The sequence below is a fragment of the Duganella aceris genome (assembly GCF_011090165.1).
In the GTDB taxonomy this organism is placed as follows: Bacteria; Pseudomonadota; Gammaproteobacteria; order Burkholderiales; family Burkholderiaceae_D; genus Rugamonas; species Rugamonas aceris.
The window spans coordinates 284,102-340,365 of sequence record NZ_JAADJT010000006.1; the positions used below are offsets into that span (position 1 = coordinate 284,102).

At 65.7% G+C, this 56,264-nt stretch carries 50 protein-coding genes and 2 riboswitches (2 of these 52 running past the window's edge); of the genes, 24 read left to right on the top strand and 26 right to left on the bottom strand.

Translation table 11 applies throughout. The annotated features are described in order from the left end of the window. The 9 genes from GW587_RS15135 to GW587_RS15175 form a co-directional block, all read left to right on the top strand. Positions 1–1,335, top strand: partial view of an efflux RND transporter permease subunit gene (locus tag GW587_RS15135; RefSeq protein ID WP_229259461.1) — the end only. 1,836 nt of this gene lie to the left of the window's left edge; 1,335 of the gene's 3,171 nt are visible here — the last part of the coding sequence; the start codon falls outside the window, past its left edge; its stop codon occupies positions 1,333–1,335. Next, positions 1,332–4,607 carry an efflux RND transporter permease subunit gene (locus tag GW587_RS15140; RefSeq protein WP_166104473.1) on the top strand — a complete coding sequence of 1,092 codons (3,276 nt, stop codon included), beginning with the start codon at positions 1,332–1,334 and terminating at the stop codon, positions 4,605–4,607. The genes GW587_RS15135 and GW587_RS15140 overlap by 4 nt, the downstream gene beginning before the upstream one ends. Beyond that, on the top strand, positions 4,604–6,037 hold the full coding sequence (locus tag GW587_RS15145; RefSeq protein ID WP_166104476.1) for an efflux transporter outer membrane subunit: 1,434 nt from the start codon (positions 4,604–4,606) through the stop codon (positions 6,035–6,037). Before GW587_RS15140 ends, GW587_RS15145 begins: the two co-directional genes overlap by 4 nt. A gap of 114 nt (positions 6,038–6,151) precedes the next feature. Further along, on the top strand, positions 6,152–8,707 hold the full coding sequence (locus tag GW587_RS15150; RefSeq protein WP_166104478.1) for a chemotaxis protein CheB: 2,556 nt from the start codon (positions 6,152–6,154) through the stop codon (positions 8,705–8,707). 2 nt (positions 8,708–8,709) lie between these two features. Further along, positions 8,710–10,464: a sensor histidine kinase gene (locus GW587_RS15155; RefSeq protein ID WP_166104481.1), complete on the top strand. Its 1,755-nt coding sequence runs from the start codon at positions 8,710–8,712 to the stop codon at positions 10,462–10,464. A 69-nt stretch (positions 10,465–10,533) separates the two neighbouring features. Beyond that, positions 10,534–12,675: a S46 family peptidase gene (locus tag GW587_RS15160; RefSeq protein WP_166104485.1), complete on the top strand. Its 2,142-nt coding sequence runs from the start codon at positions 10,534–10,536 to the stop codon at positions 12,673–12,675. After that, the gene (gene pnuC, locus GW587_RS15165; RefSeq protein WP_229259462.1) at positions 12,675–13,349 is read left to right on the top strand and encodes a nicotinamide riboside transporter PnuC; all 675 of its coding nucleotides are present in this window, start codon (positions 12,675–12,677) and stop codon (positions 13,347–13,349) included. The genes GW587_RS15160 and pnuC overlap by 1 nt, the downstream gene beginning before the upstream one ends. Continuing rightward, positions 13,346–13,867 (top strand): AAA family ATPase, encoded by a 522-nt coding sequence (locus GW587_RS15170; RefSeq protein ID WP_166104486.1) that lies wholly within the window; start codon positions 13,346–13,348, stop codon positions 13,865–13,867. The genes pnuC and GW587_RS15170 overlap by 4 nt, the downstream gene beginning before the upstream one ends. Before the next feature lie 10 nt (positions 13,868–13,877). Next, positions 13,878–14,609 (top strand): hypothetical protein, encoded by a 732-nt coding sequence (locus GW587_RS15175; RefSeq protein ID WP_166104489.1) that lies wholly within the window; start codon positions 13,878–13,880, stop codon positions 14,607–14,609. On the opposite strand, the gene GW587_RS15180 is transcribed toward GW587_RS15175, so the two are convergent. Beyond that, positions 14,606–16,744, bottom strand: a complete 2,139-nt coding sequence (locus tag GW587_RS15180) for a TonB-dependent siderophore receptor (protein WP_166104491.1) — start codon at positions 16,742–16,744, stop codon at positions 14,606–14,608. The two genes, GW587_RS15175 and GW587_RS15180, sit on opposite strands and share 4 nt — an antisense overlap. A 56-nt stretch (positions 16,745–16,800) precedes the next feature. Continuing rightward, positions 16,801–16,898, bottom strand: a riboswitch (TPP riboswitch). A 113-nt stretch (positions 16,899–17,011) separates the two neighbouring features. Between GW587_RS15180 and GW587_RS15185 the strand changes: the two genes are divergently transcribed. After that, positions 17,012–17,500 (top strand): Imm26 family immunity protein, encoded by a 489-nt coding sequence (locus tag GW587_RS15185; RefSeq protein WP_166104493.1) that lies wholly within the window; start codon positions 17,012–17,014, stop codon positions 17,498–17,500. A gap of 7 nt (positions 17,501–17,507) precedes the next feature. Here GW587_RS15185 and GW587_RS15190 read toward each other — a convergent pair whose 3' ends face one another. Genes GW587_RS15190 through ompR form a run of 3 tightly spaced genes read right to left on the bottom strand, consistent with a single transcriptional unit; the run spans position 17,508 to position 20,410 of the window. Further along, positions 17,508–18,260, bottom strand: coding sequence for a hypothetical protein (locus GW587_RS15190; RefSeq protein WP_166104495.1), 753 nt, complete (start codon positions 18,258–18,260; stop codon positions 17,508–17,510). Continuing rightward, positions 18,260–19,627 (bottom strand): sensor histidine kinase family protein, encoded by a 1,368-nt coding sequence (locus tag GW587_RS15195; RefSeq protein WP_166104497.1) that lies wholly within the window; start codon positions 19,625–19,627, stop codon positions 18,260–18,262. The genes GW587_RS15190 and GW587_RS15195 overlap by 1 nt, the downstream gene beginning before the upstream one ends. Before the next feature lie 15 nt (positions 19,628–19,642). Continuing rightward, the gene (gene ompR, locus GW587_RS15200; RefSeq protein ID WP_166104501.1) at positions 19,643–20,410 is read right to left on the bottom strand and encodes an osmolarity response regulator transcription factor OmpR; all 768 of its coding nucleotides are present in this window, start codon (positions 20,408–20,410) and stop codon (positions 19,643–19,645) included. A 272-nt stretch (positions 20,411–20,682) separates the two neighbouring features. On the opposite strand from ompR, the gene GW587_RS15205 reads away from it, so the two are divergent. The 3 genes from GW587_RS15205 to GW587_RS15215 all read left to right on the top strand — a co-directional run bounded on the left by GW587_RS15205 (position 20,683) and on the right by GW587_RS15215 (position 24,981). After that, positions 20,683–20,973, top strand: a complete 291-nt coding sequence (locus GW587_RS15205) for a hypothetical protein (protein ID WP_229259463.1) — start codon at positions 20,683–20,685, stop codon at positions 20,971–20,973. A 175-nt stretch (positions 20,974–21,148) separates the two neighbouring features. Beyond that, the gene (locus GW587_RS15210) at positions 21,149–23,020 is read left to right on the top strand and encodes a flagellar assembly protein A (RefSeq protein ID WP_371875596.1); all 1,872 of its coding nucleotides are present in this window, start codon (positions 21,149–21,151) and stop codon (positions 23,018–23,020) included. A gap of 95 nt (positions 23,021–23,115) precedes the next feature. After that, positions 23,116–24,981: a flagellar assembly protein A gene (locus tag GW587_RS15215; RefSeq protein WP_371875597.1), complete on the top strand. Its 1,866-nt coding sequence runs from the start codon at positions 23,116–23,118 to the stop codon at positions 24,979–24,981. Here the strand turns inward: GW587_RS15215 and GW587_RS15220 are convergent. Then, positions 24,978–25,874 carry a LysR family transcriptional regulator gene (locus GW587_RS15220; RefSeq protein WP_166104506.1) on the bottom strand — a complete coding sequence of 299 codons (897 nt, stop codon included), beginning with the start codon at positions 25,872–25,874 and terminating at the stop codon, positions 24,978–24,980. The genes GW587_RS15215 and GW587_RS15220 overlap by 4 nt on opposite strands. A gap of 359 nt (positions 25,875–26,233) precedes the next feature. Here GW587_RS15220 and GW587_RS15225 point away from each other — a divergent pair, with 359 nt between their 5' ends. Continuing rightward, entirely contained in the window at positions 26,234–26,848 is a 615-nt protein-coding gene (locus tag GW587_RS15225) for a sulfite exporter TauE/SafE family protein (protein WP_229259480.1), read from the top strand. On the opposite strand, the gene arfB is transcribed toward GW587_RS15225, so the two are convergent. Both arfB and GW587_RS15235 read right to left on the bottom strand, forming a co-directional pair. After that, positions 26,838–27,227, bottom strand: coding sequence for an alternative ribosome rescue aminoacyl-tRNA hydrolase ArfB (arfB, locus tag GW587_RS15230; protein ID WP_166104512.1), 390 nt, complete (start codon positions 27,225–27,227; stop codon positions 26,838–26,840). The genes GW587_RS15225 and arfB overlap by 11 nt on opposite strands. Then, positions 27,224–28,297, bottom strand: coding sequence for a CaiB/BaiF CoA transferase family protein (locus tag GW587_RS15235; protein ID WP_166104515.1), 1,074 nt, complete (start codon positions 28,295–28,297; stop codon positions 27,224–27,226). The genes arfB and GW587_RS15235 overlap by 4 nt, the downstream gene beginning before the upstream one ends. Positions 28,298–28,422: 125 nt before the next feature. Here GW587_RS15235 and GW587_RS15240 point away from each other — a divergent pair, with 125 nt between their 5' ends. Further along, on the top strand, positions 28,423–28,896 hold the full coding sequence (locus GW587_RS15240) for a chemotaxis protein CheW (RefSeq protein WP_166104518.1): 474 nt from the start codon (positions 28,423–28,425) through the stop codon (positions 28,894–28,896). Here GW587_RS15240 and GW587_RS15245 read toward each other — a convergent pair. The 5 genes from GW587_RS15245 to GW587_RS15265 form a co-directional block, all read right to left on the bottom strand. Next, positions 28,893–30,866 (bottom strand): ATP-binding cassette domain-containing protein, encoded by a 1,974-nt coding sequence (locus GW587_RS15245; protein ID WP_229259464.1) that lies wholly within the window; start codon positions 30,864–30,866, stop codon positions 28,893–28,895. The genes GW587_RS15240 and GW587_RS15245 overlap by 4 nt on opposite strands. A 109-nt stretch (positions 30,867–30,975) precedes the next feature. After that, a complete protein-coding gene (gene prmB / locus GW587_RS15250) occupies positions 30,976–31,863 on the bottom strand; it encodes a 50S ribosomal protein L3 N(5)-glutamine methyltransferase (RefSeq protein ID WP_166104524.1) in 888 nt (295 codons plus the stop codon). A gap of 59 nt (positions 31,864–31,922) precedes the next feature. Next, a complete protein-coding gene (gene dapE, locus GW587_RS15255; RefSeq protein WP_166104526.1) occupies positions 31,923–33,056 on the bottom strand; it encodes a succinyl-diaminopimelate desuccinylase in 1,134 nt (377 codons plus the stop codon). A gap of 1 nt (position 33,057) precedes the next feature. After that, the gene (locus GW587_RS15260; RefSeq protein WP_166104529.1) at positions 33,058–33,411 is read right to left on the bottom strand and encodes an ArsC family reductase; all 354 of its coding nucleotides are present in this window, start codon (positions 33,409–33,411) and stop codon (positions 33,058–33,060) included. A gap of 40 nt (positions 33,412–33,451) precedes the next feature. Next, a complete protein-coding gene (locus GW587_RS15265) occupies positions 33,452–34,360 on the bottom strand; it encodes a LysR family transcriptional regulator (RefSeq protein WP_166104531.1) in 909 nt (302 codons plus the stop codon). 112 nt (positions 34,361–34,472) lie between these two features. Here GW587_RS15265 and GW587_RS15270 point away from each other — a divergent pair, with 112 nt between their 5' ends. Next, on the top strand, positions 34,473–35,462 hold the full coding sequence (locus GW587_RS15270; protein ID WP_166104534.1) for a polysaccharide deacetylase family protein: 990 nt from the start codon (positions 34,473–34,475) through the stop codon (positions 35,460–35,462). Positions 35,463–35,473: 11 nt separating this feature from the next. After that, positions 35,474–36,190, top strand: coding sequence for an SDR family oxidoreductase (locus tag GW587_RS15275; protein WP_371875599.1), 717 nt, complete (start codon positions 35,474–35,476; stop codon positions 36,188–36,190). Between the two features lie 25 nt (positions 36,191–36,215). Here the strand turns inward: GW587_RS15275 and GW587_RS15280 are convergent, their stop codons facing one another. The 3 genes from GW587_RS15280 to dapC form a co-directional block, all read right to left on the bottom strand. Continuing rightward, positions 36,216–37,361 carry a PilT/PilU family type 4a pilus ATPase gene (locus GW587_RS15280; protein WP_166104539.1) on the bottom strand — a complete coding sequence of 382 codons (1,146 nt, stop codon included), beginning with the start codon at positions 37,359–37,361 and terminating at the stop codon, positions 36,216–36,218. Between the two features lie 146 nt (positions 37,362–37,507). Further along, positions 37,508–38,335 (bottom strand): 2,3,4,5-tetrahydropyridine-2,6-dicarboxylate N-succinyltransferase, encoded by an 828-nt coding sequence (gene dapD, locus GW587_RS15285; protein WP_166104542.1) that lies wholly within the window; start codon positions 38,333–38,335, stop codon positions 37,508–37,510. A gap of 9 nt (positions 38,336–38,344) precedes the next feature. Continuing rightward, positions 38,345–39,559 (bottom strand): succinyldiaminopimelate transaminase, encoded by a 1,215-nt coding sequence (gene dapC, locus GW587_RS15290; RefSeq protein WP_166104545.1) that lies wholly within the window; start codon positions 39,557–39,559, stop codon positions 38,345–38,347. Between the two features lie 128 nt (positions 39,560–39,687). Here dapC and GW587_RS15295 point away from each other — a divergent pair, with 128 nt between their 5' ends. After that, positions 39,688–41,487: a DUF4153 domain-containing protein gene (locus GW587_RS15295; protein WP_166104547.1), complete on the top strand. Its 1,800-nt coding sequence runs from the start codon at positions 39,688–39,690 to the stop codon at positions 41,485–41,487. Here the strand turns inward: GW587_RS15295 and GW587_RS15300 are convergent. Further along, positions 41,471–41,851, bottom strand: a complete 381-nt coding sequence (locus GW587_RS15300) for a MerR family transcriptional regulator (protein WP_166104550.1) — start codon at positions 41,849–41,851, stop codon at positions 41,471–41,473. The two genes, GW587_RS15295 and GW587_RS15300, sit on opposite strands and share 17 nt — an antisense overlap. A 78-nt stretch (positions 41,852–41,929) precedes the next feature. Between GW587_RS15300 and GW587_RS15305 the strand changes: the two genes are divergently transcribed. After that, the gene (locus GW587_RS15305) at positions 41,930–42,325 is read left to right on the top strand and encodes a hypothetical protein (RefSeq protein ID WP_166104553.1); all 396 of its coding nucleotides are present in this window, start codon (positions 41,930–41,932) and stop codon (positions 42,323–42,325) included. Here the strand turns inward: GW587_RS15305 and GW587_RS15310 are convergent. Then, positions 42,312–43,301, bottom strand: a complete 990-nt coding sequence (locus tag GW587_RS15310) for a dipeptidase (RefSeq protein ID WP_166104556.1) — start codon at positions 43,299–43,301, stop codon at positions 42,312–42,314. The two genes, GW587_RS15305 and GW587_RS15310, sit on opposite strands and share 14 nt — an antisense overlap. A 69-nt stretch (positions 43,302–43,370) precedes the next feature. Here GW587_RS15310 and GW587_RS15315 point away from each other — a divergent pair, with 69 nt between their 5' ends. Together GW587_RS15315 and GW587_RS15320 are read left to right on the top strand one after the other, a co-directional pair. Beyond that, entirely contained in the window at positions 43,371–43,733 is a 363-nt protein-coding gene (locus tag GW587_RS15315; RefSeq protein ID WP_166104558.1) for a hypothetical protein, read from the top strand. A 42-nt stretch (positions 43,734–43,775) separates the two neighbouring features. Beyond that, positions 43,776–45,035 (top strand): DEAD/DEAH box helicase, encoded by a 1,260-nt coding sequence (locus GW587_RS15320; protein ID WP_166104560.1) that lies wholly within the window; start codon positions 43,776–43,778, stop codon positions 45,033–45,035. A gap of 33 nt (positions 45,036–45,068) precedes the next feature. On the opposite strand, the gene GW587_RS15325 is transcribed toward GW587_RS15320, so the two are convergent. Next, positions 45,069–46,052, bottom strand: a complete 984-nt coding sequence (locus GW587_RS15325) for a GlxA family transcriptional regulator (RefSeq protein WP_166104563.1) — start codon at positions 46,050–46,052, stop codon at positions 45,069–45,071. A gap of 97 nt (positions 46,053–46,149) precedes the next feature. Here GW587_RS15325 and GW587_RS15330 point away from each other — a divergent pair, with 97 nt between their 5' ends. Beyond that, positions 46,150–46,770, top strand: coding sequence for a cysteine hydrolase family protein (locus GW587_RS15330; protein WP_166104566.1), 621 nt, complete (start codon positions 46,150–46,152; stop codon positions 46,768–46,770). Here the strand turns inward: GW587_RS15330 and GW587_RS15335 are convergent. The 7 genes from GW587_RS15335 to GW587_RS15365 are packed head-to-tail and all read right to left on the bottom strand — an operon-like array spanning position 46,767 to position 52,054. Next, positions 46,767–47,111, bottom strand: coding sequence for a translation initiation factor Sui1 (locus GW587_RS15335; protein ID WP_166104568.1), 345 nt, complete (start codon positions 47,109–47,111; stop codon positions 46,767–46,769). The genes GW587_RS15330 and GW587_RS15335 overlap by 4 nt on opposite strands. Next, positions 47,108–48,076: a nucleoside hydrolase gene (locus GW587_RS15340; protein WP_166104571.1), complete on the bottom strand. Its 969-nt coding sequence runs from the start codon at positions 48,074–48,076 to the stop codon at positions 47,108–47,110. Before GW587_RS15340 ends, GW587_RS15335 begins: the two co-directional genes overlap by 4 nt. Positions 48,077–48,118: 42 nt before the next feature. Then, a complete protein-coding gene (locus tag GW587_RS15345; RefSeq protein WP_166104573.1) occupies positions 48,119–48,625 on the bottom strand; it encodes a DUF2867 domain-containing protein in 507 nt (168 codons plus the stop codon). Between the two features lie 6 nt (positions 48,626–48,631). Next, positions 48,632–49,372, bottom strand: a complete 741-nt coding sequence (locus GW587_RS15350; RefSeq protein ID WP_166104576.1) for a hypothetical protein — start codon at positions 49,370–49,372, stop codon at positions 48,632–48,634. Further along, positions 49,369–50,337 (bottom strand): MlaD family protein, encoded by a 969-nt coding sequence (locus GW587_RS15355; RefSeq protein WP_166104579.1) that lies wholly within the window; start codon positions 50,335–50,337, stop codon positions 49,369–49,371. The genes GW587_RS15350 and GW587_RS15355 overlap by 4 nt, the downstream gene beginning before the upstream one ends. 1 nt (position 50,338) lies before the next feature. Continuing rightward, positions 50,339–51,127, bottom strand: a complete 789-nt coding sequence (locus GW587_RS15360) for an MlaE family ABC transporter permease (protein WP_166104582.1) — start codon at positions 51,125–51,127, stop codon at positions 50,339–50,341. A 60-nt stretch (positions 51,128–51,187) separates the two neighbouring features. Beyond that, the gene (locus GW587_RS15365) at positions 51,188–52,054 is read right to left on the bottom strand and encodes a LysR family transcriptional regulator (protein WP_166104584.1); all 867 of its coding nucleotides are present in this window, start codon (positions 52,052–52,054) and stop codon (positions 51,188–51,190) included. 98 nt (positions 52,055–52,152) lie between these two features. On the opposite strand from GW587_RS15365, the gene GW587_RS15370 reads away from it, so the two are divergent. After that, positions 52,153–53,541: an MFS transporter gene (locus GW587_RS15370; RefSeq protein ID WP_166104587.1), complete on the top strand. Its 1,389-nt coding sequence runs from the start codon at positions 52,153–52,155 to the stop codon at positions 53,539–53,541. On the opposite strand, the gene ribB is transcribed toward GW587_RS15370, so the two are convergent. Then, positions 53,538–54,206: a 3,4-dihydroxy-2-butanone-4-phosphate synthase gene (gene ribB / locus GW587_RS15375; protein ID WP_166104590.1), complete on the bottom strand. Its 669-nt coding sequence runs from the start codon at positions 54,204–54,206 to the stop codon at positions 53,538–53,540. The genes GW587_RS15370 and ribB overlap by 4 nt on opposite strands. Before the next feature lie 99 nt (positions 54,207–54,305). Beyond that, positions 54,306–54,439: riboswitch (FMN riboswitch) on the bottom strand. A gap of 98 nt (positions 54,440–54,537) precedes the next feature. Here ribB and GW587_RS15380 point away from each other — a divergent pair. Then, on the top strand, positions 54,538–56,264 hold the 5' portion of the coding sequence (locus GW587_RS15380) for a M16 family metallopeptidase (RefSeq protein WP_166104593.1). The gene runs 1,090 nt beyond the window's last position; the window shows 1,727 of its 2,817 coding nt (coding positions 1–1,727); the start codon lies at positions 54,538–54,540; the stop codon falls past the right edge of the window.

The window sequence follows — 56,264 nt, forward strand, 5'->3', positions numbered from 1 at the left end:
GGCAGCATGCTGATCAACCTGAAGCACAAGCGCAGCGGCAGCCAGCAGGAGACCATGGATCGGCTGCGCAACCGCGTCGCCGAAGTGGCGGGCCTGACCTTGTATCTGCAACCGACCCAGGACTTGACCATCGACGCCGAATCCGGCCCGACCCAGTTCCGCGTCTCGATCGAGGGCGCGGACAACGCCAGCGTCAACGAATGGGCCACCAAACTGGCGGCGCAGATGCGCACCAAGGCCGAACTGCGCAACGTGGTGTCGGACGTCGGCGCCAGCGCCGGCGCGGCTTACGTCAGCGTCGACCGCGACACCGCGTCGCGGCTGTCGGTCACCGCCGCCTCGATCGACGACGCGCTGTACAGCGCCTTCGGCCAGCGCATCGTTTCCACCATCTTCACCGAGACCAACCAGTACCGCGTGATCCTGGAAGCGCGCCGCGACGACATCACCACTCCGGCCGACCTGGGCAACCTGCAACTGCGCACCGGTTCCGGCAAGGCAACGCCGCTGTCGGCGGTGGCCACCATCACCGAGCGCCAGGCGCCGTTGCAGGTCACGCACGTGGCGCAGTACCCGGCCACGACGCTGGGCTTCGACACCGCATCCGGCGTGTCGCTGGGCACGGCGGTGGAGAGCATCAAGGAGGCCGCGAGCGAGATCAAGTTCCCGGCCGCCGTGACGCTGACCTTCCTCGGCGCTTCGGGCGCCTACCAGAATTCGCTGTCCAACCAGCTGTGGCTGATCCTGGCCGCCGTGGTCTGCGTCTACATCGTGCTGGGCGTGCTGTATGAGAGCTATATCCATCCGCTGACCATCCTGTCGACGCTGCCGTCGGCCGGCGTCGGCGCCTTGCTGGCGCTGTGGATCAGCGGCCAGGACCTGGGCGTGATCGGCATCATCGGCATCATCCTGCTGATCGGTATCGTCAAGAAGAACGCCATCATGATGATCGACTTCGCCATCGAGGCGGAGCGCGAGCAGGGCAAGCCGCCGCGCGAGGCGATTCACCAGGCGGCGCTGCTGCGCTTCCGCCCGATCCTGATGACGACGCTGGCGGCGCTGTTCGCCGCCGTGCCGCTGATGCTGGGCTGGGGGGAGGGCGCGGAACTGCGCCGTCCACTGGGCCTGGCGATTTTCGGCGGCTTGATCGTCAGCCAGATGCTGACGTTGTTCACCACGCCGGTGATCTACCTCGGTTTCGACAGCCTGGCGCGCCGCTTCCGTGGCGACAAAGCTGCTGCGGTGCCGCAGCCGCACGGCCCGCAAACGGCGGCGCTGCTGTCGCCGGCGCCGGGTACGGGCGCCGGCAACAAGCCTGAAGGCGGTGCGCCGTGAACCTGTCGTCGCCCTTCGTCAAGCGCCCGATCGCCACCGTGCTGTTGACGGTCGGCCTGGCGCTGGCCGGCATCGGCGCGTTCTTCGTGCTGCCGGTGGCGCCGCTGCCGCAGGTGGATTTTCCGGTCATTTCCGTCAACGCCACGCTGCCCGGCGCCAGCCCGGCGACGATGGCGACCAGCGTCTCGACGCCGCTGGAGCGCCACCTCGGCACCATCGCCGGCGTCAACGAGATGACCTCGCAGTCGAATACCAGCTCCTCCAACGTGACCCTGCAGTTCGACTTGAACCGCAACGTCGACACGGTGGCGCGCGAAGTGCAGGCCGCGATCAACGCCAGCCGCGTCGACCTGCCGGCCACGCTGCGCAGCAATCCGACCTACCGCAAGGCCAACACCTCCGGCGCGCCGATCATCATCCTGGCGCTGACGTCGAAGACGCGCACGCCGGGCCAGATCTTCGACGCCGTCTCCAACATCGTGCTGCAACGGCTGTCGCAGGTGAAGGGCGTCGGCGACGTGGAGCTGGGCGGCAGCTCGCTGCCGGCGGTGCGGGTCGAACTGAATCCCTACGCGTTGAACCAGTACGGCCTGGCGATGGAGGACGTACGCGCCGCCATCCAGGCCACCAACGCCAACCGGCCGCGCGGCGCCTTGCAGGGCAACGGCCGCCGGCTGCAGATCTATTCCGAATCGGCCAACGCCAGCGGCGGCCGCAGCGCCGTCGACTACCGCAACCTGGTGGTCGGCTGGCGCAACGACACCGCGATCCGCCTGCAGGACGTGGCGGAGGTGGTGGACGGCGTCGAGGACCAGAACAACCTCGGCCTGTTCAACGGCCAGCCGGCGATCATCGTGCTGCTGCGGCCGCAGGCCGGCGCCAACGTCATCGAGACCGTCGACAGCGTTCGCGCGCAGCTGCCGCAGTTGCAGGCGCAATTGCCGTCGGACGTGAAAATCGACGTCGCCAGCGACAGCACCAACTCGATCCGCTCGTCGCTGCGCGAGATCGAGGTCACGCTGATCATCTCGATCCTGCTGGTGGTGCTGGTGGTCAGCGTGTTCCTGCGCAACGTGCGCGCCACCATCGTGCCGGCCGTGGCGACCATCGTGTCGCTGCTCGGCACCTTCGGCGTCATGTACCTGTTGGGTTTCAGCCTGAACAACCTGTCGCTGATGGCGCTGACCGTGGCCACCGGCTTCGTGGTCGACGACGCCATCGTGGTGCTGGAAAACACCACCCGCCACATCGAGGCCGGCATGGACCGCCTGGAGGCTGCGCTGCTGGGCGCGCGCGAGGTGGGCTTCACGGTGCTGTCGATCAGCCTGTCGCTGATCGCGGTGTTCATTCCGCTGCTGTTCATGGGCGGCCAGTTCGGTGCGCTGTTCAAGGAATTCGCCATCACGCTGTCGGCCGCCGTGATGATTTCGCTGGTGGTCTCGCTGACCACCACGCCGATGATGTGCGCCTGGCTGCTCAAGCCCGGCGACGCCCACGCCAAGCCGCCGGGCCGCATCGCGCGCTTCTTCGAGTCCGGCTTCGACAAGATCCTCAAGGGCTACGAGCATTCGCTGGACTGGGCGCTGCACAGCGTCTGGCTGGTGATGCTTAGCCTGGTGTTCGTCATCGCGCTGAACGTCTACCTGTTCGCCGCCATTCCCAAGGGCGGCTTCCCGCAGCAGGACACGGGCCAGATCAACGGCGGCATCCGCGCCGACCAGAGCATCTCGTTCCAGGCCATGCAGGGCAAGCTGAAACAGCTGGTCGACATCATCAAGCAGGATCCCGACGTCGCCACCGTGGTCGGCTTCACCGGCGGCCGCCGCGCCGGCGGCGGCTTCATGTTCGTCAACCTGAAGCCGGCCAATGAGCGCACGGTGGCGGGGCAGGCGGTGATCGCGCGGCTGCGGCCCAAGCTGGCCAGGGTCACCGGCGTCAGCCTGTTCCTCAGTCCGGTGCAGGACTTGCGTTCCGGCGGCCGCTCGGCCAACGCCAACTTCCAGTACACGCTGAAGAGCGACAACCAGGCCGACCTGAAAAAATGGGCCAGCCGCCTGGCCGACGCGATGAAGACCCAGCCGTCGCTGACCGACGTCGACACCGACCAGGCCGACAACGGGGTCGAAACCTTCGTCACCATCGACAAGACCAGCGCCTCGCGCCTGGGCGTATCGGCCAAGGACATCGACAACGCCCTGTACAACAGCTTCGGCCAGCGCCAGGTCGCGACCATCTACGATGAGCTGAACCAGTACCACGTCATCATGGAGGTGTCGCGCAAGTTCAGCTCCAGTCCCGAGGACTTGAAGGATGTGTACGTGCCGTCGAAGGGCCTGCCGGCGCCGAGCGCCAGCAATCCGAGCGGCGCGCCGGTGGCGACCACGCCGTCCGCGACCAGCGCCAGCGGCACCGGCACCGCCGTCGCCGCCAACGTCGCCGCGCCGGCGGTCAGGGACGCGTCGTCCGGCTCCGCGCTGAGCACCACCGCCACCACCATGGTGCCGCTGGCGTCGCTGGCGTCGTTCGCCGAAAGTTCGGCCGCCACCTCGATCAACCACCAGGACGGTGAACTGGCCACCACCATCGCCTTCAACCTGGCGACCGGCACCAGCCTGTCCGACGCCGAGCAGGACATCAAGGCGGCCGAAGCGGAAATCGGCATGCCGGGCAATGTGCGCGGCAGCTTCGCCGGATCGGCCAAGAGCGCGCAGGACAGCAACAAGTCGCTGCCGCTGCTGATCCTGGCCGCGATCGTGGTGATCTACATCGTGCTCGGCATCCTGTACGAAAGCCTGGTGCATCCGGTGACGGTGCTGACCACGCTGCCGTCGGCCGGCGTCGGCGCGGTGCTGGCGCTGCTGATCTTCAAGATGGAGTTCTCGACCATCGCCCTGATCGGCATCTTCCTGCTGATCGGCATCGTCAAGAAGAACGCCATCCTGATCATCGACTTCGCGCTGGAGGCCGAGCGCGCGCGCGGCCTGTCGGCGCTGGAGGCGGTGCGCGAAGCCTGCCTGCTGCGCTTCCGCCCGATCCTGATGACGACGCTGGCCGCCGCCCTCGGCGCGCTGCCGCTGGCGATCGGCTTCGGCGAGGGCTCGGAGCTGCGCCGCCCGCTGGGCGTGGCCATCATCGGCGGCCTGATCGCCAGCCAGCTGCTGACCCTCCTCACCACCCCGGTGGTCTACATCCTGATGGACAAGCTGCGCCGGCGCGGCCCGTCCGAACAACAATTCAGCCGCATCCATAGCGAGTCGCCAAGCACACCATGAGCACATACGTTTCCACTCCCCGTTATTCATTGACCGCGCTGGCCGTGGCGTCCGCGCTGCTGGCCGGGTGCGCGGTCGGTCCGGCCTACCAGCTGCCGGAGACACCGCGGCCGGCCGCCTACAAGGAAACCGCCAGCGACGCCGAGAAGGCCGCCGCCGGCTGGACCGCCGCCGCGCCGGCCGACACGCTGGAGCGCGGCCCGTGGTGGCAGCTGTTCGGCGATCCGCTGCTGAACCAGATGGCCGACAGCATCGACGTCTCCAACCAGAACGTGGCGGCCGCCGTCGCCGCCTACGCCCAGGCGCGCGCGCTGGTCACGGTGCAGCGCTCGTCGCTGTTCCCGGCGGTGTCGCTGAACGGCAGCGGCACCCGCTCCGGCGGCGGCGACAACAACCCGACCAGCAACCAGTACCGCGCCAACATCGGCGCCAGCTGGGAACCGGACGTGTGGGGCAAGCTGCGCGCCGGCGCCAACAGCGCCACCGCCAGCCTGCAGGCCAGCGCCGCCGACCTGGCCGCCGCGCGCCTGTCGGCGCAGGGCGAGCTGGCCACCAACTACTTCTCGCTGCGCCAGACCGACGCCGAAAAAGCGCTGCTCGACGCCACCACCGTGGGCTACGAGCGGGTGCTGCTGATCACCCAGAACCGCTTCGACGCCGGCATCGCCGCCAAGTCCGACCTGCTGCAGGCGCAGACCCAGCTGGCCAACGCGCGCATCGACCAGATCGCGCTGCAACGCCAGCGCGCCACGCTGGAACACGCGATCGCGGTATTGCTGGGCAAGGCCGCCAGCGATTTCACGCTGGCGCCGGCGCCGTGGAACGTGGTGGTGCCGGACGTGCCGACCGGCCTGCCGTCGACGCTGCTGCAGCGCCGGCCCGACATCGCCTCGGCCGAACGCCGCGTCGCCGCCGCCAACGAACAGATCGGCATCGCCCGCAGCGCCTATTTCCCGACGCTGAACCTGACCGGTTCCTTCGGCTACGGCTCGAATTCCACCGGCGGCTTGTTCAACGCCTCCAACAACCTGTGGTCGCTGGGGCTGTCGGCGGCGCAGACGCTGTTCGACGCCGGCGCCACCCGGGCCCGCGTCAGCGGCGCCGAAGCGGCGCGCGACCAGACCATCGCCCAATACCGGCAGACGGTGTTGTCGGCGTTCGCCGACGTCGAGAACCAGCTGGCGGCGACCCGCACCCTGGCGCAGCAGCAGGACTTGCGCAAGGTGGCGTCGGAGGCTGCCGACCAGGTCGAGGTGCAGATGCTGAACCGCTACCGCGCCGGCCAGGTCAGCTACAGCGACGTGGTCACCGCGCAGAACACCGCGCTGTCGGCGCGCCGCGCGCTGGTGCAATCGCAGGCCGATCGCCAGACCACGGCGATCGCGCTGATCCAGTCGCTCGGCGGCGGCTGGCACGCCGCCAACGAATAGCGGTGGGCGCGGCGCGGCCGCTTGGTTTTTGGACCTGATGTTTGTATAATCGTGTGGCAAGAAGTCAACAAATACCACTTTCCCGGAGTAGTTACGGTTGGTAGCCGTGCCACGATGACCATACGAAGCGCCAACGCCGTTGTTACCGCCGATGCGGCCATTCCCGTCGTCGGCATCGGCGCGTCCGCCGGCGGTCTCGATCCCATCTGCGAACTGCTGGCCGGCGTGCCGCCCGCCAGCGGCGCCGCCTACGTGGTGGTGCAGCACCTCGACCCGACCCACAAGGCGCTGCTGCCGGAACTGCTGCAACGCGTGACCAGCATGAAGGTCAGCGAGGTCACGGACGGCATGACGCTCGAAGCCGACCATGTCTATGTGATCCCGCCCAATCACGATCTGAGTCTGGAGGACCGCCGCTTCGTGCTGCAACCGCCGGCCGGCCTGCGCGGCCACCGGCTGCCGATCGACCATTTCTTTCTGTCGCTGGCCGAGCATTGCCGCGAGTATGCGGTCGGCATCGTCCTGTCCGGCATGGGCGGGGACGGCACGCTGGGCTTGAAGGGGATCCGCGAGAACGGCGGGCTGGCGATGGCGCAGTTGCCGGCGTCGGCCAAATTCGATCCGATGCCGCTCAGCGCCATCGCCGCCGACGTGGTCGACGTGGTCGCGCTGCCGGCCGAGATGCCGGCGCGGGTCTATAGCTGGCGCATGCTGCGCAAATCCAGCCTGCCGGAGCAGGCGGTGGTGCAGCGCGACGCCTTGCAGCAGCTGTACGCGCTGCTACTCAAGCAGACCGGCGCCAATTTCTCGGACTACAAGCTCAGCACCGTGCTGCGCCGCATCGACCGCCGCATGTCGGTGCGCCAATGCGCCACGCTGACCGGGTATGTCGATGTCATGCGCGAGAATCCGGCCGAGGTCGAGCTGCTGTTCAAGGAACTGCTGATCGGCGTGACCAATTTCTTCCGCGACCCCAAGGTGTGGGAGTACCTGATGGAGAGCGCGCTGCCGCAGTTGCTGGCGGCGCATCCGAATGGCGCCGCGTTCAAGGCCTGGGTGCCGGCCTGCTCGACCGGCGAGGAGGCGTATTCGCTGGCGATCGCCTTCAACGAGGTGCTGGAGCAGCTGCGCCCCGATGCGCAGTACACCTTGCAGATCTTCGCCACCGACCTGGACGACGACGCCATCGCCCGTGCGCGCCAGGGCCTGTTCGGCGCCGGCATCGCGGCCGACGTCGGCACCGAGCGTCTGCAGCGCTATTTCATGCCGGCCGAGAACGGCGGCTACCGGATCCGCAAGGATGTCCGCAACACCATCATCTTCGCGCGCCAAAACATCATCTCGGACCCGCCGTTCACCAAGCTGGATATACTGTGCTGTCGCAATCTGCTGATATACTTTACTTCAAAGCTGCAGGAACAACTGATCCCGTTGTTCCATTATGCGTTGAAGAGCGAGGGCATGTTGATGCTGGGCAGCGCCGATACGCCAGGGCAATTCAACGAACTGTTTGCGCCGATGCATGGCGCGGGCCGCATCTACCGCCGGCTGGACGCTTCCATCCACCGGGTAGCCAATTATTTTCCGACGCGCGCCGCCAGCGTGTCGGCTACTTTCAGCAGCGAGCCTAGCCAACCATCCATGAACGGTAATCTTCAAACCCAGGTCGAGCAGCTGCTGCTTGAGAAGCATACGCCGGCGGCGGTGCTGCTCAACGTGCACGGCGACATCCTGTACATCCACGGCCGCACCGGCGCCTTCCTGGAACCCGCCGCCGGCAAGGCCAACTGGAATATCCATGCGATGGCGCGCGACAACCTGCGCCACGAGCTGGCCGACCTGCTCAAGCGCGCGGTGCAGGAGGGCGGCGGCATCGGCCTGCGCGGCCTGATCGTGCGCGACGCGGCCGGCAAACCGTCGCAGGCGCTGGACCTGACGGCCGAGGCGATGCCGGAGGGCGGCCCGCTGTCGGGCACGGTGTTGCTGACGTTTGCCGTGGCGCCGCTGCCGTCCGAGAAAAAACGCACGCGCTCCAGCAATCCCTATCAGCTGGAGCTGGAGCAGCAGCTGGCGCAGGCGCGGCTGGAGATCCAGGCGGTGCGCGACGAGATGCAGGCGTCGCGCGAGGAGCTCAAGTCGGCCAACGAGGAACTGCAATCGACCAACGAGGAGCTGCAGTCGACCAACGAGGAGCTGACCACCTCCAAGGAGGAGATGCAGTCGCTCAACGAGGAACTGTATACCGTCAACGCCGAGCTGCAATCCAAGGTCGACGACCTGTCGCTGGTCAACGGCGACATGAAGAATCTGCTCAACAGCACCGACGTCGCCACCATCTTCCTCGACAGCGAACTGCGGATCCGCCGCTTCACCGACAAGGCCAAGCAGATCTACAAGCTGATCCCCGGCGACGTCAACCGGCCGCTGAGCGACATCACCAACGACCTGGTTTATCCGGAACTGGAGCAGGACGCGCAGGAGGTGCTGCGCACGCTGGTGTTCTCCGAGCGGCAGATCGAAACCCGCAACGAGCGCTGGTTCACGGTGCGCATCATGCCTTACCGGACGGTGGAAAACGTCATCGACGGTGTGGTGGTCACCTTCATCAACATCACCGAATCGAAGCAGCTGGAAGCGCGGTTGCGCTCGATCCAGGGAGAGGCAAACTAGTCATGGCCACCCGACCGCGTCCCGAGCTCGATCCCGACAAGCTGCGCGACGCGGCCGAGCAAACCGTGAGCGCGTTGTCGGTGACCGGCATCACGCCGCCGCGCGGCGCCAGCAGCGACACGCTGAAGCAATGGCACGAGCTGCAGGTGAGCCAGATCGAGCTGGGGATGCAGAACCTGGCGCTGTCGGAACTGCAGGAGGAGCGCGACCTGGCCGAGGCGGGGCGCGACCGCTACGCCATCCTGTACGAGCATGCGCCGGCCGGCTATGTGTCGCTGGACGTGGAGGGCCGCATCACGCGCGCCAACCACGCCGCCGCCGAGCTGCTGGGCGGGCGGCGCAACGAATTGCAGGGCAAGCGCTTCGAGCAGTTCGTGGCGCCGAACGCGCAGTCGACGCTGCGCCGCTTCCTGGCCGAGCTGCTGGCCAGCGGCCGCCGCGCGGTGCTGGAGGTGCCGCTGTTCGACCGCAGCATCGGCGACGGCGCCGCCGCGCTGCGCCAGGTCCACATCGAAGCCAATCTCGACGCGGCGGCGCTGAAGTGCCGGATGATCCTGACCGACATGGGCACGCCGCACATGCGCGAGGCGGCGCGCCGGCGCGCCTTCCAGGTGCTCGACAACATCAACGAGGGGGTGCTGGTGTGCGACATCGACCAGCACATCGTCGCCGTCAATCCCGCCTTCACCCGGCTGACCGGCTATCCGGTGGAGGAGGCGCTGGGCCGCAATCCGCGCTTCCTCGGCCGGCGCGAGGCGCATCCGGTCGGCTATCACGCCGAGGCGATGCGCTGCCTGCGCAGCTACGGCAAGTGGCAGGGCGAAATCTACAACCGCCGCCGCGACGGCACGCCGTATGTGGCCTCGATGTCGCTGACGGTGGTGCGCGACGATGATGGCCGGATCAGCTACTACATCGGGGTGTTTTCCGACATCACGGCGCGGCTGCAGGCGGATTCCGACCTGCTGCAGCTGTCGCGCGAGCTCGATGCGCGGGTGGTCAAGCGCACCGCCGAACTGACCGAGGCCAACCGCCTGCTGACGCTGGAGGTGGCCGAGCGCAAGCGCGCCGAGGCCGCGCTGAATGAATCGCGCGAGCAGCTGTCCAAGCTGGCCGAGCACCTGGAGACGGTCAAGGAGGCCGAGCGCACCCGCATCGCGCGCGACATCCACGACGAGCTGGGACAGAACCTGATGGCGCTGCGGATCGACGTCAGCATGCTGCGCGACCGCACCGCCGCGCGTCACCCGCTGCTGCACCAGCGCATCGGCACCGCGCTGGAGAACGTCGACACCACCATCCGCAGCGTGCGCGGCATCATGAACGAGCTGCGGCCGGCGGTGCTGGACCTGGGCCTGCCGGCGGCGATGGAATGGCAGGTCGGCGAGTTCCAGAAGCGCAGCGGCCTGGCCTGCACGCTGGCGCTGCCCGACGAGGCGGACGTGGCGGCGCTGCCGGAGGGGATGGAGATCGTGCTGTTCCGCGGCCTGCAGGAGGCGCTGGCCAATGTGCGGCGCCACGCCAGCGCCACGCGGGCCGACGTCAGCCTGGCGCTGCACGACGGCCATCTGACCTTCACCGTCGCCGACAACGGCATCGGCATCGCGCCGCGCCATCGCGGCAAGGCCGATTCCTTCGGCTTGATCGGCATGCAGCAGCGCGCCGCCTCGCTGGGCGGCACGCTGGCGATCGAACCGTTCGAACCAGGGCAGGGCTGTACCTTGACGATGATGTTCGAGCTCCACGATTGCACATAGCCAAAAATCATTTTCAGCCCCGCACATAAGGAATATACTGCCGCTGGAACTTATTCAGGGGCATTCAACGTGTTAAAAAGACTAGCAATTCCGGCGCTGCTGCTCGCCGCCGCGACCGCGCAGGCCGACGAAGGCCAATGGCAACCGTACCAGCTGCCGCAGCTGAAATCCGAACTGAAACGCATCGGCATCACCATCCCGGCCGAAAAGCTGGCGGATCTGTCGAGGCATCCGATGAGCGCCATCGTCTCGCTGGGCGGCTGCTCGGCGTCCTTCGTCTCGGACGCCGGCCTGGTGGTCACCAACCACCACTGCGCCTACGGCGCGATCCAGCGCAACTCGACCCCTGAACACAACTACATCGCCAACGGCTTCCTGGCCAAGACCCGCGCCGAGGAACTGGCCGGCGGCCCGAACACGCTGGTCTACGTCACCGACAAGGTGGAAAACGTCACCAGCCGGGTGCTGAAGCAGACCACGCCGGCGATGAGCGGCAAGCAGCGCAACGAAGCGGTGGAGAAGGCCGTCAAGGCGCTGATCGCCGAATGCGAGAGCGACAAGATCTACCGCTGCTCGGTGCCGGCGTTCCATCGCGGCCTTGAGTACTACCGCATCCGCCAGATGATGATCCGCGACGTGCGCCTGGTGTACGCGCCGGCCAACGCGATCGGCGACTTCGGCGGCGACATCGACAACTACGAATGGCCGCGCCACGTCGGCGACTATTCCTTCCTGCGGGCCTATGTCGGCAAGGACGGCCGTCCGGCCGATCCGTCGCCGGACAACGTGCCTTACCATTCGAAGGACTTCCTGGTGGTGTCGGCGACGGGCCTGAAGAACGGCGATCCGGTGCTGCTGGCCGGCTACCCTGGCCGCACCAGCCGCTACAAGCTGCCATCGGAGATCCGCTATGCGCGCGACGCCGCCTACCCGGCCAAGGCGAGCGAGATCCAGTCCGACCTGGACGTGATCGCCGCGTCGACCAAGGACAGCGCCGCCTCGGCGGTGCGCTACGCCAGCGTGGTCAAGAGCCTCAACAACGTGATGAAGAAGACGCGCGGCCTGATGGACGGCTTCGCGCGCAAGGACGTCGCCGCCATCAAGGACGTGCAGGACGCCGAATTCCGCGCCTGGTACGGCAAGCAGTCCGGCGTCTCGCCGACCATGCTGGCGGAACTGGATGCGGTGATCGCCGCCGACATCGCGCTGAGCGACGAGGAATTCGGCCTGAGCGTGGCCGGCACCGGCGACCTGCTGAAAAGCGGCGCCACCCTGTACCGTCTGGCGCAGGAAGGCGCCAAGCCGGACGCCGAACGTGAAACCGGCTACCAGCAGCGCGACCTGGCCTTCATCAAGGCGCGCCTGAACCGGCTGGAGCAGTCGTATGTGGGCGCGGTCGACCAGGCGCGCTTCACCGCCGCGCTGCAACGCTACGCCAGGCTGCCGAAATCGATGCACGTGACCGGCCTGGACGCGCTGCTGCCGGCGGTCGACGCCGTGCCGGCGCTGTACGCCCAGTCGCAGTTGGGCGACACCGCCAAGCGCATCGCCTGGGTGGGCAAGGACGCCGCCGCCATCGGCGCCTCGGACGACGCCTTCCTCAAGCTGGCGGTCAAGCTGGATGGCGTGACGCAGGCGCTGAAGGAACGCCGCAAGGAACTGGACGGCAACCTGGAACGGGTGATCCCGCAATACATGGCCGCCGTGATCGCGTGGAAGAAATCGCAGGGCAAGCCGGTCTACCCGGACGCGAATTCGACGCTGCGCGTCACCTACGGCACGGTGTCGCCGTACTCGCCGAAGGACGGCATCGTCAAGGGGCCGTTCACCACCATCGAAGGCATCGTCGAGAAGAACACCGGCAAGGAGCCGTTCAACGCGCCGGACAAGCTGCTGTCGGCGATCAAGGCCAAGCGCTACGGCCAGTTCAAGGATCCGGTGCTGGGCACGGTGCCGGTCGACTTCCTGACCAGCGCCGACACCACCGGCGGCAATTCCGGTTCCGCCGTGATGAACGGCAAGGGCGAGTTGATCGGCCTGAATTTCGATTCGACCTACGAGTCGATCACCAAGGACTGGTACTTCGACACCGACATCACCCGCGCCATCCATCTGGATATCCGTTATATGCTGTGGGTCATGGCGGAAGTCGACCACGCCGATAACCTGCTCAAAGAAATGACCATCAAGTATCCAGCGGCGAAGAAATAATGGACGGCCTGTCGGTTCTGATGGGCTACCTGAACCTGCCATTGCACCTGGCGGGCTTCGTCACGACCCCGTTGGAGCTGATGTCCTTCCTGCTGTCGGTGGCCACGGTGTGGCTGAACATCCGCCAGAGCCACTGGGCCTGGCTGTTCGCCATCATCTCGTCGGCCATGTACGGGCTGGTGTTCTACGGCTCGCGCCTGTACGGCGACATGGGTCTGCAGCTGGTGTTCATCACCGTCTCGTTCTGGGGCTGGTACCAGTGGCTGCATGGCGACGCCACCCACGACCGGCTGCCGGTCACCGCGCTGGACGCGCGCCGGCGCTGGATCGCCGTCGCCGGCTGGGCGGTCGGTTTCGTGCTGCTGGCCTGGTTCCTCAAGAACTGGACCGACACCGACGTTCCGCTGTCGGACGGCTTCCTGACCGCCGGCAGCCTGGTGGGCCAGCTGCTGTTGTCGCGTAAGAAGGTCGAGAACTGGCATGTATGGATCATCGTCGATGTGCTGTACGTGGCGCTGTACCTGCACAAGCATCTGATGCTGACGGCGATCCTGTACGCGGTGTTCGTCGGCATGGCGGTGATCGGGTTGCGCGCCTGGCAGCAGTCCGCGGGCACCGCCGGCGGCGAATCCGGCGATTCGGGCGGCACCGGCGGCCGCCTGGCGCTGGAATGAACGCGGCGCCGCTGCGAATCGCCATCGTCGGCGCCGCATCGTCCGGCAAGTCGACGCTGGCCGAAGGGCTGGCGCGGCGCCACCACACGCTGTGGGTGCCGGAATACCTGCGCGAGTTCGTCGACGTCGAAGGCCGGGTGCCGGTGGCCGGCGACCAGTTCCATATCGCCTCGACACAGCGCGCACGCGAAGACGCGGCCGCGCCGAACGCCGAACAGTATCTTTTCTGCGACACCACGCCGTTGATGACGGCGATCTACAGCCGGCTGTACTTCGGCGGCATCGACACGCAACTGGCGCCGCTGGCCGACGCCCATGCGCGCGACTACGCCCATACGCTGGTGACCGCGCCGGATATCCCCTGGGTGGCGGACGCGCAGCGCGAAAGCGCCGAAGTCTGCGCCATCGTCCACCGCATGCTGCTGGACGAACTGGCCGTGCGTGGGATACCCTATCTGTTGGTGTCGGGCGATCCCGGGCAGCGCCTGGCACTAGTGGAGCACCATTTATCTCGTTAAAAGGGCAGTTATGACAAAGCGCTTGGCCTGTACGATCCTTGCACTGATTCTTTCTTCCCCGGCCCTGGCCGATACCGGCTACTACCTGGTCACCACCTACGATGTGGAGGGCCAGGCATCCATCGATTACAAATACTGGCACGCGCAATACAAGGACCGCACCACCGCCTCGCCCGAGATCGGCGTCGGCTATGGCGTGACCTCGCGCTGGTACACCGAGGTCTATGAGCAGTGGTTCACACGAAACGGCGGCGGCACGCGCCGGGTGTCGACGGCTTGGCAGAACGACTACATGCTGACGCAGGGGCAGTACGCCTTCGACCTGGCGCTGCACACCAAGCTGGAACGGTCGCACGACCACGAGGACGGCTATATGCTGGAATGGGGGCCGGTGCTGCAAACCGAAATCGGCCGCACGCAGTTCAACGCCAACCTGTTCTTTCAGCGCGACTACCGTGTGGCGCCGGGCAACGGCGAGCATCCGATGGAGCTGACCTATCAGCTGCAGGTCAAGCATAACTGGAAGCCGTGGTTGCAGCCCGGCTTGCAGGCCTTCGGCGAGGTGGGGACGTGGAACGACTGGCTGCCGTACAAGCAGCAGTCGCATCGCGCCGGTCCGATGATCTACGGCCACCGCGACATCGGCAGGCAGGAAGTGAAGTACGAATTCGCCTATCTGATCGGCAGGAATTCGGCACGCGCAGCGAAGAGCTTCTCGATGCGCGTGCAATACATCTTTTAGAAGTCCAGCTGCGCCGAGATACGGAAGGTGCGTGAAGCACCCGGCATCAGGTAGCCGCCCAGGTCCGGCGTGACATCGCGCCAGTAGAACTTGTCCAGCGCGTTGTCCAGGCCCGCGCGGAAGGTGGCGCCCATGCCGCCGACGCGGGTGGCGTAGGAGGCGCTCAGGTTCAGCACATGGTAGCTCGGCACGAACACGGTGTTGGCCGCGTCGAAGGCTTTCTTGCCCGAGTACTGCCAGTTGGCGCCGACCTTCAGGCCCTGCACCTGCGGCAGCGCGTAGTCCGCATACACCGACGACTTGAACGCGGCGACGTCGGTGACCCGCTTGCCATCCAGCTCCGCGCTGCCGGTGTCGCTTTGCTGCGTATTGAGCGCGGTGGCCGAGACGCCCACCGTCAGGTCGCGTGTGGCGCGGCCGTTCAAGGCCAGTTCCAGGCCGCGATTCTGCGCTTCGCCGTTACGCACGTAGACGTTCTGCGCGTCGGTGTATTCCAGCCCTTTACGGATCTGGAACAGCGCCACGGTGGCGCTCAGGTCCTGGCGGATGTCGGCCTTGATGCCCAGCTCCACCTGTTTCGACTTGCCCGGCTCCAGCGCGCGGTGCTGGTTCCCGGTGCCCATCGGCGCCACGCCGCCATGCTCCAGGCCTTGCGCGTACGACGCGTACATCGAAACATTTGGACGCACGCTGTAGACCAGCGCCACGTTCGGCAGCCAGAAGCCGACGTCGGTGTGCGCGTATGGCAGCACCACGCCGTCGTCGTCGGCGCCGACGTATTCGTCGCGCCGGACCTGCACGTAGCGCGCGCCGGCGTGCAGCTTGAGTTGATCGTTCAGGTTCAGGATGTCCTGCGCGAACAGCGCGCGTTCGTTGTCGCGGCGGCGTTCCGAAGTCGGACCGCTGGTGCCGGGCGCGGGCGCGACGGCCACCGGATGATAGATGTTGCTGACGCCCGAATAGTCGTACAGGTAGTCGCCCCATTTCTCGCTGTTCTTGAACAGCGACGCGCCGCCGGTGAACTCATGCTTGAGCGAGCCGGTGGTGAAGCGGCCTTGCACCAGCGCCTGCACCGTCAGCGGCGATTTCTTCTCGCCCAGGCTGATGTAGTTGTAGACATCGTAGTCGCCGTTGCCGCAGTAGCCGGGGAACAGCTCTTGCGCGCTGCAACCGTAAGGGAAGGCGGTGTAGTCGTCGCGCTTGAAGCGGTGCTGGTTGGCGCTGACGGTGGTGCTCCAGTCGGACGAGAACTTGTATTCGAAGCGCGCGCCCAGGTTGCTGCTGGTGGTTTCCACCGGACGGCTCCACGGCTGGTCGTTGAGCATCACATCGGCGTCGACGTTGGGCAGCGTCAGATTGTTCAGCAGCTGGTAGCCGGGCGCGGTGGCTTGCGACTTGCGCTGGTAGTCGGCGTCGACCTGCAACAGCGCCTGCGGCGAGATGCGCCAGTCGAAGGCGGCCGAGACGAATTTTCGGTTGCCGTCCGCGCCCTTGATGTAGGAACGCAGCCGTTCGGCGGCGACGTTGACGCGGTAGCCGAAGCGCGTGTCCTCGAACCGGCCGCCGAGGTCGACGGCGCCGTACAGCGTGCCGCGTTCGCGTTCCTCCAGCACCACCGAACGCAGCGGCGTGTCGGTAGGGCGCTTGGTGACGTAGTTGACGATGCCGCCCGGTGCCGAGACGCCGGCTTGCAGGCCGGACAGGCCTTTCAGGACTTCCAGACGCTCTTTGTTTTCCAGCGGAATCTGCGTGTCGCCGGGAATGGCCATGCCGTCCTTGCGGTAGCTGGAGGCGTTGTCCAGCTTGAAGCCGCGGATGGAGAACTGCTCGGCGTAGCCGACCGCGTTGTACGAATCGCTGAGGCTGGCGTCGAACTTGGCGGCGTCGGTGGTGGAGCGGATTTGCAGGTCCAGCATCTGCTGCGCCGTCAGCACGCTGACCGAGGCCGGCGTTTCCAGCAGCGGTGCGTTGGAGAAACCGGCCACCGAAGCGTTGGCGGCGCGGGTCTTGGCGGCGGTGACGACGACTTCCGGCATCGGTTGGTCGGCGCCAGTCTCGTCGGCGGCTTGGGCGTGCGGGAACGCCTGGAGCATCGCCAGCGCGATGACGGTTACTGCGAAGTTTGGTGTGGGCATATCTGCTCTCTACTTATACGGTTGTGCGCCGCGAAAGAGAGCCATCAAAGGAGGGGAGAACCACATTTGCGCTTTCCTTCGCTGGCATTATCCAGATCAGGTACGAAGGGTATCTCTCACCCGGAACTACGTTCCAGGACCCCTAGCGAAGCCGCAGTGTAGCACACATCGCGCGCGCCGCCACGGCCCGCCGCCGCTTGCGAAGGCGTGCGCCGCGATCCGCGCCGCGCCGCTACACTGCTGCTTCGTGGTAGTGAAAGGATAGGAATGAGGCAGTCGTATCAAGAGGGAAGCTGGTTTGCCGTGCCGTTGCTGGACGGCGGCTATGGCTGGGGTTTGGTGGCGCGGATGACGCCGGGCAGCAAGATCATGCTCGCGTACCTGTTCGGTCCCAAGCTGGCGCGCCTGCCGTCGGTGGAAGAGTTGAACACCTTGCAGCCGCAGGACGCGGTCAAGATCTTGCGCTGCGGCGACATGGCCTTGGCCAGCGGCCACTGGCGCGTGCTGGGTGAAGTTGTCGAATGGAACCCGGCGCATTGGCCGGTGCCGCAGTTCCTGCGCCGCGCCGACGCCTTGCAGCGCGCCTGGCGCGTGACGTATTCCGATGCCGATCCGGGCCGCTCGGAGCGCGAGGAGTCCGTGCCCTACGATACGCAGGGGCTGGACGCGGATTCGCTGTACGGCTACGGTTCGGTGGAATTGCTGCTGACCAAGCTGCTGGAGCCTACCGACCACCCTATCAATCGCAAGGCCTGAACGGCGCCTATCCGGCGTTACAGCTGACGTTCCACGCCGTGTACTCGCCGCGATCCCTGCGCACGGCCACCTTGGCCACGGTATCGCGGTCGCTTTCGAACACCAGGCCGAACATCACCGGCGCGCCATCTCTCGGCGCCGATGGTTCGATCGCGACCAGGCGGAAGGTCAGCGCGCGCTGGCGCGCGCAGTCGGAACTGCCGGCGAACAACAGGCGCGCGCGCAGCAGCAGGTCGCGGTGCTGGCGCAGCAGCGCGGCGACGTCGGGCTTCGGCACGGCCGGGTGCATCAGCACCGGGTAGCGCGTGGCGGTGCAGACGACGTCGGGCCGCGTCAGCCACACATGCCATTCCGGCTCGGCCGCCGACGGCCCCCAACTTTTCGCCTTGCCATCGTAGATGAAACTGGAGCGCACTTGCCGGCATAGATCCGACGCGAAGTGGCGCGGCGCCGAATCGACGCGGGCGATCACCTGCCACGGCTCGCCGCGCCGGCGCGAGATGTCGAACGTCGGCGCGAACAAGGATGCGGCGCCGTTCAATCCGGCGGGCAGGCGCTCGCGGTAAAAGCTGTCGAAGGAGTCGCGTTCTTCCGGCGTGGCGTCGCGCTGCTGGACCGGCGCCGGCGCGGGCGCTTTTCCTGCCGTCGTTCCTCCGGCCGCCGCCTTCCCGGCGGGCGCGCCCTGGCCGACGGCCGCCGCATGGCCAGCGGCCAGTACGGCGGCGCCGAGCAGCAGGCGGCGTAATGTTCTGCCGGCCATCACAGTCCCTTCATCGCGATCTGGATCAGCAGCCCGCCGCCGTCGCGATTGCTGACATTCAATTCGGCGCCGTGGCGTTGCAGCACGCGCTCGACGATCGCCAGTCCCAGCCCGGCGCCGTTGGCCTGGCCGCGCGCCGTGTCCAGCCGCGTGAACGGCTTGAGCAGCTGGTCGATCTGGTCGTCCGGCACGCCGCTGCCGTGGTCCTGCACTTCGATCACCACCCGCTTGTTGGCGTGCGTGCCCTTGACGGCGCACTTGATGTCGATCTCGGTGGCGTCGCCGCCCGGCGTGCGGCCGTAGCGGCGCGCGTTCTCGATCAGGTTGTTGATCACCCGCTTCAGATCGGTGGCGTTGCCCATGACGTGGGCGTCGTCGGCGATGTCGGTGCTGACGCGCAATTCCGGTATCCGGCCCGCCTCGTGCGCCGTGTCGCGCAGCAGTTCGCTGACGTCGACGTTGACGAAGCTGGAGGCCTCGGTCGGCCGCGCGTAGTCGAGGAACTGGCCGATGATGGCGTCCATCTGGCCGATGTCGGACTGGATGCCTTCGCGCGCGTCGTTGGACAGGTTGGCCATCTCCACTTCCAGCTGCATGCGCGCCAGCGGCGTGCGCAGGTCGTGCGAGATGCCGGCCAGGATCACGGCGCGGTCGGATTCGACCTGTTGCAGATCATCGACCATCTGGTTGAAGCTGCGGTTGGCCTCCATGATTTCGATCGGGCCCTTTTCCGGCAACGGGTCCGGGCGCTTGCCCTGCGCGAAGGCGCGCGTGGCCTGCGTCAGGCGGCGCAGCGGCAGGTTGATCAGGCTGGAGATGAAGGCCGCGCCCAGCAGCGACACCACCGACACCACGCTGGCCCATCCCACCCACTGGATCCCGGTCAGGCCGCGGATGCGTTCGCGCTCCAGCATCAGCCAGTAGTCGTCGTCGTCGATCTTGAAGCTGACCCAGAAGCCGGAGACGCCGTTGACCTTGGACGAGAAGCGGGTATCCTCGCCCAGCTTGGCCTTGACCAGCTTTTCGATGTCGGGCATCAACGCGTTGTCGGCCGGCGGATCGACCAGGTCGTCGTCCTCCAGCGTCAGGACGCGGATGCCTTCGTTCGACACCAGGTCGAGCAGCAGCTCGCGCCGCAGTTCCGGCGCGGAGTGGGTCAGGGCGGCGTGGGTGATGGTGACCACCGAGATCACCTGCGACGAGATCTGCTGCACCTGCGGCTCGTGCTGCACCACGCTGATCATGCCGACCCAGGCGGTCATGCTGGTCGTGGTGAGGGCACCGAGCAGGAAAAAGGTGCGCCAGAACAAGCCGCTTTTCAGGCTGGCGATACGGAAGGAGAACGGCAACGGAAACGGAAACTTCATGCGCGCGTCCGCGCCTTAGCGCGGCTGCCCCTCCGGAATGAAGACATAGCCCAGGCCCCAGACGGTCTGGATGTACAGCGGGCTCGACGGGTCCGGCTCGATCAGCTTGCGCAGGCGCGAGATCTGCACGTCCAGGCTGCGGTCGAAGACTTCGTATTCGCGGCCGCGCGCCAGCTCCATCAGCTTCTCGCGCGATAGCGGCTGGCGCGCGTGGCGGGCGAATACTTTTAGTACCGAAAACTCGCCGGTGGTCAGCGGCACCGTCTCGCCATTTTTCTTCAGCGTGCGGGTGCCCAGGTCCAGCACGAACTGGCCGAACTCGAACGATTGCGGGGTCTCGGAAGGGGCGCCCGGAATCTCGTCCGGACCGCGCCTGCGCAGCACCGCGCCGATGCGCGCCACCAGCTCGCGCGGGTTGAACGGCTTGGGCAGGTAATCGTCGGCGCCCATCTCCAGGCCGACGATGCGGTCGACGTCTTCGCCTTTGGCGGTCAGCATGATGATCGGGGTCTGGTCGCCGGCGCCGCGCAGGCGGCGGCAGATCGACAGGCCGTCTTCGCCGGGCAGCATCAGGTCCAGCACCAGCAGGTCGTAGCGCTCGCGCAGCCACAGCTTGTTCATGGCGGTGGCGCTTTCGGCGGTGAAGACGTTGAAGCCTTGTTCAGTTAAATAGCGTCGCAGCAGATCGCGCAGTCGGACGTCGTCGTCCACTACCATAATCTTGGCCTGGTGGCCATGCTGGTTGACGGTGGTGTTGCCGGATTCTGTCGTTGTGCTAGTCATTTGCCTGCCAGATTTGGTATTTTCATGTTGCTATGGTAACGTCATATTCGTCCTGCGAAAACGTCCGGGACGACCCATTACAAAGTGTTACAAACTTTACCCAATTAGCCTTACCCCCTCAGTTAAAGCATCATACACTGCGGGCATAGATTGAGTTTTTTAGGAACGCCATGTTCATCGACCACAAAAAAATACACGCGGCAGCAAGCGCATCTTTTTGCGTTCGATCCCTCATGGGTTCGGTTTTGCTGTGCGGTGTGTTGGGCGCAGCCATGGCGCATGCCGATGGCGGCGATGGTCCGCAACGGCGCGATCAACAGGGCCAGCAGCAAAACGGTCCGCGCGACCGCCAGGATGCGCGCCAGTCCGACCAATCGCGCCAGGCGCCGGAGCGCAACTACGAGGCGCGCGCCGAGGAACAGCGCCGCGCCATGCAGGAGGCCAGCCGCAACGCGGAAATGAGCCGCCGCGTCGGCCGCATGACGCCTGACGAGCGGCGCGACCTGCGTCGCCAGATCAACGAAGTGGGCGCGGATATCTATTCGAATCCGCCGCGCCGCTGATCGATCCATATCAAAAACACACGATTGTTATTTAATTATTATTGATCTGTATCAATATCTTCACAGTTGTGTGGTTTTCTGTATTGAATCCCCTTATTTTTCCTTAGTGCGCGTGTAATATAAATTAATTACACGCAACGCCTTTCGGCCCAAGCGTGCCGTTTGGAGGAAGATCGTGGTTGATGATGTTGCACCGGCAGAGCTACCCATCGGCTTGCTCAAGCGCGCGGACGGTATTTATATCGATCTGGGCATGGCCAAGCCGGCGTTGATCGCCGCGGTCGGACATGTCTTCCAGTCCGGCTATTATTTCACCGGTCTCAATTACCCCGTGTTGATCAAGGCGCTGTATGACGTCGGCCCGGAGCTGGGCGCGGTCGAAGCGCTGCGGCTGGCCGGCGACGTGCGGCTGTTCGACGCCGCCCGCCGCGCCCTGTACAAGAATCCTAAGATGGGCAGCGGCTATGCCGAATACTATTTCGAGCTGCTGTACATCGAGGAGACCACGCTGCCCGACGGCACCGTGATTCCCGAGCGCCAGACCCGCCTCGACATCGACGAATTCGTCGCCGACATGTGGAACAAGGGGATCCACTTCGGCATCGACGTGGCGGCGGTATCTACCGCCATCGCCGCCGCCAAGCCGGATCGCATCACCTTCGCTTCCGACCTGGAGCCGGAGCCGGGTCAGGACGCCACCGTGGTGGAAGTCGCGTCCGAGCTGCATCGCAGCGATGCGCCCAAGGCGCGCGCCGACGGCCGCGTCGACCTGCAAAGCTTCGAGAACCGCTTCCCGCAAATCAAGGAGAATATGCGGCTGCTGAAAAAGCAGCCGGCCGTGCCCGGCCTGCCGGGCTTCGACCTGAGCGGCCGCATGACCGCGCCGCAGCCGCCCAAGGATTTGACGCTGCGTTTCTATGCCGGCGACGGCACCGAGGCGCGCGAGCTGGAGGACGGCGAATATCTGGTCTCCACGCGCGAGGGTTTTCTCAGCGTGGACGCCAAGTCCAGCCGCATCTCCATCACCGACAAGATCGTCAGCACGGAAGGCGTCAGCGGCCGCACCACCGGCAACCTGGAACTGGCCGGCGCCTACGAGGAGTACGGCGACGTGCAGGAGCAGCGCGACGTCACCGGCAGCGACATCACGGTGCATGGCAACGTCTACGGCAATATCACGTCACGCGGCGGCACAGTGGTGCTGGACCGGAACCTGGTCAGCGGCAGCATCACCAACGCCGACGGTTCTATCAGCATCGCCGGCGTGGCATCGAATTCGGTGATCCATACCGGGAAAGGCAGGATCACCATCACGCGCGCCGAGAACTGCGTGATTTCCGGCGGCAGCGTCAAGATCGAGGAGGCGTCGAATTGCGAGATCATCGCCGACGAGATCGTGATCTCGGTGGCGGAGGGCTGCGCCGTGGCCGGCCGTAACGTGGACATCGAAAGCGCCGGTCCGCGTCGCCGCACCGAGATGATCATCTATGTGCTGGTCAAGGATGTGGCCCAGTTCGACCAGGAGATCGCGGACCTCGATGTGCGCCTGGCCGCCTTCGACCAGTCCAACCAGGCGTGCGTCGCGGAGATGGAGCGCATCGCCGCGCTGCCGGACGTGCGCCGCTATCTGGCGCTGGCGGCCAAGCTGCGCACGCAGGAGCTGACGCTGACGGCGGAACAGGGCCAGGTCCTGCGCAAGATCGCCGGCGCGGTGGCGAGCGATCTGCAAGCCATCAACAAGTTGAAGCTGGAGCTGCAGGCGGGTCATACGCAGCACAAGCTGTTGTCGGACCGGCTGGCGCGGGTGATCGAGCAGAAGGTGGAAGCGGCGGGCATCGCGCGCTGCGGCTTGCATATGGTGAGCGGCGAGACGCTGGTGCGCACCATGCTGTTCGGCGCCGACACCACGGCGCTGACGCAGCTGCCGCCCAAGGATATCAAGCAGCGCCTGCGCGGCACGCCGAGCGGCGGCGAACTGCTGTTCGCCGAGAGCGCGGGTTCGCTGGACTGGCACTTGAATTCGCGCCTTCGTCCGGCGCCGGTTTAGGCATGGCGCAAGCGGCGCCGTTCATGCTAATCTTGAGCTAAGATCAAAAATGTGAAGGGGCTCGGCCCCGACGTACGTATTCATGGGGATAGACTGTGTCAGACGACGCGACGGCGCTGGAACAAACTGCGGAAGGTGATCTGCCTGCAGCGATCGTCAAGCGCGCGGACGGCATCTACTTCGAGGCGGACGCCTCGGCGGTGTCGTGCCTGTCGGCGGTCAGCCAGATCTTCCTCAGCAGCGCCTATTTCGCCGGTCTCGATTATGCCGTCTTCACCAAGATGCTGTACAACTGCGGCCCGGACCTGCCGGAGAGCCTGCGCGGCAAGCCGCTGCTGCGCTTCGCCGACAGCATCGAGCCTTTCCATGCGCCGCGCCGCGGCCTGTATAAAACCTTCAAGGTGATCAACGGCGAGGCCGAATACTATTTCGAGCCGGTGTTCTTCGAGGTGCCCGACATGCCGCCGCAGCCCGCGCGCCTGAACTTCGACGAATTCGTCTCCGACATGTGGGTCAAGGGCATCCGCTTCGGCATCGACGCGCCGGCGGTGCGCGACGTGATCGCCACCGGGCGGCTGGCGCGCATCATCGTGGCGCGGCGGCTGAACGCGATGCCGGGGCGCGACGCCGCCATCGTCGAGGTGTCGCAGGATATCCACCGCAGCAACGCGCCGCGCGAAATGTCGGATGGGCGGCTCGATCTTCAGGCGTTCCAGAACCGCTTCCCGCAGGTGAAGCCGCACGTCAAACTGCTGCGCAAGGTGCCGCGCGCGCCGGGTGTGCGCGGCTTCGAGTTGTCCGGCCTGGTGCTGGAGCCGCCGGTGCCCAAGGATATCGAGTTGACCAGCGTCGCCGGCGAGGGTACGGTAATCGAGAGCCTGCGCGACGGCGAGTTCCTGTTGTCGGCGGTGGAAGGCTTCCTCAGCGTGGACCCGGGCAGTAAGCGCATCTCCATCGGCCCCAAGATCATCAGCCGCGAGGGCGTGAGCGCGCGCACCACCGGCAATCTGCAGCTGACCGGCGAGTACGAGGAATTCGGCGACGTGCAGGAGCAGCGTTCGGTCGAGGGTGGCAACATCACCATCCACGGCAACGTGTTCGGCAATATCAACTCGCGCGGCGGCGACATCGTTTTAAGCCGCAACCTGATGGGCGGCTCGGCCGTCAACGTCGACGGCGGCATACGGGTGCAGGGCGTGGCGTCCGGCGCGGTGCTGCAAACGAAGAAAGGCGAGGTGGCGCTGGCGCGCGCCGAAAGCTGCATCATCTCCGGCACGCGGGTGGTGATCGGCGAGGCGAGCAACTGCGAGATCATGGCGGAGGAAGTCGTCATCAAGGTGGCGGAAGGCTGCGCCATCGCCGCGCGCCGCATCGAGATCGTGCATGCCGGTCCGCGCAAGAACAGCGAGATGCTGCTTTACACGCTGGTGCCGGATACGTCCAAGTTCGACAAGAAGATCGCGGAGCTGCAGCCTAAAGTGGCGCAGGCGCTGCGCGAGGCCAAGTCGCGCAAGGAGGAGATGGACGAGATCACCGGCCAGACCGAGGTGCGCAATTACCTGACGCTGGCGACCCGCGTGCGCAAGCGCGAGGTGACGCTGACGCCGGAGCAGGAACCCTTGTTCCATAAGATGGCGGAGGCGGTCGGGCCGTCGCTGCGGGCGGTGGCCAAGATCTCGCTGGCGATGAAGGCGGCGCAGGTGCAGCAGGAGCAGGCGGAGGAGGAGGTCACCAAGGTGCAGCGGCAGAAGACGGCGGTGATGCGCGGCTCGCGCTGTTCGGTGCAGCTGCTGACCGGCGATGTGCTGCTGCGGACCATGAGCTTCGTGCCGGATGGTCCGGCGGCGCACGATCGTCCTGCCAAGGAGGTCAAGGCCAAGGTGCGCACCGCCGTGCCGGGCATGGAGAAGCTGTTCTCGGGCCATGTCGGGCCGATCGACTGGCACCTCGAATCGGATTAGATTCTTCTTAGCGCGGCGATCAGCTCGCGCGTGTGGGCGGGCAGGGCGTCGTGGTCGCGCACGCAGATCAGCAGCTTGCGGTCGGCCCAGGCATCATTCAACTTCACTATGCGCAGACGGTCGTCGCCGTTGTGGCGGATCGCCGCCGCTTCCGGCAGCAGCGCCAGTCCGGCGCCGCTGGCCGCCATGCGGCACATCGCTTCGAAGCTGCGCAGCCTGATCTTGCAGTGCAGCCGCAGTCCCAGCCTGGCCGCCTGTTCGGCCGCGTGCCGCTGCAGCGCGCTGTCGCCGGCCATGCCGATGAAGTCGTGGCTGAGCGCGTCGGCGAAGGAGATGTGGCGCTTCTTGCCCAACTGCCGTGCCAGCGGATGATCGCGCGCCATCGCCAGCACCAGCGGGTCGTCGCGGAAGGGGAAGGTTTGCAGGGCGGAGCTGTCGACGGCGTCGGTGGCGATGCCGATGTCGGCGGCGCCGTCGATGACCGCTTGCACGATCTCGCGACTGAGCTTTTCCTCCAGGTCGATGCTCAGTTGCGGGTGGGTGGCGAGGAAGGCCGCCAGGGCGTCGGGCAGGAACTCGGTCATGGCGGAGGTGTTGCAGAGCAGGCGCACCTGGCCTTTGAGGCCGGTGGCGAATTCCGCCAGGTCGGCGCGCATGTCGTCCACCTGACGGGCGATGGCGCGGGCATGGTGCAGAAGAGTGCGGCCCGCTTCGGTGGGCTCGGCGCCGCGCCGGCCGCGTTGCAGCAGCGGCACCTTGAGCGCTTCTTCCATGCCGCGTATGCGGGCGCTGGCCGAGGGCAGCGCCAGGTTCGCCAGTTGCGCGCCGGCCGTGATGCTGCCGCTTTCCGCGATATGGACGAACAGTTTCAGGTCGGTCAGGTCGAAGCGCATGGAAGCAGCCTATGGATAATGCGAAGTCTGGCTCAGTATATTCCAGATTTTCAGATGGGGCGCGGGCGGGCAGAATGGTGGGTATGGATACTTCAATATTGTTTATCGGGCTGGTTTTCGTGCTGGCGGGGCTGGTCAAAGGCGTGACCGGGATGGGGTTGCCGACGGTGGCCGTGGCGCTGCTGACCTTGCGCATGCCACCCTTGGAGGCAGCGGCGCTGCTCATCGTGCCTTCGTCTGTAACGAATGTCTGGCAACTGGCGGCCGGGCCGGCGCTCTACCCGTTATGGCTGCGTTTCAGGGGGCTGCTGGTCGGCGTCTGCGTCGGCACCGCCATCGTCGGCGCCGCAGCGGCCTGGATGGCCGGTGGCGGGGAGGGCGGAGCGGCACTCGGCAGCGCGCCCATTGCGGGCAGCGCGGCGCGTGCCGCCGGCCCGGCCAGTACCCCAGGCGCGGTCGGGGGCGGCGCAGCGGATGGCATGGCGCGCGCGCGCGGGGCGGAGGAAGATGCGCTTGCGGGGATGGCGGGAGCTGTGCTCGGTCTGGCGCTGGTGGCTTACGGTTTGCTGGGACTGACCGGCTGGCGGATGCGGGTCGCGGCGCGGCATCAGCGCTGGGCGGGGCCGTTGGCCGGGGCGGCGACGGGCGCCATGTCCGCCGTCACCGGCGTGTTCGTGATGCCGGTCGCGCCCTACCTGCAAGCGCTGGACCTCGACAAGGACGATCTGGTGCAAGCGCTCGGCATGACCTTCACCGTCGGCACGCTGGCGCTGGCGGTGATGCTGGCGTGCCGCGGCCAGTGGCACGCATCGGCGGCCGGCGGCTCGTTCCTGGCGCTGCTGCCGGCCGCCTGCGGCATGCTGCTCGGCCAATGGCTGCGCGACCGCATGCACCCGGCCCTGTTCCGCCGCTGCTTCTTCGCCGGCCTGGTGATCCTCGGCGCGCACCAGCTGCTGCGCATCGCTACAGGCTGACCTTGCCCCGCAACTGCTTGCGCTCACCATCCTTGGTCTTGCCGTCCAAACGCTTGCGCTGCGAACTACGCGTCGGCTTGGTCGCGCGACGCACGGCGGGCAGCACCTTCACGCTGTCGACCAGCTCCTGCAAACGGCGCAAGGCCTCTTCCTTATTGGCCTCCTGACTGCGCGACTGCTGCGCCTTCAGCACCACCACGCCATCCTTGGTGATGCGCTGGTCGCGCATGGCCAGCATGCGCTCCTTGATATGCTCCGGCAGCGAAGAGTTGGCGATATCGAAGCGCAGGTGCACCGCGCTGGACACCTTGTTGACGTTCTGCCCACCCGGTCCCTGCGCGCGGATGGCATTGAACTCCACCTCATTAATATCGATCACGACGAAAACCTCACCGCCGGCAGCAGCGCCCAATACTCGCCTTCCGTCTCATGCGAACGGCGCGCGACCATGTCGCGGAACAGCGGATGCGCCAGCGCCTCATCGGTGCGCAGCACCGGCGACACGCAGCAATCCACGTCCGCGAACGCCTCGGTCCACTGCGTCAAGGTACGCGTGGCAAAGAGCGCATCCAGTTCCGTCCTGACGGCCATCGCATCCTCGCCCCCGACCTGCTGGCCGGATTGCCAATGGCGGCCCTTCAAATCGGGGCGTCCGAGCACATCGCAGCAGGCTTGCCAGAACTTGAGCTCCAGCGCGCCGACCGCCATGTGACGACCATCGGCGGTGCGATACGCGCCGTAGCAAGGCACGCCGCCGGTCAACAGATCGCGTCCCGGCGCGGCGGGCGCGCCGTTGTTGAGCGCCACCAGCGGCATCAGATTATGCGCCAGCACCGCATCGGCCATCGACACATCGACCAAGCGGCCCGCGCCGCCCATCTTCACCGCCACCAGCGTCGCCAGGATGCCCTGCAACGCCGATTGCGCGCCGCCCAGCAGATCGCCCAGCTGCAGATTGGGCAGCACCGGCGCACCGTCCGCACCGGCGTTCTGCTCAAGCATGCCGGCGTAAGCGATGAAGTTGATATCGTGCCCGGCCCGCTGCGCAAACGGCCCAAGCTGCCCATAGCCCGAGATCGCGCACATCACCAGCTTCGGATTGCGCGCGCGCAGCGTGTCCCAGCCCAGGCCCAGTTTATCCATCACGCCGGGCCGGAAACTTTCGACCAGCACATCGGCCGTTTCCACCATCGCCAGCAACTGTTCGCGCTGCGCGGCATCCTTCAGATCCATGCGCAACAAGCGCTTGCCGCGATTGACTGCGACGAAAAACTGCGACACCTCGGCGCGCACCGGCCCCATGACCCGCGCGTAGTCTCCCGCGCCGGGGTCTTCGATCTTGGTCACGTCCGCCCCCATATCCGCCAGATGCATGGTGGCGACGGGACCGGGCAGCAAGCGTGTCAGATCGAGGACGCGGATGCCGGCGAGAGGAAAGTCTGGATTCATCGGGACATTGTAGCAAACGCGCCTCACCGTGCCGGCGTTGCTTGACAACTATCAACGCCGGCGGCGAAGGGCGCGGGTACGATGTCACATGCCCGTCACCGCACGTCCCGGACGAAAGGATCATCATGTCTTCTTCGATCACCCAAGCCGCGAGCCAGTCGAGCCAGTATCTGGCGTTCCGGCTCGGCGGACTCGATTACGCGCTGGACTTCAGCAAGGTGCAGGAGCTGCGGCCGTTGCAGGCGCTGGAGCGGCTGACATCGGACGGCGAGATCGTCAGCGGCGTGGTGGTGTCGCGCGGCGTGATCATGCCGATCGTCGACATGCGCATCGCGTTCGGCCCGCGCCCGCCGGCGCACGATCCGCTGACGGACGTGATCATCCTCAAGCTATCGAGCTGCGTGATGGGGATGGTGGTGGATGGCGTGACGGATATCGTGTCGCTGACGCTGGACGAGATCCAGCCGATAGCGGGCGCCGGCGCGGTGGATTACCTGCTCGGCCTGGGGGAGGTGGACGGGCGCCGGCTGATCGTGGTCGACATCGATAAGCTGATGTCGATCCGAAAAATACCGTTCGGCGCCCGCCAGGCTGCTTAAGCCAGCGCTTCCAACTGTTCCTGCAATTCCAACCACTCCGCTTCCAGCTGACCCAGATCCTTGGTGAAGAAACTCTGGTCCGCCAGCAGCTGTTTCAGCTTGGCCTTGTTGGCGGCGTCGTAGATCGACGAGTCGCCCAGCTTCTCATCCACTTCGGCTTTCTGCGCGGCGCGCTTGGCGATTTGATCGTCCAGGCGCTTGATCTTCTGTTCCAGCGGCTTGCGCAGCGTGGCCAGGCGCTGGCGGTCTTCCGCCTGCTGGCGCTTCTGGTCCTTGCTGACCGCGGCCGGCGCGGCAGCCACCGGCGGCGCGACCGGCGAGGTCACCGGGAAGTCGGTCTTGTTGGCCTTTCCGGCGGCCGGCAGCACGTCGGTGCCTTTACCCAGCTTGGTCTTGAACAGCCAGTCCTTGTAGTCGTCCAGATCGCCGTCGAACGGCTGCAGCTTGCCGTCGGCGACGATGATGAATTCATCGGTGGTGGCGCGCAGCAGATGGCGATCGTGGGATACCACCACCAGCGTGCCCTCGAACTGCGCCAGCGCCTCGGTCAGCGCCTCGCGGGTTTCCAGATCCAGGTGATTGGTCGGTTCATCGAGCAGCAGCAGGTTGGGACGCTGCCAGACGATCAGCGCCAACGCCAGGCGCGCCTTCTCGCCGCCGGAGAACGGCGCGATCGAGCTGGTGACCATGGTGCCCGGGAAGTTGAAGCCGCCCAGGAAGTTGCGCAGCTCCTGCTCGCGCACCGTCGGCGCGATCTTGGCCAGGTGCCACAGCGGCGATTCGTCGTGACGCAGCATCTCCACCTGGTGCTGGGCGAAGTAGCCGATGTTCAGGCCCTTGCCGAGCGTGGCGTCGCCGGTCAGCGGCGCCAGTTCGCCGGCGATGGTCTTGATCAGCGTCGACTTGCCGGCGCCGTTCACGCCCAGCAGGCCGATACGCTGGCCGATCTGCAAGGAGAACTTGATCTTGTTGACGATGGTCTTGTGGGTGATCTCGCCGGTCGCTTCGTCTTCGATCGCGTAGCCGGCGTTGACGTCTTCCATCACCAGCAGCGGATTCGGTGCGCTCAGCGGCTCGCGGAATTCGAACGAGAATTCGGCGGCGGCGCGCAACGGCGCCAGTTCTTCCATCTTGGCCAGCGCCTTCATGCGGCTCTGTGCCTGGCGGGCCTTGGAGGCCTGCGCCTTGAAGCGGTTGACGAAGGATTCTAGGTGGGCGCGTTTGCGCTGCTGCTTTTCCAGCGCGCCGGCGGCCAGGATCATCTGCGCCGCGCGCTGACGTTCGAAGGACGAGTAGTTGCCCGAGTAGCGTTTCAGTTTGCGTTCATCGATGTGCACCACCACATTCACCACTTCATCCAGGAAGTCGCGATCGTGGGAGATGATCAGCAGCGTGCCGGCGTAGCGTTTCAGCCAATCTTCCAGCCAGATGATCGCGTCCAGATCCAAGTGGTTGGTCGGTTCATCGAGCAGCAGCAGGTCGGATGGGCACATCAGCGCCTGCGCCAGGTTCAGGCGCATGCGCCAGCCGCCGGAGAAGCTGGCGACCGGTTGCTGCATCTGGTCGATGGTGAAGCCGAGGCCGAGCAGCAGCTGCTCGCCGCGCGACTGCACGGTGTAGGCGTCGGCGTCGGCCAGGGCGCTGTAGATTTCGCCGATGGCGATGCCGTTCTCGGTCGATTCGGGTTCCGATTCCAGTCGTACCAGTTCCGCTTCCAGCTTGCGCAGGGTGACGTCGCCGTCGATGGCGTAGTCGAGCGCCGCGCGGTCCAGCGGCGGGGTTTCCTGTGCTACGTAAGCGACGCGCCATTTGGCCGGAAAGTCGATCTCGCCCTGGTCCGGGTGCAGCTCGCCGCGCATCATCGCGAACAGGCTGGATTTGCCGGCGCCGTTGGCGCCGATCAGGCCGATCTTGTCGCCTGGGTTGAGGGTGACATCGACCTGTTCCAGCAGCGGCTTAATACCGCGCATCAGGCTTACTTGAATAAAGCGAATCATATTGCTCTTCTACGGTGAACCCGGCAAACCGGGGTCGGACCCCGCACGGGGTCCGACCCCAGCGTGCGGGGTGCGGGGTTGTTTACAGCTTAAGTTGGTCGGCGGTCAGCAGGAAGACCATGTCGTCGCCGTTGCTGGTGGTGAGCCAGGTCAGGCCCAGTTCACCGAATGCGGCTTCGGCGAATTCACGCTCGTTGCCGATTTCGACGATCAGGATGCCGTCGTCGGTCAGTCGTTCGGCGGCGCCGGCGACGATCTTGCGCACCAGGTCCATGCCGTCCTTGCCGCCGTCGAGCGCCAGTTCAGGCTCGGCGCGGTATTCCATCGGCAGCTTGCTCATCGACGACGAGTTCACGTATGGCGGGTTGGTGATGATCAGATCGTACTTCTTGTCCGGCACATTGGCGTACAGGTCGGACTGGATCAGCGTCAGGCGGTCTTCCAGCTTGTAGGTGGCGACGTTTTTCTTCGCCACTTCCAGCGCATCGGCCGAGATGTCGACCGCGTCCACGTGCGCGTCCGGGAAGGCGTCGGCCAGCATGATTGCCAGGCAGCCGGAGCCCGTGCACAGTTCCAGCACATTGGCGATGTTTTCAGGCTCGTTGACCCACGGAGCGAAGTATTCCGGAATCAGCTCCGCGATGAAGGAACGCGGCACGATGGTGCGCTCGTCGACGTAGAAGCTGTAAGTCCCCAGCCACGCCTCGTTGGTGATGTAGGCGGCCGGCACGCGTTCGTCGGTGCGGCGCGCGATCACCGCCAGCACCGCCTCGATTTCCTCCGGCAGCAGCTTGGCGTCCAGGAACGGCTCCAGGCGGTCCAGCGGCAGCTTGAGGGTGTGCAGGATCAGGTAGGCGGCTTCGTCGAAAGCCTCAACGCTGCCGTGGCCGAAAAACAGCTTGGCGGTGTTGAAGCGGGTGACGGCGTGGCGCAACAGGTCGCGCGGCGTGGTGAAAGGAGTCGTGTTCATGGCTATCTCGGTAAAACAGTAATCGGTTTGCGCACGCCGCGCCGCTGAGGCCTCGGTACTCAGGCCAGCAGGTTTTCCAGGGTTCGGCGGTAGATATTCTTCAGCGGATCGACAAAACGCAGCTCGATATGCTCGTCGATCTTGTGGATACTTGCGTTGGGAGGCCCGAATTCTATCACTTGAGGGCAGATCTGAGCGATAAAGCGTCCGTCCGAGGTGCCGCCGGTGGTGGAAAGCTCGGTCTCGACGCCGGTTTCGGACTTGATCGCAGCCGACAGCGCATCGCTCAGCGTGCCGCGCGGGGTCAGGAACGGCAGGCCGCTCAGCGCCCATTTCAGGTCGTAGTGCAGCTGGTGCTTGTCCAGGATGGCGTGGACGCGGCGTTTCAGTTCCTCGTGCGTGCTGGCGGTCGAGAAGCGGAAGTTGAAGTCGATGACCATCTCGCCCGGGATCACGTTGTTGGCGCCGGTGCCGGCGTTGATGTTGGACATCTGCCAGGAAGTGGGCAGGTAATACTCGTTGCCGTTGTCCCAAACCTCGGCCACCAGCTCGGCCAGCGCCGGCGCGGCCAGGTGGATCGGGTTGCGCGCCAGCTGCGGATAGGCGATATGGCCTTGCACGCCCTTGATCGTCAGTTTGCCGGACAGCGAGCCGCGACGGCCGTTCTTGATGATGTCGCCCAGCGTCTCGTCGGAGGTCGGTTCGCCGACGATGCAGTAGTCCAGCGTCTCGCCGCGTTCCTTGAGCAGATTGCAGACGATGACGGTGCCGTCGGTGGCCGGGCCTTCCTCGTCGCTGGTGATCAGGAAGGCGATCGAGCCTTTGTGGTCGGCGTGGGCGGCGATGAACTCCTCGCAGGCGACGACGAAGGCGGCGATCGAGGTCTTCATGTCGGCGGCGCCGCGGCCATACAGTTTGCCGTCGCGGTGGGTCGGGATGAAGGGGGCGGACTGCCATTTTTCGGCGGGGCCGGTCGGCACTACGTCGGTATGGCCGGCGAACACCAGCACCGGCGAGGTAGTGCCTTTGCGCGCCCACAGATTGGTCACGCCGTTCGACTCGATGGTCTCGCAGACGAAGCCCAGCGGCGACAGCAGATCGATCAGGTGCTGCTGGCAGCCTTTATCGTCGGGGGTGACGGAGGAGAGGGCGATCAGCTTTTCGGTCAGCGCCAGGGTCTTGGATGGGGTCATATTATTTGTTGAAGATTTGTTGGTACTGGGCGTCGGAGAAGGAGACGGCGAAAGTGCCGTCCTTGTCGAGCACCGGGCGTTTGATGACGGAAGGGTTCTCCAGCATCAGCGCGATGGCCGCGTCGTCGTCGACGATGGAGGCCTTGCGCTCATCGGACAGCGCGCGCCAGGTGGTGCCCTTGCGGTTCACCAGCACATCGCGCGGCAGATGCTTGAGCCAACCGGCGACGATCTCGCGCGTCAGGCCCTGCTTTTTAAAATCGTGGAAAGTGAATTCCTGCTGCTGGGCCGCCAGCCACACGCGGGCCTTCTTGACGGTGTCGCAGTTGGGGATGCCGTAGAGAGTAGTAGTCATGATGATCGGAAGCGTAGTAACCCTATAGGATAGCATGGCGTCAGCCCGACGCGGGCTGGTCCCAGCGCCAGGCTTGTTGCAGGCGTACTTGCAGATAGTCGACGAAGGCGCGCACGCGCGGTGCCATATTACGGTTGTGGGCGAAGATCGCCTGCAGCGGGGCGGTGGGCATGGAGTGGGCCGGCAGTACGCGTTGCAGGCGGCCGGACAGGATGTCGTCGCCGACGTCCCAGATCGATTTGACGACGATGCCGGCGCCCTGCAAGGCCAGCGCGTGCGCGGCCTGGCCGTCGTTGGTGATCAGGGCGCCGGTCACCCGCACCGTCACCTTTTCTTCGCCGAAGCGCCAGTCGGCGCGGCGCTGGTCGCCGATCAGGATGCAGCGGTGGTGGACCAGGTCCGCCGGATCGCTGGGCGTGCCGTATTGCGCCAGATACGCCGGTGCGGCGCAGGCGACGCGGTAGTTCGGCGCCAGCCGGCGCGCGATCGTCGTCGCCGTTTCCACATTGCCGAAGCGGATCGCCATGTCATGGCCGCTTTCAAGCAAATTCAGCACCGCGTCGCTGAGGTCCAGTTGCACCGTCAGTTGCGGATGCTGGCGCTGGAAGTCGGCGACGATGGGGACGATGTGCTGGCGGCCGAATTCACCCGGCGCCGTCACCCTCAGCAGGCCGCTCACTTCGCTGCGGCTCTGCGACAGCATCGACTCGGCATGTTCGATCTCTTCCAGGATGCGCAGCACCCGCGCGTGAAACAGCGCGCCTTCTTCGGTCAGCGCCTGGCGCCGTGTCGTGCGTTGCAACAGCCGCACGCCGATGCTCTTCTCCAGCTGCGCCAGCCGCTTGCTGACCACCGACAGCGGCAGGTCCAGTTCACGGGCGGCGGCAGACATGCTGCCCGCGCTGACGATGCGGGCGAAGGCGGCGAGGGCGGGAAGGTCGTCGATCATGGCTTCATTCTTCGTGAAATGGAGAATATCTTTCTCCGGGCCTGGGCTATATCCGGCGTCGTAAGGCTCCTATTATAGCCACATCGACCACCAAACTATTGCTGAAGGAGAGATGATGAACCACGAGCACACCACAACTCGCCGCAACTTCCTGGGCCAGGCAGGCGCTTTGGCGGCCGGCGGCCTGCTGGCGCAAGCCTTGCCGGCTTCCGCAGCGGCCCCCGCGACCGGCGCCGGCGCCGGAGCCGGTGAGTTCTGGCCGGGCGGCGCGCGACTGGCGATTTCGATCTCGATGCAGTTCGAGGCCGGTGGTCAGCCACCGAAAGGTACGGACAGCCCGTTCCCCAAAGTCGACTTCCCGGCCAGCGTGCCGGCCGACCTGGTCACCAACACCTGGTTCGCCTACGGCTACCGCGAAGGCATCCCGCGCATGCTGGATCTGTGGGACAAGCACGGCATCAAGGTGACGTCGCACATGATCGGTGAGGCGGTGCGCCGCCATCCGCAGCTGGCGCAGGAGATCGTGCGCCGTGGCCATGAGGCGGCTGGCCATGGCCCGCGCTGGAGTTCACAGTATGCGATGAGCCGCGCCCAGGAGCGCCAGTTCCTGATCGAGGGCGCCGACATGGTGGAGCAGGTCACGGGCCAGCGTCCGACCGGCTACAACTGCAACTGGCTGCGGCGCGGCCCGAACACGCTGCCGCTGTTGCAGGAGCTGGGCTACACCTACCACATCGATGACCTGAGCCGCGACGAGCCGTTCATCGAACAGGTCAACGGCAAGGATTTCGTCGTGGTGCCTTACACGCTGCGCAACAACGACATCCTGCTGATCGAAGGCCGCAATTATTCGCCGAGCCAGTTCCTGGAACAGATCAAGCTGGACTTCGACCAGCTGTACGAAGAGGGCGCGACGCGCCGCCGCATGATGTCGGTCAGCGCGCATGATCGCATCAGCGGTTCGCCCCAGATGGTGAAAGTGTGGGACGAGTTCCTGCGCTACGCCAAATCGCATCCAGGCGTAGTCTTTATGCGCAAAGACGAAATCGCACGTTATGCATCGAGCGCCCGCAACACGCTGCGCGAAACCGAAACCATTTAACTAAGGAGTCCATCATGAGCAAACTCGAAGGCAAAAAAGTACTGGTCGTCGGCGGCAGCTCCGGCATCGGCGCGGCGGCGGCCAAGGCGCTGGCGGAATTGGGCGCGGACGTCACCATCGCTTCGCGCGATCCGGCCAAGTTGCAGGCGGCTGCGGCGCAGATCGGTGGCACGGTCCGCACCGCCGTCCTCGATACGACCAACGATGCGGGACTGGAGGCGTTCTTCGCTGCGCAGGGCGAATACGATCACGTTGTGATCTCCGCCGCGCAAACGGCGTCCGGCCCGGTGCGGCAACTGCCGCTGGTCGATGCGTATGCGGCGATGAACAGCAAGTTCTGGGGCGCCTACCGCGTGGCGCGGGCCGCGAGGATCGTTCCCGGCGGTTCGCTGACGCTGGTGTCGGGCTTTCTCGCCGAGCGGCCCAGCAAGACGTCGGTGCTGCAGGGAGCGATCAACGCGGCGCTGGATGCGTTGGGACGCGGCCTGGCGCTGGAGCTGTCGCCGGTGCGCGTGAATACGGTGTCGCCGGGATTGATCGCCACGGAGCTTTGGTCGCGCATGAGCGAGGAGGCGCGCAACAGCATGTTCGAAGGCGCGGCGGCGCGCTTGCCAGCGAAGCGCGTCGGCCAACCGGAGGATATCGCCAACGCCATCGTGTATCTGGTGACGACGCCGTTCGCCACCGGTTCCACCGTGCTGGTGGACGGTGGTGGCGTGATCGCCTAGTGAGCGCCGAGTGATCGGCTGGGCGTCAGGTATTGAGGGTGAACTCGGTGAAGGACGCCTCGTCGGCGGGCTTGGCCGGGGCTTGCGGCTCGGCCTGGGCGGTTTTGCTGTCCGGGCCATTATTCAAGAGCCACAGCAGATTGGTGGCGGAATCGGCGTTGGCCAGGGCTTCGTCCTGGCTGATCAAACCGTCCTGCACCAGCTTGAGCAAGGCCAGTTCGAACGATTGCGAGCCGGGCGACATGCTCTTTTCCATCGCTTCCTTGATCTGGCCGATTTCGCCTTTTTCGATCAGGTCGGAGATGTAGCGCGTGTTGACCATCACTTCGACCGCCGCCGTGCGCGTACCGCCGTTGATCGAGCGGACCAGCCGCTGCGAGACGATGGCCTTGACCGTCGACGACAGATCCTGCAACAGCGCGGCGCGGTTTTCGATCGGGTAGAAACTGATAATACGGTTTAGCGCGTTATAGCTGTTGTTGGCGTGTAGCGTCGCCAGCACCAGATGGCCCGACTGCGCGTAGGCCAGCGCCGCCGCCATGGTTTCCTTGTCGCGGATCTCGCCGATCAGGATGCAGTCCGGCGCCTGGCGCATCGAGTTGCGCAGCGCGGTGTAGAAGTCCTTGGCGTCGCTGCCGATCTCGCGCTGGTTGACGATGGATTTCTTGTTCTTGAACAGATACTCGATCGGATCTTCCAGCGTCAGGATATGGCCCGAGCGCAGTTCGTTGCGGTGATCCAGCATCGAGGCGATGGTGGTCGACTTGCCGGAGCCGGTCGAGCCGACCAGCAGCAGCAGGCCGCGCTTTTCCATGATCAGGTCCGCCAGGATGGGCGGCAGCTGCAAATCCGCCAGCACCGGGACATTGGCCGGCACGAAGCGGAACACGGCGGAGATGCTGCCGCGCTGCTTGAACGCGGACAGGCGGAAGCGGCCCAGGTTCGGCACCGATACGCCCATGTTCAGCTCATTGGTCGTGGCCAGTTCCTCCATCTGCGCCGGGGTGGCGATTTCGGCCAGCAGCGATTGGATGTTGTCCGGTTCGAGCTTTTGCTGGTTGATGGGGATCAGGTTGCCGTTGATTTTGATGTGTACCGGCGAGTTCACCGCGAAGAACATGTCCGACGCGTTTTTTTCCTTCATCAGCTGGAACAGGCGGTCCATTGCCATGGCACTCTCCTCAGTTTTACCCCAGAACCTTGATGCCGGGGTCGGACCCGAAGGGTCCGACTCCCTGCCCATGCGTTTGCCGCCGGCCATAGATATGCCGCAGGGTCAGACCCTTCATGGGTCTGACCCAGCTTGGCCGTGCGGGTTTAGATACCGCGCAGCAGTTCGTTGATGCCGGTCTTGGAGCGGGTCTGCGCGTCGACGCGCTTGACGATCACCGCGCAGTACAGCGAGTACTTGCCGTCTTCCGATGGCAGGTTGCCGGAGACGACCACCGAACCGGCAGGCACGCGGCCGTATGTCACTTCGCCGGTGGCGCGGTCGTAGATCTTGGTCGACTGGCCGATGTACACGCCCATCGAGATCACCGAGTTCTCTTCGACGATCACGCCTTCGACGATCTCCGAACGGGCGCCAATGAAGCAGTTGTCTTCGATAATGGTCGGATTGGCTTGCATTGGTTCCAGCACGCCGCCGATGCCGACGCCGCCGGACAGGTGGACGTTCTTGCCGATCTGGGCGCAGGAACCGACGGTGGCCCAGGTGTCGACCATCGCGCCCTCATCGACATAGGCGCCGATGTTGACGTAGGAAGGCATCAGCACCACGTTCTTGGCGATGAAGGAGCCGCGACGCGCGACGGCAGGCGGCACCACGCGGAAGCCGCCCTTGGCGAAATCTTCGGCGGTGTAGTTGGCGAACTTGGTCGGGACCTTGTCGTAGAACTGCATGGTGCCGTCGGACGGCATCTGCACGTTGTTTTCGAGGCGGAAGGACAGCAGCACGGCTTTCTTGACCCACTGGTTGACCACCCAGTCGCCGCTGGTTTTTTCGGCCACGCGGATGGTGCCCGCGTCCAGGCCGGCGATCACGTGCGACACGGCGTCGCGCAGTTCGGCGGCGCCGTTGGCCGGGTTGATGTTGGCGCGGTCGTCCCAGGCCTGGTCGATGATGTTCTGGAGTTGTTGGGTCATGATGTACTCTTATTTGTTGAGGGTTTTGCAGAATTGGACGATGCGGCGCGCGGCTTCCAGGCCTTCTTCCGTCTCGGCGACCAGCGCCATGCGGATGCGGTTGCGGCCCGGATTCAGCCCATGGGCTTCGCGCGCCAGGTAGCTGCCCGGCAGCACCGTGACATTATATTCGGCGTACAGGCGCTGGGCGAATTCGGTGTCCGACAAGCCGGTCTGGCTGACATCGGCCCACAGGTAGAAGCCGGCGTCCGGCAATTCGACCTGCATGACTTCCTGCAGCAGCGGCGTGATGGCGCTGAATTTGGCGCGGTATTGTTCGCGGTTCTGTTCGACATGGGTCTCGTCGTTCCAGGCCGCGATCGACGCAGCTTGCACGGAAGGGCTCATGGCGCCGCCGTGATAGGTGCGGTACAACAGGAATTTTTTCAGCACGTCGGCGTCGCCGGCGACGAAGCCGGAGCGCATGCCGGGCACATTGGAGCGCTTGGACAGGCTGCTGAACACCACCAGCCGCGCATACGGCTTGTCGATGGTCGACAGGCCGAGCGTGTGCGCCGCTTCCAGCGCGCCCAGCGGCGCCTGCTCGCCGTGATAGATCTCGGAGTAGCACTCGTCGGCGGCGATGATGAAGTTGTAGCGCTCGGACAGGGCGAACAGGTTCTCCCAGTCGGTCAGCGTCAGCACGGCGCCGGTTGGATTGCCCGGGGAGCACAGGAACAGCAGCGAGACGCGCTCCCACACCGAGGCGGGGATGCTGTCGTAGTCGCAGCCGAAATTGCGGGCCGGGTCGGAATTGACGAAGTACGGCTCGGCGCCGGCCAGGTAGGCCGCGCCTTCGTAGATCTGGTAGAACGGATTCGGGCACACCACCAGCGATTTGGCCGCCGGATCGATCACGGTCTGGGCCAGCGCGAACAGCGCCTCGCGCGAGCCGTTCACCGGCAGCACCTGGGTGGCGGGGTTCAATGGCGGGATGCCGTAACGGCGTTCCAGCCAGCCGGCGATCGCGCCACGCAGCGCTTCCGAGCCGATGGTGGTCGGATACGAGGCCAGGCCGTCGACGTTGTCGATCAGCGCCTGCTGGATAAACTTCGGCGTCGGGTGCTTGGGTTCACCCATGCCCAGGCTGATGGCTTTATGCTGTGGGCTGGCGGTCACCTGCGCGAACAGCTGGCGCAGTTTTTCGAACGGATAGGGTTGCAGCTTGTCGAGATGTGGATTCACGTGGCGGGACCGGGTGCGGATCGTTGAAAAAGAGTGCGGCTAAGGCGGTGATTATAGCGCCTCCACCCTGTCAGGTCATCCATGCTAAATTATTAAAATAATTGAAATGCCAATTGCGAGGGCTGTACATGGAACAAAACGACACGGGACTGGGCGAGCAGGTCAGCCGGCGGGTGATGGCGCTGCGGCTGTTGACTGGGTTGGTACAGGGCGCGCTGCTGTATTGGCTCTACCGCGCCGGCAAGGACGGTTTCTGGCCTGCCTCGGCGCCGTATGTCATGACGCCGCTGTTCCTGCTGGCCCTGATGGTGCCGGCGGTGCTGATCTCCAGCCTGGGTCACATGGCGCCGAAAAGGACCGCGCAGTGGACGCTGGCGGTCGCCGCCGTGTTGCTGCTGCTGTCGCTGCACGACGCGTGGCGCTCGGCGGGCGCCGGCTTGCTCGACACCGGTCTTTACGGCAGGCCGGAGCGCTTCATGCCGTCCTGGCCCCTGCTGCAGTTCGGCGCGGTGTTCGTCTACATCGCGCATTCGCTGGCGATGGCGGCGGCGCTGGACCGGCGCCGTATCGCGAGCTACTCCAGCTATTTCGAGATGGCGTGGAAGCTGGCGGTGCAGCTGATGTTTTCGGTTTTCTTCGTCGGCGCGCTGTGGCTGGTACTGTGGATGGGGGCCGGCTTGTTCTCCATGGTCAAGCTGGACTTCTTCAAGGAGTTGCTGCAAAAGGCCTGGTTCGTGGTGCCGGTCATCTGCTTCGCCTGGTCCTGCGCGATGCATGTCACCGACGTGCGGCCTTCCATCGTGCGCGGCATCCGTACGCTGTTGCTGGTGCTGGCGTCGTGGATACTGCCGGTGGCGACGCTGATCATCTGCGGCTTCCTGTGCAGCCTTCCGTTCACCGGTCTGGACGCGCTGTGGGGCACCCGCCATGCGACCTCGCTGCTGCTGACCGCGATCGCGATGCTGGTGGTGCTGATCAACGCCGCCTTCCAGAACGGCGAGGCCAAGGCGGCGCTGGCGATCCGCGTCAGCGCGCGCACGGCGGCGATCGTGATCCTGCCGCTGACCGGCATCGCCATTTATGCGCTGGGCTTGCGGGTGCACGACTACGGCTGGACCACGGACCGCATCGTCGCTGCGGCGTGCCTGGTGGTGGCCAGCTGCTACGCGGGCGGTTACCAGTGGGCGGCGCACCGCTACGACACCTGGCTGTGCCCCATCGCCAAGGTCAATATCGCGACCGCGTTCGTGGTGCTGGCGGTGCTGCTGGCGTTGTTCACGCCGATCGCCGACCCGGCGCGGATCTCGGTCAACAATCAGATGGCGCGCCTCGCCAGCGGCCGCACGACGCCGGAGAAATTCGATTTCCGCTATCTGCGCTTCGAGGGCCAGCGGTATGGACAGGAGGCGCTGGCACAGCTGGCGCGCTCCGATGTGAAGCTGGTCGCCGAGAAGGCCACGGCGGCGCTGAAGACGACCAACCGCTGGCAGAGCGGCAAGGTGGTCATCACCGCCGCTTCGATCGTCGACAACGTCACCGTCTGGCCGGCATCGGCCAAGCTGCCGGCCAGTTTCGTCGCGCAGAAGTGGTCGGACTTACCGGAGCCTCAGCAGCCGCAATGCCTGAGCGGCGCGGATCAGAAATGCGAGGCTTTGCTGCTGGATGCCGACGGCGACGGCAAGCAGGAAGTGATGCTGTTCGGCGCCGGATATGGGAACGGTGTGCTGTATGCCGAGGACCAGACGGGCAAGTGGTCGCTGGTGGCACACCTGGCCGGAGGATGCGGCGAGGTGCGGGCCAGGCTGAGGGCGGGGCAGTTCGCGCTGGCGGCTTCGCGCTGGAAGGCGCTGGACATCGGCAGTGTGCGGCTTCAGTTCCTGCCCGAGTTCGCGCCGGAGGACTGCAAGACGCTCAAGGCGGCGCAGTAGGCGCGGCGGCCTGTAGCGGGCAGGTAGCCATATTCTCGCCCAGGCGGCGGGCGAGTTCGCCGCGCAGGGACTGCAGGCCTTCGATGCGCTGGTCGATATCGGTCAGCTTGCGTTCCAGCGCGGCGCGCAGCTGCGGCGCAGAGGCGTCCGGCTCCGCCAGCAGCGGCAGGTCGGCTTCGATCTCGCTCAAGGTGAAGCCCAGGGTCTGCGCCAGCCGGATGTAGCGCAGCCAGTCCACCGCTTCCGGCGGATAGTCGCGGTAGCCGTTGGCGCTGCGGCGCGCGCGCAGCAGTCCGCGCTTCTCATAGAAGCGCAAGGTGTCGCGGCTTAGTCCCGTGGCGTCAGCGATTTCTCCGATTTGCATGCATGCTCTCCAAATATCGCTTGACCCTGGAGTTTACTCCAGGCTTTAGCATGGCTGCACCATATCTCAGGAGACGTCATGCTCAACCCTTCAACCTTCCGCAAAATTGTCCTCGGCAGCGCGGTCTACGACTTGCTTGTGACTGCGCCATTCGCCACGCCGTGGAGTTTCGCCTTCGTGCACGCGCAACTGGACGGCGTCAATCAGCAGCTGGGCGGCGCCGCGCTGCCGGCTTTTGCGCCGTTCCATGTGCTGTTCGCCTGCCTGCTGGGCAGCGTGGTGCTGGTGTGGGCGCTGCTGCGCATCAGCGATCCGCAACAGCGCTTCGGCCGTTTCGACGGCGTGGCGCGGTTGTTGTTCTCGACCTGGATGGTGTGGGCGCTGGCGGTCACCGGCTCGCCGCTGCTTTGGCTGTTTATCGTGCCGGAGGTGGCGTTCGGCGTGGCGCAATGGCTGCCGGTCAGGCGGCTTTGAGCAGCGCCTGCGGCTTGCTCCAGACCTGCTGCGCGACGCGCATCATGTTGCGGCCCAGGACTTGCGCGACATCCGATTCGCTCATGCCGACCCTGCGCAGCGCTGCCGGCAGTTCGCGCCAGACCTCCGGCGCGGTGAAGGTAGGCGGCTTGTCCATGTTGTAGCCGGCGGCGGCGGGCCACCAGTGGCCGGGATCGAAGTCGCCGGGCGGCGTGTCGTCCAGGTCCGGCTGGCTGAAGCAGATATCGAGGCCGATGCCGGCGTGCGCGACGCCCACCAGGTCGGCGATGTAGGCCGCATGGCGCGCGACGTCGTCGGCGCCCGGCCGCTCGCTGCCGATGAAGAACGACAGACCGGATACGCACACCACGCCGCCGGTGGCGGAGCAGGCGCGGATCTGTTCATCGGTGACGTTGCGGCCGTGCTGCACCAGCGTGTACGGGTTGGCGTGGCTGAAGATCACCGGCTGCGACGAGGCTTCCATGATTTCGAGGCTGCACAGGCGGCCGGTGTGCGAGCAGTCCATCAGGATGCCGGCGCCGTTGACCGCTTCCACCATGCGCTGGCCCAGTGCGGTCAGGCCGCGCGGTTCGTCGTGGCAGCCGTCGGCGACGCTGTTGTTGCGGTTGTAGGCGAAGTGGATCTGGCGCACGCCCAGTTGTGCGTACAGGTCGACCATGTCCGGCTGGTCGAGCAGCGGCGCCGAGCCTTCCAGGTCGAAGGTGATGGCGATACGGCCGTCGGCCGCAGCCTGGATGATGTCGTCGACGCTGGAGACCAGCGCGTAACGCTCAGGATCGGCGGCGATGGTGGCGCGGTAGCCTGCGATCACCGACATCACTTGCGACAGCGGATTCATGTCGGCGCCGACGTTGAGCGATACATAGTTCACCCCCGCGGCGTGCAGCCGGCGGACGGGCGTGAAATCGGCCTGTGGGTGTTGTGGCAGGCAGGCGTGGGCGTCCCAGTTGATCATGGCATTTTTCTTTATCAAATAAGCTATTTTGCATCATAATGAAGGCAGTGTCTAACCAGGGGTAGTCACATGCGCGCATTGTTGTTGATAATGTCCGTTTTGTCCGTTGCGGCCTTCGCCGGTGAAGCGAAGAAGGATGCTTTTTTGGACGCTCCGCTCGACGCCGGGGCCTTGCAGGGCCGCGTCGATCCGGCGGTCAGCAAAGCCATTGCCGAGGTGTTGGCGGCCGAGGCGCAGCCGCTGCCGACTTATACAACCAGCGTTGCGTTCAGCGCGCCACGGTCCGATACCATGACCGCCGCCTTCATCGAGGCGAAGGTGCCGGACTGTCTGCATTCGGAGGGATTGAAGCGGCAGCCGACGTTTTTCCTGACCGGTTATCTGGCGCTGCCGTTCATCCCCATCGCCAAGCTGCGGGGGAAATGCATCTAGCATGCTTTATACTGTGGGCTTCTACCAATAATTAAGGCCGACATGTCTTTTTCTTCGCTGGGCCTTGCACCCTCACTGATCAACGCCGTGACCGAAATCGGTTACCTGGAGCCGACCGCCATTCAGAGCGCGGCGATTCCCGCCATCCTGCGCGGCGAGGATGTGCTGGGCGCGGCGCAGACCGGCTCCGGCAAGACCGCCGCTTTCGCGCTGCCGCTGCTGCAGGCGCTGCTCGACAACCGCAGCGGCGCGCGCCAGTTGCATGGCTTGATCCTGGTGCCGACGCGCGAGCTGGCGGCGCAGGTCGGCGAGTCGGTGCGCAAGCTGGCGTCGCATCTGCCGATGCAGATCAAGGTGTCCATCGTGTTCGGCGGCGTGTCGATCAATCCGCAGATGATGGCGCTGCGCGGCGGCGCCGACATCGTCATCGCGACGCCGGGCCGGCTGCTGGATCTGATCGATCACAATGCGCTGAAGATTTCGCGCACGGCGATGCTGGTGCTGGACGAGGCGGACCGTTTGCTCGATCTCGGCTTCAGCGAGGAATTGAACCGCATCCTGGAGTTGCTGCCGACGCAGCGTCAGAATCTGTTTTTCTCGGCGACTTTCCCGCCGGCGGTGCAGGCGCTGGCGGACAGCATGCTGCATCAGCCGACGCGCATCGAGGTGTTGTCGGAGCCGGCCAGCAAGCCGGACATCGTGCAGCGCGCGATCAAGGTGGATGTGCCGCGTCGTACCATGCTGCTCAAGCATCTGATCCAGGAGAACCAGTGGAGCCGGGTGCTGGTGTTCGTCGCGACCAAGTATGCGGCGGAGCATGTGGCGGATAAGCTGAATCGCAATGGTATTCGCGCCGGTGCCTTCCATGGTGAGTTCAGCCAGGGCGCGCGCACCGAGGTGCTGGGCGATTTCAAGGCGAGTCGTTTGCAGGTGCTGGTGGCGACCGATGTTGCGGCGCGCGGTATCGATATCGCGCGCTTGCCTGCGGTGGTCAATTATGATTTGCCGCGGTCGGCGGTCGATTACACGCACCGCATCGGCCGCACCGGCCGCGCCGGGGAGAGCGGCGTGGCGATCAGTTTTGTCAGCGCGGAGACGGAGCAGCATTTCCGCCTGATCGAGAAGCGCCAGGATATCCTGCTGCCGCGCGAGGAGATCGTCGGCTTCGAGCCGGTGGAGACGCTGCCGCCGACGCCGGCCAATTCGGTCACCGATACCGTCAACGGCGGCATCAAGGGCGCGCGCAAGAGCAAGAAGGACAAGCTGCGCGAGGCCGCCGCCGCTGCCGCCGACGACGAGTAATCGCCGCGCCGCCGCCACACCTCCTTTCCGAGCCTAGCCGCTTGCGGCGGGCCGGTACAGCTTGCGGTAGGCGGATGGCGAGGTGCGCAGCGCGGCGCGGAAGTGCTGGCGCAGCGACAGCGCCGAGCCGAAGCCGGCTTCCTGCGCCACCATCTCGATCGATACCTCGCTGCTCTCCAGCAGATGCTGCGCGTGCGCCACGCGCTGATTCAACAGCCATTGCTTGAACGAGATGCCGGTGGCGTCGCGGAAGTGACGCGTGAAATTGCGGCGGCTCATCAGCGCGCGCTCGGCCAGCGCGTCGATGCTGTGGTGGTCCGCCAGATGGCCGTTGACCCACGCCAGCACCTGCGAGAAGCGGTCGTCGCTGCTGTTGACCGGCAGCGGGCGTTCGATGAACTGCGCCTGTCCGCCCTGACGGTGCGGCGCGATCACCATGTAGCGCGCGACGCGGTTGGCGATCTCCGCCCCGGACAACTGGCGCAGCAGATGCAGGCAGCAATCCAGTCCAGCCGCCACGCCGGCCGACGTCACCACATTCCCGCCATCGACATACAGCACATCGCGGTCGACGCTGACCTTCGGGTGGCGTTGGCACAGGATGTCGGCGCTGGCCCAATGCGTGGTGGCGGTCTGGCCGTCGAGCAGGCCGGCTTCGGCCAGGGGGAAGGCGCCGAGGCACAGCCCGACCACGCGCGCGCCGCGCTTGTGCGCCTTGCGCAGCGCCTGCAACAGCGTCTCCGGCGCCGGCCGGCAGTCGTCGTGCCAGGATGGCATGATGACGATATCGGCGTGGTTGAGCGCTTTCAGACTGAAGGCGGGCACGATGTCGAAGCCCGCTGTCGTGCGCAGCGGCGTAACGCCTTCGCCGCAGACCTGAAGCTCGAAATGCGCCGCGTCGGAGCTGGCGTGCTTTGAGCCGAACACCAGGCAGGGCACCGACAGGTGAAACGGCGTGATGCCGTCGAAGGCAATGACGGCGACTTTCAGGCGGCGGATGGCGGTGGTTTTCGACATGGCCCGATTATATCGCATGGTGACCTTCAGGCCACTGTTGGCCGGCGGGGCGGGAGCGGACAATGGCTTCATTCACTTCACTTACCAGGAGAATGCCATGTCCACTACCCCACGCCGTGCCTTGATCGTCATCGATGTACAGAATGAATACATCACCGGCAACCTGCCGATCGAATATCCTCCGGTCGCGGTCTCGCTGCCGAACATCCTGCTGGCGATGGACGCGGCACGCGAGGCCGGCGTGCCGGTGGTGGTGGTGCAGCATGAAACGCCGGTGGGGGCGCCGATCTTCGCCAAAGGCTCGCCGGGCTGGGAGCTGCACGACAGCGTGGCGCGGCGTCCGCGCGATCACTACATCAGCAAGACCTGGGCCAGTACCTACACCGGAACCGACCTGGCCGAGTGGCTGGCGGCGAACGCCATCGACACCATCGCCATCGCCGGCTACATGACGCACAACTGCAACGCGGCGACCATCTACGAGGCGGCGCACAAGGGAATGGGCGTGGAGTTCCTGTCCGACGCCACCGGTTCGCCTTCGTACCAGAACGCGGCGGGCAAGGCCAGCGCGGAGGAGATCCATCGGGTGTACAGCACGGTGTTTCATTCCAACTTCGCGGCGGTGGCCAGCACCGGCGACTGGGTGGCGGCAATGCGCGAGGGGCGGGCGCTGGAGAAGGACGATATCTATCTGTCCAATCTGCGCACGCGCTGTTAACCGCCGGTGCGTTTGGGGTTGTGGCCTTGCTTCTTCAGCTCTTCCATCACGCGCTCGCAATGGTCGCCCTGGATTTCGATGACGCCGTCCTTGACGGTGCCGCCGGAACCCACGGCGCCGCGCAGCTGCTTGCCCAGCAGGGCCAGCGCGATCGCGTCCAGTGCCAGGCCGCGCACCAGGGTGACGGTCTTGCCGCCGCGTCCTTTCGATTCGCGCGAGACCTTGACGTTGCCGTCGCCGGCCGGCTTGGCCTTGGCGGCTGATTTACAGGCGCAATCGCTCAGCGGCTTGCGGCAGTCGGGGCACATGCGGCCGGTTTCGGTGGAGTAGACGAGGCTCATGGTCGGTCTTTCAGCAGTCGGCTCATCAGGATATCGAAGAAGCGTTTTTGGTCGGAGGCGAGGCAGACGGCGGAATTCGGTGCGCCGGCTTGTTCGCGGGTGTAGCCGTCGTTGTCGACGACGATGCGCAGCGGCGTGGTCGGGCAGGATTGCGGGTCGATCAGCCAGGTCACCGGGACCACGTCGAATAATGACGGCATGTTGCTGGACCATGGCTGGTAGGCGTCGATCCATTGGTGGTACAGCAGGGCCAGCGCGTCGGTGACCGGCGAGCCGTGGCCGAGCAGGGCGTTGCGTTCCACTTCATCGAGGCGGATCTGGGTCGAGTCCAGCGGCATCATCACGATCGGAACGCCAGAGGTGAACAGCTCTTGCGCGCCGGCGATGTCGGAGACGATGTTGTATTCCTTGTCGGCCGGGCGCGACGGCACGTATTGGGATTTGCGGTAGCCGGCGCGCACCGAGCCGCCCATCATCGCGACCTGTTTCAGCTTGCCGAAGGTGGCGGCGTCGCGCTGGATGGCGGCGCCGATGTTGGTCAGCGGGCCGAGGGCCAGCAGTGTGATCTGGCCGGGCTGGCGTTTGATCTGGTCCAGCATGAAGTCGATGGCCTCGATGCGGGCCGGCAGTTTGCCGCGCTGGGCGTAGCGGGCTTGCGTGAACGGTTGCGGGTTGCCGCTGCTGGCGATTCCCTGTGCGATCGGGATCCGGGTGTGGCCGGTTTCGCGCAGCATGCGCTCCAGCAGTTGCGCGCGCAGCGCGGTGTCGCCCCAGGCGGTGGTGATGCCGACGATTTCGATCTCGGGGCTTTGCAGCAGCAGCGCCAGCGCGAAGGCGTCGTCGATGTCGTCACCGATGTCCATGTCGACGATGACTTTTTGCGGCGCGGCTTGCGCCAGCATGGCGCAGGAAAGCGCGAGGATGGTGAACAGTCCGCGCAGCCGGCGGGAGATTGGGAAGGTCATGCGGTGCCTCGATTCGTCGAAGGCGAGATTCTAGCAGACCCTCTATTGGCTTTTGAGCTGCCGCAGGGTGGCGGGGACGATGCGGCGGTGCAGCGGGGCGACAAACAGCATGTAAAAGCGCCCCAGCATATTGTGCGTGTGGACAATGGTGCTGACCGCGACCCGGCCATTTAGCTTGCAGACCGAGACTTCAACGTTGAGGTGCTTGTCGGAGTCGCCCAGTATGACTTCTTCGTCGCTGAGGTAGCGGATGGAGAAGATGCCTACGCGGTCGCCGATGCGGTACGCGTCGGCGGGCTTGGAGGTTGTGAAGTCTCCCAGATGGCCAAGGTTCTTCAGGCCGACCAGGCTGACGATGCGGTTGCGCAGCGCCATCAGCGTGTTGACCCATGCCGGGGTGGTGGCGGCGACTTGCAGGTAGAGCGACAGCGCGGATTTATCGGTTGGCGCGATGGCTGTCTGGTAGCAGTCGTGGAAATCGGCGCCGGGCAGGCGCTTGGCGATTTCGCTTTGCGGTGGGATCGCGATGGCGGATATCGATGTGGCCATGGCGGGTCAGGGCTTGTCGCCGACCAGGGCGATGCGGCGTTTGATGCGTTGGGCTTCGGCGTCGTCGCCGGACTTTTCGGCGCGCATCGCTTGCACGCCCAGCCAGGCCAGCAGCGGTCGGCGCCAGCCCTGGGCGGAGGCGGTGTCGACCGCATCGGCCAGTGTTTGTGGGCTGGCTTTGCCGGCGCGTAGCAGCACGCCGCTGGCGACCAGCTTTGACAACGGGTCGGCGATCGCGTGCGCCGCGTTGGCCGCCGCGACATCGGCGCCGCTATCGAACGGCGCGCCGGACGACGCGGCGAGGCCCGTGCCAGCAGCGGGGACGGCACCGGCGCTGGGGGGCGTGGCGGCGATGGCGGCGGCGACGGCTCTGTGCTGCTCCGGCAGCAGCGCGGCGTCGGCGGCGGTGGCGCGGCCGGCGAGGTAGTCGGCGTAGGCGCGGTCGGCCGGGCTGGCGTCTTGCGCCAGCTTGGCGTAGCCGGGGCAGTCATCATAGGCCAACGCGGCGACATGGGCGGCGCAGCGGATCAGCTCTGCGCGGATCATCAGATCGACCTTGCCGGTGCTGGCCAGCGCTTCGCGGGCGCGCTGGTATTCGGCTGCCTCGATGCGGGCGTTGCCAGACATGTAGGCCGCCGTCGAACGTTCGATGGAGCTTTGCGCGTTCATCTGCCAGTCCGGCACCGGCGGGTTGTTGCCGCAGGCGGCCAGCAGCAGGGCGGGGACAAGCAAGCTAATTTTTTTCATGGCAGTTTGATCTCCGTGTCGCGCTTGAACGGCCATTTACGATTGATCTCGTTGACCAGTTGCTCAACGCGGCGCAAGCTGCTTTCCACTTCCGCCCGCAAGGTGCCTAGGTCGGCGGTGGCCTCCTTGGCATTGGCGCCGACGGCTTGCGCCTCGACCAGCACCGCGTCCATTTTCTTCAAGCTGTTGCGGGCGTCCGCCAGCAGGCCGTTGAGCTGCTGGATGGTGGCCTGCGCATCGGTCATCACGCCCTGCTTGCCGAAGACCTGCGTGTCGGCGTGGCCGATCAGGCTGTCGGCCTTGACCGCCAGCGCGTTCACCGTGACCAGCAGCTTGTTGGCGCGTTCGGTCAGCTCCTGCGCGTTCTTGTCGTCGCCGGCGATCAAACCCATGGCGCCGCGCGGGCCGTTGAGTTTCCCGGTCACCCCCTGCACGTTGGCCAGGCTGGCGGCCAGGGCGGAATTCTCCGCCGTCAGGTCGTTGAGGTTTTGCAGCAGGTCCTTGGCGGCGGCCAGCAGGCGGGGGATCTCGGCGGCGGCGTCGCCGACCAGCAGCGTGCGCGCGGCGCCGTCCTCCAGCGGCGGATCGGTGGGAATGCCGCTGAAGGCGCGCAGCTTGGCGCCGCCCACCAGCCCGCGCTCCAGCGTGAAGATGCTGGATTTGCGCAGCCAGTGCGCATCGGTGCGCGGCACGTCGACCACCACGCGCGCCCGGCCATCCTTGCCCAGTTCGATGCGCCGAACGCGCCCGATCGGGAAACCGGCGAAGGTGACGTCCATGCCGACGCTGACGCCTTCCGAATCGTCGACCTCCAGCACCAGCGTCTGTGTCGACTCGAACGCGCCGCGCGCGTACATCAGGTAGATCGCCGATCCGGCGACCAGCACCACCATCAGTATCAGCAGCAGCGCCGCCTTGAATTCCGCGTTGCGCACCGGGGCGGCTTGAGTGGTTTGTTCTGTCATATCAGTAGTAATTACCCATGAGCGATGCGACTTCGATGAGGAGTATCACGGCGAACAAGCGCACCATATCGGACAAGCTATGCCTGACCTTGTCGCGGTAGTTGGCGCCGAAATAGAATGAGGAGGCCATCGGGATCAGGCCGACGGCAAAACTGACGAAGACGATCTTCATCACCAGGATCAGCGTGACGGCGGGATTGAACACCTGGCCGACCACGCGCGTATAGCCGCCCAGCGCCCACGGCGTGAAGCCATACAGCGACAGGTAGGCCAGGATCAGCGCCAGCACACAGCTGACGGCGGCCAGCATCCAGACCGCGAAGATGCCGGCGGCGACGCGCGGGAAGAATTCGCGATGCAGCACTTCCTCGTCGATGACGTCGTCCCGGCTGCGGCTTTGCGAAAATTCCAGGCCGGCCGGCAGCGTGGTGCGCAACGCGACAAAGGCGGCGGCGGTGAGCGGGATCAGTTCCAGCACCAGCACCCGCACCACCATTTCCAGCGCGAAGCGCGACAGGCCGTAGCTTTGCGAGGTGACCACGACGATGCGGATCAGCACCAGGCTGACCAGCGCCGACAACACGCCATACCAGGCCAGATTGGGCGCGGTGTCGCTGACGATGTGGCGCGCCAGCACCTGGCGCCGCTCGCTGCGATAGCCCGACGGCGTCAGGGCGATCGACAGCATCAGCACCGAGAACAACAGCAGCCGCCACCAGCTGTGCAGCCAGGCGACGGTGCCTTGGTGCAGCCGTAGCAGTACGGGTGGGATCGATGCTTGTGGGTTCATGTTGGCATCTTAGCACTGCGCGGGCGGCGGCTGGCGTACGACATGAAGGTTCGGCATGCGTCAGGTCGCGGGGAAGCTGTCGATGATGGCGTCGGCGGCGGCGCGCACGCGGGCGCTGCGACTCAGGTCGCTGTGCATCACCAGCCAGACGTCGTAGTGGTCGACCCGTTCCGGCCAGACGCGGACCAGACGTGGATCAACGTCGGCCATGTGGCACGGCAGCTCGGTCACGCCCATGCCCTGGCGCGCCGCCTCCTGCAAGGCCAGGCCGTTATTCACTTCGATCGCCACGCGCGCGTTGTTGACCGGCTCCAGGCAGATTTTCTCCTGGTGGCGGAAAGCCACCGCCGCCTGGTAGATGACGATGTCGTGGCCGGCCAGGCCGTTGCCCGGCGTCGGCATGCCGCGCTGCTTCAGGTACTCGGGCGTGGCGTACAGGCCCATGCTGCGCCGGGTCAGGTGGCGCGTGATCAGGTCCGGGCTGGTGGGCTTGAGGGTGCGCACCGCCAGGTCGGCCTCGCGCCGCGTCAGGCTGGTGATCTCGGTGCTGGTGCTGAGGACGATGCGGATCTCGGGGTGGCGTTCGTGCAGCCGCCGCATGGCGCCGATGACGAAGTGGTGCGCCATCGTGTCCGAGGTGGTGACGCGCACGCTGCCGGACAGGCGGTTGTCGATGCCCTGCATCTCGCGCTGGAATTGCAGCGCGGCGTGCTCCATCGCCTCGGCGGCGGTGACGGCCAGTTCGCCGGCGGGCGTGGCGAGGTAGCCGGACGGCGTGCGCAGGAACAGCCGCGCGCCCAGCGATTTCTCCAGCGCGTTGAGGCGCCGGCCCACGGTGGCCTGGTCGATCTCCAGCATTCCGGCGGCGGCGCGCAGCGTACCTTTGCGGTAGATGGCGAGGAAGATCCGGGCGTTGTCCCAGTCCATGAGCGGCTCCAGCGGCATGCATTGATGATGCATTTTTGCATCAGAGTGCCGATGTTATGCGTATTTACTGCATCACGCAAGAGGCCTAACATCGCGTCATGAATACGCCAACCACCGCCACCGCCGCCGCGCCTGTCCGTCAGGTGCCTCCCTTGTTGATGCTGATGACGCTCGCCATCGGCTTCGTCATGGCGATGATCGACGTCACAGCCGTCAATACCGCCTTGTCCGATATCTCGGTCAGCCTGCAGGTGCCGCTGACCGGCCTGGTGTGGGTGGTGGACGGCTACACGCTGACCTTCGCCGCGCTGCTGATGGCGGGCGGTGCGCTGGCCGACCGTTTCGGCCCCAAGACCGTGTACCAGGGCGGCTTGAGCGTCTTCATTCTCGGCTCTGTGCTGTGCGCCCTGGCGCCGAGCGGCAACGCGCTGATCGCCGCGCGGTTGTTGCAGGGGGCGGGCGCGGCGCTGTTCATGCCCAGCTCTTTGAGCCTGCTGACGCACGCCTATGAAGACCAGGCCACCCGGGCGCGCATGCTGGGCACCTGGTCGGCCATCGTCGGCTGTTCGTCGGCGGCGGGTCCGTTGGTGGGCGGGATCCTGGTGCACGAATTCGGCTGGCGCAGCGTGTTCTGGGTGAACGTGCCGATCGGCCTGGCCGGCATCGTGTTGACGCAGATGCTGGCGCCGGCCACGGCACGTCACGAACGGGCGCTGTCGATGCTGAGCCATGCATTGGGCGTGGCCGCGCTGGCCGGGCTGAGTTTCGTGCTGATCGAAGGGCCGGCGTTGGGCTGGACGTCGATGCCGGTGCTGGCCGCCGCCGCCGCGACGGTGCTGGTGGCCGGGTTGCTGGTGCAGCGCGAGCGCGCCGGCGCCCATCCCTTGCTGCCGCGCGCCTTGTTCGAGACGCCGGCGTTCGCGGCGGCCAACGGCGTCGGCTTCCTGATCAATTTCGCGGTGTTCGGCCAGCTGTTCCTGCTCAGCCTTTATATACAGCAGGGCGGCGCCGATGCGCTGCACACCGGCTTGAAGCTGATCCCGATGATGGCCGCTTTCGCCATCGGCAACCTGACTTCGGGACGGATCACGGCGAAGGTCGGCACGCGGCCGCCGATGATGTATGGACTGATGGTGGGATTGGGCGCGGCGCTGGTGATGCTGCTCGGCCTGCGGCCGGACACGCCGTACTGGCTGCTGGTGATCGCGACCATTGTGATGAACGTGGCGATCGGCATCGCGATTCCGGGGATGACGGCAACGGTGATGCTGGTGGCCGGCAAGGCGCACGCCAACAGCGCCGCCGCCGCGCTCAACGCCAATCGGCAGATCGGCGCGCTGGTCGGCGTGGCGGCGATGGGCGCCGTGCTGCATATGGCGCCCGACTGGGCGTGGCGCTTGCCGTCGGCGTTCGGCCTGATCACGGCGGCATACGCGGGCGCCTTGTGCCTGGTGTACCGCTACGTCAAGCTGGGCAAGCCGGTTTAGATACCTTGCTGCTTACGCCACTCGATCATCTCGGCGATGGTCAGGATAGGCATCCGGTGCAGTTCGGCGAAGCGTTCGATCTCGGCGCCGCGCATCATGGTGCCGTCGGGGTTCATCAACTCGCATAACACCGCCGCCGGATTCAGGCCCGCCATCGTCGCCAGGTCCACCGAGCCTTCGGTGTGGCCTTTGCGGGCCAATACGCCGCCCGGCGTGGCGCGCAGCGGAAACACGTGGCCGGGATGGACCAGGTCCGCCGGCCTGGCGTCCGCCGCGATGGCGGTGCGGATGGTGGTGACCCGGTCGGCGGCGGAAACGCCGGTGGTCACGCCCTCGCGCGCTTCGATCGATACCGTGAACGGGGTGCCGTAACGGCTGCCGTTTTCCGAAGCCATCATCGGCAGCTCCAGCGCGCGCACCTTGTCGGCGCTCAGGCAGAGGCAGACGATGCCGCTGCATTCGCGGATCATCAGCGCCATCGACTGCACGGTGATCTTCTCGGCGGCGACGATCAGGTCCGCTTCGTTCTCGCGGTCGAAATCGTCGAGCAGGATCACCGGCACGCCGGCGCGCATGGCTTCCAGGGCGGCGGCGATGCGGCCTTCCAGGTCGCCGGAAATCAGGGAGTAGGGGGATGCTGCGTTTTGGTCAAGCTGGTCAAACATGGTGGAACGCTCCTCGCATAGGCGAAAAACGCGACAGGGCAAGCGAATACGCGCGGCCGGCCGCGCCGAGGATTCGGCGGCGACAGGCTGCGATACAGCGCACATCTTCTTTCATCCGGACTTTAACCGTCGGCCCTGGAGTTACACCAGATCTGCGCGTTGCCGCGCTCGCGGGCTTGCCCTTCGCAGGACTTACCGCCGGTGGGGAATTACACCCCGCCCCGAAGACGTTGTTGTTCGCGCCTGCCGGACGGCAAGCGCACGAGGATTCTAGCCCAAATCGGAGAATTCAGTGTAAGGTAGCCCTGTTCTTAAATTTTATGCATCCCGAATGAAGCTGACTCCCCTGCGTACCCTGTCCGGCGCTGCACTTCTGGCGTGTTGTTTACTGGCCCAAGCCGGCGACCTCAAACTGAGCGATGCCATTCCCGTGGGACCGCAGGTCAAGGTGGGCAAGCTGGCCAACGGCCTGACTTTCTACGTGCAGAAGAACGCCCGCCCGGAGAAGAAGCTGGAGCTGCGGCTGGTGGTGAAGGCCGGCTCGATCCTGGAGGACGAGGATCAACTGGGGTTGGCGCACTTCACCGAGCATATGGCCTTCAACGGCTCGACCAATTTCAAACGCAACGAACTGGTGTCCTACCTGCAGTCGATCGGCGTGAAGTTCGGCGCGGATTTGAACGCCTACACCAGCTTCGATGAAACCGTTTATATCCTTCCGCTGCCGACCGACAGGAAGGAAATCGTCGACCAGGGCTTCCAGGTGCTGGAAGACTGGGCCCACGGCCTGTCCTTCAACGACGAGGATATCGACAGCGAACGCGGCATCGTGCTGGAAGAGCTGCGCCTCGGCAAGGGCGTGGACGACCGCATGAACAAGGTGGTGCTGCCGAAGGTGCTGAACGGTTCGCGCTACGCGCAGCGCATGCCGATCGGTAAAGAAGAGATCCTCAAGAACTTCAAGTACGACGCCATCAAACGCTTCTACCGCGATTGGTATCGCCCGGACCTGATGGCGGTGGTGGTGGTCGGCGATATCGAACCGGCCGAGGCACAGCGCCTGATCGAGCAGCATTTCGGCAAGCTGAAAAATCCGCAGAACCCGCGTCCGCGCGAGTATGCGCGGATCCCGGAGCGGCAGGAGTCGGAGGGCATCGTCTTCACCGACAAGGAAGTCAGCGCCAACACGGTCTATATCCGCTATCCGATCCAGGCCTGGCCGGCCGGCGACACCATCGCGGATTACCGCCAGAAGCTGATCGAGGGGATGTACAGCTTTATCCTCAGCCAGCGCATGTACGAGTTGACGCAGCAGGTCAATCCGCCGTTCCTGCAAGGCGGCAGCGGCATGAACCGCATCGTGCGCGGCTACCGGTCGTTCGGCGCCGGCGCGGTGCTGGGCAAGGGCGGCGCGGCGCCGGCCATCAACGCGCTGGTGCAGGAAGACCAGCGCGCGCGCCAGTACGGTTTCACCGCGTCGGAAGTGGAGCGGGCCAAGAAGGGCATGCTGCGCAACTACGAGCGTCTGTACAACGAGCGTGAGAAATCCGATTCGGCCGGCTATGCGTCGGAGTACATCCGCAACTTCCTGGAACAGGAAAGCATTCCCGGCATCGAGATCGAATACCGCTACGCCAACGAGCTGATTCCGGGTATTTCGCTGGCGGAGGTGAACGCCGCCGCGCGGGTGGCGATACCGCAAGGCCAGAGCAAGCTGGTGGTCTACACCGGCGTCGACAAGGCCGGCATGGCGCAGCCCAAGGCCGCCGAGCTGGTGGCCATCGCCAACGCGGCGGAAAAGGTGGCCGTCAAGCCGCATGAGGAAAAGGTCTACGCCAGCCAGCTGATGCCGGTGTTGCCGAAGCCGGGCCGCATCGTCGGCGAAAGCGTCAACGCCAGGATCGGCACCACGGAGCTGGTGCTGAGCAACGGCGTCAAGGTGGTGCTGAAGCCGACCGACTTCAATAACGATCAGGTGATGCTGGGCGGCTTGCGCTACGGCGGCTGGTCGCTGTTCGGCGACCGCGATGTCTTCGCGGCGCATTACGCCAGCAGCAT

What these genes read in the sequence shown, in the direction of transcription:
- GW587_RS15145 (WP_166104476.1), top strand. Translation starts at nt 4,604, where the DNA reads ATGAGCACATACGTTTCCACTCCCCGTTATTCATTGACCGCGCTGGCC.
- GW587_RS15150 (WP_166104478.1), top strand. Translation starts at nt 6,152, where the DNA reads ATGACCATACGAAGCGCCAACGCCGTTGTTACCGCCGATGCGGCCATT.
- GW587_RS15155 (WP_166104481.1), top strand. Translation starts at nt 8,710, where the DNA reads ATGGCCACCCGACCGCGTCCCGAGCTCGATCCCGACAAGCTGCGCGAC.
- pnuC (WP_229259462.1), top strand. Translation starts at nt 12,675, where the DNA reads ATGGACGGCCTGTCGGTTCTGATGGGCTACCTGAACCTGCCATTGCAC.
- GW587_RS15170 (WP_166104486.1), top strand. Translation starts at nt 13,346, where the DNA reads ATGAACGCGGCGCCGCTGCGAATCGCCATCGTCGGCGCCGCATCGTCC.
- GW587_RS15175 (WP_166104489.1), top strand. Translation starts at nt 13,878, where the DNA reads ATGACAAAGCGCTTGGCCTGTACGATCCTTGCACTGATTCTTTCTTCC.
- GW587_RS15180 (WP_166104491.1), bottom strand. Translation starts at nt 16,744, where the DNA reads ATGCCCACACCAAACTTCGCAGTAACCGTCATCGCGCTGGCGATGCTC.
- GW587_RS15185 (WP_166104493.1), top strand. Translation starts at nt 17,012, where the DNA reads ATGAGGCAGTCGTATCAAGAGGGAAGCTGGTTTGCCGTGCCGTTGCTG.
- GW587_RS15190 (WP_166104495.1), bottom strand. Translation starts at nt 18,260, where the DNA reads ATGGCCGGCAGAACATTACGCCGCCTGCTGCTCGGCGCCGCCGTACTG.
- GW587_RS15195 (WP_166104497.1), bottom strand. Translation starts at nt 19,627, where the DNA reads ATGAAGTTTCCGTTTCCGTTGCCGTTCTCCTTCCGTATCGCCAGCCTG.
- ompR (WP_166104501.1), bottom strand. Translation starts at nt 20,410, where the DNA reads ATGACTAGCACAACGACAGAATCCGGCAACACCACCGTCAACCAGCAT.
- GW587_RS15205 (WP_229259463.1), top strand. Translation starts at nt 20,683, where the DNA reads ATGGCGCATGCCGATGGCGGCGATGGTCCGCAACGGCGCGATCAACAG.
- GW587_RS15220 (WP_166104506.1), bottom strand. Translation starts at nt 25,874, where the DNA reads ATGCGCTTCGACCTGACCGACCTGAAACTGTTCGTCCATATCGCGGAA.
- GW587_RS15225 (WP_229259480.1), top strand. Translation starts at nt 26,234, where the DNA reads ATGGCCGGTGGCGGGGAGGGCGGAGCGGCACTCGGCAGCGCGCCCATT.
- GW587_RS15235 (WP_166104515.1), bottom strand. Translation starts at nt 28,297, where the DNA reads ATGAATCCAGACTTTCCTCTCGCCGGCATCCGCGTCCTCGATCTGACA.
- GW587_RS15240 (WP_166104518.1), top strand. Translation starts at nt 28,423, where the DNA reads ATGTCTTCTTCGATCACCCAAGCCGCGAGCCAGTCGAGCCAGTATCTG.
- GW587_RS15245 (WP_229259464.1), bottom strand. Translation starts at nt 30,866, where the DNA reads ATGCGCGGTATTAAGCCGCTGCTGGAACAGGTCGATGTCACCCTCAAC.
- prmB (WP_166104524.1), bottom strand. Translation starts at nt 31,863, where the DNA reads ATGAACACGACTCCTTTCACCACGCCGCGCGACCTGTTGCGCCACGCC.
- dapE (WP_166104526.1), bottom strand. Translation starts at nt 33,056, where the DNA reads ATGACCCCATCCAAGACCCTGGCGCTGACCGAAAAGCTGATCGCCCTC.
- GW587_RS15260 (WP_166104529.1), bottom strand. Translation starts at nt 33,411, where the DNA reads ATGACTACTACTCTCTACGGCATCCCCAACTGCGACACCGTCAAGAAG.
- GW587_RS15265 (WP_166104531.1), bottom strand. Translation starts at nt 34,360, where the DNA reads ATGATCGACGACCTTCCCGCCCTCGCCGCCTTCGCCCGCATCGTCAGC.
- GW587_RS15270 (WP_166104534.1), top strand. Translation starts at nt 34,473, where the DNA reads ATGATGAACCACGAGCACACCACAACTCGCCGCAACTTCCTGGGCCAG.
- GW587_RS15280 (WP_166104539.1), bottom strand. Translation starts at nt 37,361, where the DNA reads ATGGCAATGGACCGCCTGTTCCAGCTGATGAAGGAAAAAAACGCGTCG.
- dapD (WP_166104542.1), bottom strand. Translation starts at nt 38,335, where the DNA reads ATGACCCAACAACTCCAGAACATCATCGACCAGGCCTGGGACGACCGC.
- GW587_RS15295 (WP_166104547.1), top strand. Translation starts at nt 39,688, where the DNA reads ATGGAACAAAACGACACGGGACTGGGCGAGCAGGTCAGCCGGCGGGTG.
- GW587_RS15300 (WP_166104550.1), bottom strand. Translation starts at nt 41,851, where the DNA reads ATGCAAATCGGAGAAATCGCTGACGCCACGGGACTAAGCCGCGACACC.
- GW587_RS15305 (WP_166104553.1), top strand. Translation starts at nt 41,930, where the DNA reads ATGCTCAACCCTTCAACCTTCCGCAAAATTGTCCTCGGCAGCGCGGTC.
- GW587_RS15310 (WP_166104556.1), bottom strand. Translation starts at nt 43,301, where the DNA reads ATGATCAACTGGGACGCCCACGCCTGCCTGCCACAACACCCACAGGCC.
- GW587_RS15315 (WP_166104558.1), top strand. Translation starts at nt 43,371, where the DNA reads ATGCGCGCATTGTTGTTGATAATGTCCGTTTTGTCCGTTGCGGCCTTC.
- GW587_RS15320 (WP_166104560.1), top strand. Translation starts at nt 43,776, where the DNA reads ATGTCTTTTTCTTCGCTGGGCCTTGCACCCTCACTGATCAACGCCGTG.
- GW587_RS15325 (WP_166104563.1), bottom strand. Translation starts at nt 46,052, where the DNA reads ATGTCGAAAACCACCGCCATCCGCCGCCTGAAAGTCGCCGTCATTGCC.
- GW587_RS15330 (WP_166104566.1), top strand. Translation starts at nt 46,150, where the DNA reads ATGTCCACTACCCCACGCCGTGCCTTGATCGTCATCGATGTACAGAAT.
- GW587_RS15335 (WP_166104568.1), bottom strand. Translation starts at nt 47,111, where the DNA reads ATGAGCCTCGTCTACTCCACCGAAACCGGCCGCATGTGCCCCGACTGC.
- GW587_RS15340 (WP_166104571.1), bottom strand. Translation starts at nt 48,076, where the DNA reads ATGACCTTCCCAATCTCCCGCCGGCTGCGCGGACTGTTCACCATCCTC.
- GW587_RS15345 (WP_166104573.1), bottom strand. Translation starts at nt 48,625, where the DNA reads ATGGCCACATCGATATCCGCCATCGCGATCCCACCGCAAAGCGAAATC.
- GW587_RS15350 (WP_166104576.1), bottom strand. Translation starts at nt 49,372, where the DNA reads ATGAAAAAAATTAGCTTGCTTGTCCCCGCCCTGCTGCTGGCCGCCTGC.
- GW587_RS15355 (WP_166104579.1), bottom strand. Translation starts at nt 50,337, where the DNA reads ATGACAGAACAAACCACTCAAGCCGCCCCGGTGCGCAACGCGGAATTC.
- GW587_RS15360 (WP_166104582.1), bottom strand. Translation starts at nt 51,127, where the DNA reads ATGAACCCACAAGCATCGATCCCACCCGTACTGCTACGGCTGCACCAA.
- GW587_RS15365 (WP_166104584.1), bottom strand. Translation starts at nt 52,054, where the DNA reads ATGGACTGGGACAACGCCCGGATCTTCCTCGCCATCTACCGCAAAGGT.
- GW587_RS15370 (WP_166104587.1), top strand. Translation starts at nt 52,153, where the DNA reads ATGAATACGCCAACCACCGCCACCGCCGCCGCGCCTGTCCGTCAGGTG.
- ribB (WP_166104590.1), bottom strand. Translation starts at nt 54,206, where the DNA reads ATGTTTGACCAGCTTGACCAAAACGCAGCATCCCCCTACTCCCTGATT.